This window comes from Bartonella sp. WD16.2 (assembly GCF_002022505.1).
GTDB lineage: Bacteria > Pseudomonadota > Alphaproteobacteria > Rhizobiales > Rhizobiaceae > Bartonella.
This window is the reverse complement of sequence record NZ_CP019781.1, coordinates 57,672-115,342: the sequence shown is the minus strand read 5'-3', so window position 1 is coordinate 115,342 and position 57,671 is coordinate 57,672. Positions and strand designations below refer to the sequence as shown.

Below are 57,671 nucleotides of genomic sequence, written 5' to 3'. Positions count from 1 at the left end.
TCCACCAGTCGCATTCACCCCCACTTGTACCTTTGAAATCTCCACCATATTCATCGTCACACTTCCCGTCCCCATCGCAGTTACCCCCGTACCACCCCCATTTCCCGTAATCACCGTCCCCATCAACTCAGCCGTCACATTATTTTGTATCTTCACCCCATACCCCCCCGTAAAATTAATTGTCGTCCCCCCCTTCACCACCAACTTCTCACCCCCCTCCATATTTATCCCCCACTTCACCCCTTTTATCGACCCCCCTGTGATCGTCAGATCCCCTGCCTTCACCTCTACCCCCCCCTGTACATTTGAAATATCCACACTGCTCATCGTCACCTTTCCCCCCTCCATCCACACCCCCTTACCCGTACCCTGACTACTTCCACTTCCTTTAATCGTCACCATTGTCAACTTAGCCGTCGCATTATTCCCCACCTTCACCCCATACCCATTCCCCGTAAACTCAACCGTCCCCATATTCATCACCAACTGCCCTGCCGCTGCATTCACCCCCATTTGTACCTGTGAAATATCTACCATATTCAATGTCACTGTCTTTGCAGTCCCCGCATATACCCCCGTACCACCCCCTCCTTTAATCTTCACCTTTGTCAACTCAGCACTTGTCGCCGTCCCCCTCACATGCACCCCATAACTCCCTCCCGTAATCTCTCCCATATTCATCACCAACTTTCCCCCCGACACATACACCCCCTGACTCCCTCCCGTAACCGTCACCCCTGTCAATTTAGCCGTCCCACTCCCCTCCATCCACACCCCCGTCCCACTTCTCCCTCCCGTAATCGTCCCCCCATTCATCTCCAACCTCCCACTCCCATCCACCTTCACCCCATAGGTCTTCCCCCCAATCGACCCTTCTGTCACCTTCAGCGTCCCCTTTATCGCCTCCACCCCTGTTTGCACCCCTGAAACATTCACCGTATTCAACGTGACTGTCCCCGAGCTATCCATCTTCACCCCCGTACCCGTACTCTCAGCTCCCCCAGTTCCCGTAATCTCTCCCCCCGTCATAGTAGCACTCCCTCCTGTTATATTAAGCCCCGTCCCATACATCCCCGTAACCGTAATCCCCACCCTTGTCAAATCAGCCGTCGCACTTCCCGACACCTTCACCCCATACGCATACATCCCCTCAACCGTAATCGTCGACGTACCATTTATCACTAACTGCCCATTTATCGCCTCCACCCCTGTTTGCACCCCTGAAACATTCACCGTATTCAACGTGACCGTCTCCGAAGTCCCCACCATTACCCCCGTACTCCTACTCCTAGCTCCCCCAGTTCTCGTAATCTCTCCCCCCATCATAGTAGCACTCCCTCCTGTTATATTAAGCCCCGTCCCATCATTTGTAACCGTAATAACCGTTGATTTCCCTTCTATCACCAACTGCCCATTCTTCGCCTCCACCCCTGTTTTGAAATTTGAAATCTTCACACTGGTCAACGTGACTGTCTCCGAAGTCTCCGCATATACCCCCGTATCTGCTCCATCCTTTCCCGTAATCGTCCCCTCAAGCACCTTCAGCGTCCCACTCCCTGTTACCTTTGCCCCTGTTGTGACCTGCATCAACTTCACCATATTCATCATCAACGTCCCATTACTGACCTCAGCCCCCGTTACTGTACCACTCCCATCAATAGTCAGATTCATCACATCAGCCTTCCCTAAGCCCTCCATCTTCACCACCGTACTCCCAGCACCCCCACTTCCCGTAACATTTATAGTACCCCCTCCACTTACAGTAGCTTCTACACTACTCTTAATCTTTATCGCTTCTGTCACCCCTGTAAAACTAACTGTCGTTCCCTTCCTCACCTCCACCTCTCCCCCTGTTCCACTCACCTCTATCCCCGTTACCGTAGTCATAGCTCCCATACCCCCGCTAATAGTCAGATCACCCCCATTACGCCCCACCGCCCTCTTATCAAAAACAATCCTCCCCTCATCCTTCACCTCAATCATAACCCTCCCCTCCCCATTCTTCCCTGCCCCAATCGCATTCTTCAACCTAAACGTCCCCCCATTTACCGTAATCACAGACCCTGAACCATCAACCTCCATCACCTTCTGCACATTTGTAATACTAACATCCTTCTCAAACGTCAGCCTCGCCCCCTCTTCCACCCTAATCGCCGATTTATCACTACTCTTACTCTTATCTGTAACCGTCAGCTTCTCTACTATCGTAATATTCGCCCCCGACCCCGTTATCTTCACAGCCTCCTCACCATCATCAGGATTACTCATATCTATTTCTCTCACACCCTGCAGCACCCTTGTCCCACTTTGACTGTTACACACAATCTTCCCCTCCCTCTTATCATGATGCATCGCTAACAACCCACCCATATCCTCAACCCAACCCATACAATTCTCCGTCTTTAGTTGAGCATATACTTTTTGAGATGTAATAAGAGCCAACCCAGCCACAATAGCCGTTGAGAGGACACATAAACAAACATGATGTTTTAAGACACGACGCATAACCATAACCCTACATCCTCTTTAAACCAATCCGATTAAAAGAGACAAACTGTTCATAAAAAAGATAAAAACAAAATCATTCCTGAACGGCTTACCACAAACCTAAACGCCCCCCCTTAAACCCCCTTACAAAAAAACATAAAACATTAACAAAAGGCTCTCTAAAAATGCCCTAAAATACAAAGCCTAAAACAAAAAGACTACACCATCAAACCATCCGCCTGTCCGTTATCATTACCAATGATCATCACCTTGACTGCGGTAAGATTTGCACCTTTTCCTTCGACTTTGATGAATTTTGTAGAGTTAGCACCCCTCTTTACCCTTCTATCACCCCCATAGTTCATAATAACGCCATTGAGCACGACCTTCCCCGTTGAAAGACTGACAGCATGCTCTCCTTTAAACTCAATTTCCCCCTTCTTCATCCAGAATTCACCATTCAACACAGTAACCCCATTTTTGATATTAGAAAAGACCGCACTTTCTAACATCACCCGCCCCCCATTTTCCACATGAACCCCTTGTACATGACCATTTCCCTCGATTTTAATGCCCGTCCCCCTAATATCTGCTGTATTTAGAGCATTTCCTTTTGCCTCGACCTTTAAGAAAGTACTCTTGTCATTATCTCCTGTATACTTCATAGCGACATTAGTTAACAAAGCATGGCCCCGATTAAGATAGACAGCATGCTCTCCTTTAAAAGTCATCTCCCCACCCAGTACCTGTACAGCACCCTCTTTAATGGTCATCCCATTGTAAACATCAGTATAAGTTGGCTTCATCAATACAACCCGTCCACCCCTTATTACATGCAAGCCCTGCCCATGACCATTTCCGTTGATTGTTAGATTTGCTGCAACGACTACAGCCCTCTTTTCAGGATAGATCCTCTTCACAGCATTTGTAGTATCCTCTCCGGTAATTTTGATGAAATCAGCCGTAGGATTGTTTCCTCGATAAGCCATTTTGACCACCATTAAAGCAACCTGACCCTGGATAAGATCGATGCCGTGCTCTCCTTCAAATTCTATCGATCCTCCCTCCATGCGTACAGATCCATCTGTAATAGTCATCCCTTTTGCGACATTCCTCAAGGTAGTACCAGTCATCCACAACTGCCCATAACTCATCTCTACCCCCGTACCCTTATTACCACCAGGTCCTATAATATTAACACCATTTAACATGGCTTGCCCTAGAATAAGATTGATACCGTGCTCTCCTTTAAAAGTAATGGATCCTTTGTCCATCATCAGCAACCCGCTTACTACTCGTACCCCCATTCCAACCTTTGAAATATCTACTCCCTTCATCATTACTTTTCCCAAGTTACTTATCCCAACCCCCGTGCTTGTGCCATTATCAGATCCCATAATGCTGAAACCATTTAACAAGGCCTGTCCCCCTGATACACTGATGCCGTGCCCTCCCTTAAAAGTAATACCCCCACCAAACATAAGCACAGATCCGTCTGTGATAGACATACCACTTCTCACATTAGCAAAGGTTGTATTTTTCAACCCCACTGTTCCCCTCTTTGTAACCTTTAAGCCCTGCCCCTTGTCATTTCCATTGATAGTCACACCCAATGCCAAAACTGTTCCCCCTTCAACATTGATGAAGTTAGCAGTCTTATCACTGCCCGTATAAGTCATGCTGACACCCCTTAAATCAACATTCCCCTGCTTGAGATGAATGCCGTGCTCTCCATCAAACTCTATTGATCCTTTTTCCATGTACACATCCCCGTTTTCGATATTCATCCCTTTTGCAACATTTCCCAAATGCGTCTCTTTCAACCACGCCTCTCCCCTCATCACCTCTACCCCCGTTCCAACCTCTGAAATATGTACATTCTCCAACCACACCTTCCCCCCCTCTGCATATACTCCCGTACCTTTCTTTTCTTCTCCCGTAATCGTTACATCCATCAAACTAGCATTCACCGATCCCTCCATATACACCCCATACCCATCTCCCTTTTCAAACTGAATCTCTGTCTTACCCTTCACCATCAACATCCCATCCCCTATCATAACGATCCCCTTCTCTACCTCTTTTATCGATCCCCCTGTGATCGTCACCGCTCCACCCATTGCAGTTACCCCCATTTGTACATTTGAAATATCCACATCGGTCATCGTCCCCGAGCTCTCCATTATTACCCCAGTACTCCCATCTCCCCCAGTTCCCCTAATCGTCACCTTTGTCAAAGTAGCACTCTTTACCTTCTCTTCCACATATACTCCAGCTCCATCCCCTATAAAATGAATTGTCGTCCCATCCCTCACCGTCAGATCTCCTGCCAACACCCTTATCCCCATTCCAACCTCTTTTATTGACCCCCCACTAACCATCACCCTTCCACCCTTCGCATATACCCCGTACCCTGCTTTCCCTCCCGTAATCACCGTCCCCATCAAAGTAGCACTCTGCACCTTCTCTCCCACATACACCCCATACCCATTCCTAAACTGAATCTCTGTTTTCTCCTCCACCTTGAGCATCCCATTCCCTAACATAGCTATCCCCGTTTGCACCTCTTTTATCGACCCTCCTGTGATTGTCAGATTCCCTGCCTTCACCTCCACCCCCATTTGTACATTTGAAATATTCACCTTATCCATCGTCATCATTTTCCCCATCGCCCACACCCCGTACCCACTTCCATCTCCCGTAATCTGCGTCCCCATCAAACGAGCACTCTTCACTTTATCTCCCACTCTCACCCCATACCCCGCCTTAAAACTAATTGTCGAGCTCCCCTTTATCTCTAACATCTCACCCTCTAACATATTCACCCCCATTACGACCCCTGAAATACCCACCTTATCCAACGTCATCGTCACCTTTTTCCCCTCCGCATATATCCCCGTACCCTTTCCCTGATCACCTCCCTTAATCGTCACCTTTGTCAACTCAGCACTTGTCACCGATGCTCCCACCTTCACCCCATAGTCCCCCGTAAAATTAATTGTCGAATTTCCACTCTCCCCAAGCACCTCTAACGTCCCACTTTCCACTTCTATCCCCGTTTGCACCCCTGAAATATCCACCTTATCCATCATCACCTCTCCCCTCATCACATATACCCCCATACCAACCCCTGAAATACGTACATCCTTCATTGTCCCCGAGCTCCCCGCCATTATCACCCCAATCCCCTTATCCTTTCCCTCTCCCTTAATCGTTACCTCTGTCAACTCAGCCGTCGCTGTTCCTCCCCACACACCCACCCCATACCCATTCTCCGTAACCGTAATCACCGTCCCATCCTTTATCTCCAACTCCCCTGCCATCACCCTTACCCCCATTTGTACATTTGTTATCGACCCCCCTGTGATCATCATCGTTTTGCCCCCCGCATACACCCCCGTACCCTTTCCTTCTCCCACAATCGTCACCCTTGTTAACTCAGTACTTGTCACCGATCCGCCCACCTTCACCCCATAAGTTTTCGCAAAACTAATCGTCCCCTCCTTTATCTCTAATGTCCCACTTCCCGCATATACCCCCATTGCTACCCCCGAAATATCCACCTTATCCATCGTCATCGTTTTCCCCGCCATTATCACCCCAATCCCCGTACTTGACCCATCACTTCCATTTCCCTCTCCCATAATCTTCGTCCCTGTCAAACTAACCGTCACATCCCCCCACACGCCTATCCCATGTGTCCCTTTAAAACTAATCCTCGTCCCATCCTCCACCTTTAACGTCCCACTTCCCGCCATATCTATCCCCGTTAGCACATTTGTTATCGACCCTCCCTTCACCGTCAGATTCCCTCCCTCTGCATGTACCCCCATACCCTTTCCATCAGTTCCCTTAATTTGTACATTTGTCAAAGTAGCACTCGTCACCTTCTCTCCCACTCTCACCCCGTGCCCATTCTTAAACTGAATCTCTGTCCCACTCACCGTCAACGTCCCCTTCCCCGCCATATCTATCCCCGTTTGCACCTCTCTTATCCACCCCCCTGTCACCGTCACCTTCCCTCCCTCTGCATGTACCCCCGTACCCGTGCCATCTCCCCCAGTTCCCCTAATCGTCACCCCTGTCAAAGTAGCACTCGTCACCGATCCTCCCACCTTCACCCCATGCGTCCCCTTAAACTCAATCCTCGTCCCATCCTCCACCGTCAACGTCCCACTTCCCGCCATATCTATCCCCATTTGCACATCTGTCATCGACCCTCCTGTGATCGTCATTGTTCCCGTCCCCTTCTTCACCTCTACCCCCAATTGTACCTTTGAAATATCCACACTGGTCAACGTCACATTTCCCGTCCCCTCCATCCACACCCCCATACCCTTTCCATCTCCCCTAATCATCACCCCTGTCAAAGTAGCACTTGTCACCGCTGTTCCCACCTTCACCCCATGTGTCCCCGTAAACTCAATCCTCGTCCCATCCTTCACCACCAACGTCCCCTTTTCCATATCTATCCCCGTTTGCACCTCTCTTATCCACCCTCCTATTATCGTCAACGCCCCATTCCCTGTCACCTTTACCCCCACTTGTACCTGTGAAATATTCACACTAGTCATCGTCACATTTCCCGTCCCCTCCGCAGTTACCCCCGTACCACCCCCATTTCCCGTAATCACCGTCCCCATCAACTCAGCCGTCACATTATTTTGTATCTTCACCCCATATCCATCCGTAAAACTAATTGTCGTCCCCTCCTTTATCACCAATTTCTTACCCCCCTCCATATTTATCCCCCACTTCACCCCTTTTATCGACCCCCCTGTGATCGTCAGATCCCCTGCCTTCACCTCTACCCCCAATTGTACCTTTGAAATATCCACATTGGTCATCGTCACCTTTTTCCCCGCCGCAGTTATCCCCGTACCACCCCCATTTCCCTTAATCTGCGTCCCCTTCAACTCAGCACTTGTCGCCGTCCCCGACACCTTCACCCCCGTCCCCCATTTGTAACCGTAATCGTCCCCATATTCATCACCAACTGCCCTGCCGCTGCATTCACCCCCATTTGTACCTGTGAAATATCTACCATATTCAATGTCACTGTCTTTGCAGTCCCCGCATATACCCCCGTTCCACTTCCCGTAATCTTCACCTCTGTCAATTTAGCCGTCGCATTATCCCTCACATACACCCCATGCGCCCCCGTAAACTCAATCGACCCTTCTGTCATCTCCAACCTCCCATTCCCCTGCACCCACACCCCCCGACTCCCTCCCGTAACCGTCACCCCTGTCAATTTAGCCGTCCCACCCCCCTCCATCCACACCCCCGTCCCATTCTCTCCCTCAATCGTCCCCCCATTCATCTCCAACCTCCCACTCCCATCCACCTTCACCCCCCACGTCTTCCCCCCAATCGACCCTTCTGTTACCTTCAGCGTCCCCTTTGTCACCTGCACCCCTGTTTTGAAATTTGAAACATTCACCGTATTCAACGTGACTGTCCCCGAGCTATCCATCTTCACCCCCGTACCCGTACTCACAGCTCCCCCACTTCCCGTAATTGATCCCCCCGTCATAGTAGCACTCCCTCCTGTTATATTAAGCCCCGTCCCATACATCCCCGTAACCGTAATCCCCACCCTTGTCAAATCAGCCGTCGCACTTTCCGACACCTTCACCCCCCACGTCTTCCCCCCAATCGACCCTTCTGTCACCTTCAGCGTCCCCTTTGTCACCTCCACCCCTGTTTTGAAATTTGAAATATTCACACTGGTCAACGTGACTGTCTCCGAGCTCTCCATCTTCACCCCCGTACCCGTACTCACAGCTCCCCCACTTCCCGTAATTGATCCCCCCGTCATAGTAGCACTCCCTCCTGTTATATTAAGCCCCGTCCCATACATCCCCGTAACCGTAATCCCCACCCTTGTCAAATCAGCTCGCACTTCCCGACACCTTCACCCCATACGCATACATCCCCTCAACCGTAATCGTCGACGTACCATTTATCACCAACTTTCCATTTGTCACCTCCACCCCTGTTTGCACCCCTGAAACATTCACCGTATTCAACGTCACCTTTTCCCCGCCCGCATATACCCCCGTACTCCTACTCCTAGCTCCCCCAGTTCCCGTAATCTCTCCCCCCATCATAGTAGCACTCCCTCCCGTTATATTAAGCCCCGTCCCACCATCTGTAACTGTAATCGTCGACGTACCATTTATCACCAACTGCCCCTTTGTCGCCTCCACCCCCGTCATGAACTGTGAAATCTCCACCGTATTCAACGTCACCTTTTCCCCGCCCGCAGATACCCCCGTATCTGCTCCATCCTTTCCCGTAATCGTCCCCTCAAGCACCTTCAGCGTCCCACTCCCTGTTACCTTTGCCCCTGTTGTGACCTGCATCAACTTCACCATATTCATCATCAACGTCCCACTTGATACCTCAGCCCCTGTTACTGTCGCTCCCCTACTCCCATTAATAGTCAGATTCATCACATCAGCCTTCCCCGAGCCCTCCATCTTCACCACCGTACTCCCACCCCCACTTCCCGTAACATTTATAGTACCCCCTCCACTTACAGTAGCTTCTGCACTACTCTTAATCTTTATCGCTTCTGTCACCCCTGTAAAATCAAGTGTCGTTCCCTTCCTCACCTCCACCTCTCCCCCTGTTTCACTCACCTCTATCCCCGTTACCGTAGTCATAGCTCCCTCCCCCCCGCTAATAGTCAGATCACCCCCATTACTCTGCCCTCTCTTATCAAAAACGACCTTTCCCCCCTTCTTCACCTCAATCATAACCCTCCCCCCATCCTTCCCTGCCTCAATCGCATTCTTCAACCCAAATGTCCCCCCATTTACCGTAATCACAGACCCTGAACCATCAACCTCCATCACCTTTTTCACATTTGTAATACTAACCTTCTCCTTCAACGTCAGCCTCGCCCCCTGTTCCACTCTAATCGCCGATTTATCACTACTCTTACTATCTGTAACCGTCAGCGGATCATCTCCTATCGTAATATCTGTATTCGGCCCTATTATCTTTATAGCCTCATCATCACCCTCATTAGGGTCACTCATATCTATTGTTCTCACACCAGTCAGCGTCCTTGTCTTAATCCCACTATCACACACAATCTTCCCCTCCCTCTTATCATGATGCCTCGCTAAAACCTGACTATCCTGAACCAAACCCATACAATTCTCCGTCTTTAGTTGAGCATATACTTTTTGAGATGTAATAAGAGCCAACCCAGCCACAATAGCCGTTGAGAGGACACATAAACAAACATGATGTTTTAAGACACGACGCATAACCATAACCCTACATCCTCTTTAAACCAATCCGATTAAAAGAGACAAACTGTTCATAAAAAAAGATAAAAACAAAATCATTCCTGAACGGCTTACCACAAACCTAAACGCCCCCCCTTAAACCCCCTTACAAAAAAACATAAAACATTAACAAAAGGCTCTCTAATAAATGCGCCAAAACACAAAGCCTAAAACAAAAAGACTACACCATCAAACCATCCGCCTGTCCGTTATCATTACCAATGATCATCACCTTGACTGCGGTAAGATTTGCACCTTTTCCTTCGACTTTGATGAATTTTGTAGAGTTAGCACCCCTCTTTACCCTTCTATCACCCCCATAGTTCATAATAACGCCATTGAGCACGACCTTCCCCGTTGAAAGACTGACAGCATGCTCTCCTTTAAACTCAATTTCCCCCTTCTTCATCCAGAATTCACCATTCAACACAGTAACCCCATTTTTGATATTAGAAAAGACCGCACTTTCTAACATCACCCGCCCCCCATTTTCCACATGAACCCCTTGTACATGACCATTTCCCTCGATTTTAATGCCCGTCCCCCTAATATCTGCTGTATTTAGAGCATTTCCTTTTGCCTCGACCTTTAAGAAAGTACTCTTGTCATTATCTCCTGTATACTTCATAGCGACATTAGTTAACAAAGCATGGCCCCGATTAAGATAGACAGCATGCTCTCCTTTAAAAGTCATCTCCCCACCCAGTACCTGTACAGCACCCTCTTTAATGGTCATCCCATTGTAAACATCAGTATAAGTTGGCTTCATCAATACAACCCGTCCACCCCTTATTACATGCAAGCCCTGCCCATGACCATTTCCGTTGATTGTTAGATTTGCTGCAACGACTGCGGCCTTCTTTTTAGAAAGGATCGTTTCCACAGCATTTGTAGTAGTATCCTCTCCGGTAATTTTGATGAAGTCAGCCGTAGGACTATTTCCTTGATAAGTCATTTTGACCACCATTAAAGCAACCTGACCCTGGATAAGATCGATGCCGTGCTTTCCATCAAAGCTTATCTCCCCACCTTCCATACGCACAACCCCCTCTGTAACAGTCATACCATTTTTGACATTGGTAAAGGTTGTATTTTTCAAGACAACCTTTCCGTCCTTTATGACCTTTAAGCCCAGCCCTTTACTTACATTTCCTGAAGTGGAAATTGTTACATTTTCTGCCAAAACTGTTCCCCCTTCGACCCTCATGAAGTTAGCAGTCTTATCACTGCCCGCATAAGTCATATTGACGCTCTTTAAAACAACATTACCCTTTGCAAGATTGATCCCGTAATCTCCTTTAAAAGCAATACCTCCTTTGTCCATAATCACATTCCCCTCTGTAACAATTATACCATTTTTGACATCGGTAAAGTATGTCTCTTTCAACCACGCCGCTCCACTACTTGTTGTCACTTGTACCCCCATTGCTACCCCTGAAACATTCACCCCCTTCATTATTACTTTTCCTCCATACCCCACTTCTACCCCCGTTCCAGTGTTACTAATACCAGATCCTGTAATGGTGAGCTCATTTAACAGGGCATGCCCTAGAACAAGATTGATACCGTAGTCTCCATTAAAAGCAATAGATCCCCGGTTCATCACCAGATTCCCACTTGTCATCCGTATTCCCATTCCAACCTTTGAAATCTCCACCCCCCTCATCATTACTTCTCCTGAGTTACTCACCCCCATCCCTATACTCTTACGACCTTGTCCTGTAATATTGAAACTACTTAACAAAGCCTGTCCCCCACTGAGATAAATGCCGTGCCCTTCTTTAAAAGTAATGCCTCCTTTTTCCATACGTATGGTACTCCTTCCCTCAACAGTCATACCATTTTTGACATTGGTAAAGGTTGTATTTTTCAACCACACTGCTCCCCCCTTTATGACCTTTAAGCCCTGCCCCTTGTCATTTCCATTGATAGTCACACCCAATGCCAAAACTGTTCCCCCTTCAACATTGATGAAGTTAGCAGTCTTATCACTGCCCGTATAAGTCATGCTGACACCCCTTAAATCAACATTCCCCTGCTTGAGATGAATGCCGTGCTCTCCATCAAACTCTATTGATCCTTTTTCCATGTACACATCCCCGTTTTCGATATTCATCCCTTTTGCAACATTTCCCAAATGCGTCTCTTTCAACCACGCCTCTCCCCTCATCACCTCTACCCCCGTTCCAACCTCTGAAATATGTACATTCTCCAACCACACCTTCCCCCCCTCTGCATATACTCCCGTACCTTTCTTTTCTTCTCCCGTAATCGTTACATCCATCAAACTAGCATTCACCGATCCCTCCATATACACCCCATACCCATCTCCCTTTTCAAACTGAATCTCTGTCTTACCCTTCACCATCAACATCCCATCCCCTATCATAACGATCCCCTTCTCTACCTCTTTTATCGATCCCCCTGTGATCGTCACCGCTCCACCCATTGCAGTTACCCCCATTTGTACATTTGAAATATCCACATCGGTCATCGTCCCCGAGCTCTCCATTATTACCCCAGTACTCCCATCTCCCCCAGTTCCCCTAATCGTCACCTTTGTCAAAGTAGCACTCTTTACCTTCTCTTCCACATATACTCCAGCTCCATCCCCTATAAAATGAATTGTCGTCCCATCCCTCACCGTCAGATCTCCTGCCAACACCCTTATCCCCATTCCAACCTCTTTTATTGACCCCCCACTAACCATCACCCTTCCACCCTTCGCATATACCCCGTACCCTGCTTTCCCTCCCGTAATCACCGTCCCCATCAAAGTAGCACTCTGCACCTTCTCTCCCACATACACCCCATACCCATTCCTAAACTGAATCTCTGTTTTCTCCTCCACCTTGAGCATCCCATTCCCTAACATAGCTATCCCCGTTTGCACCTCTTTTATCGACCCTCCTGTGATTGTCAGATTCCCTGCCTTCACCTCCACCCCCATTGCTACCCCCGAAATACGTACATCCTCCAACGTCATCATCATCTTTTCCGAACTACTTGCCCACACCCCGTACCCACTTCCATCTCCCGTAATCTGCGTCCCCATCAAACGAGCACTCTTCACTTTATCTCCCACTCTCACCCCATACCCTGCCTTAAAACTAATCGTCCCCTCCTTTATCTCTAACATCTCACCCTCTAACATATTCACCCCCATTACGACCCCTGAAATACCCACCTTATCCAACATCAATGTCATCTTTTCCGAACTATTTGCCCATACCCCTGTACCACTTCCCTGATCACCTCCCGTAATCCTCACATCCGTCAAACGAACACTCTTCACCGATGCTCCCACCTTCACCCCATACCCATCCCCCGTAAAATTAATCGTCGAATTTCCACTCACCCCAAGCACCTCTAACGTCCCACTTTCCACTTCTATCCCCGTTTGCACCCCTGAAATATCCACCTTATCCATCATCACCTCTCCCCTCATCACATATACCCCCTTTCCAACCCCTGAAATATCCACCTTCTCCATCGTCATCATTTTCCCCGCCATTATCACCCCAATCCCCTTATCCTTTCCCTCTCCCTTAATCGTTACCTCTGTCAACTCAGCCGTCGCTGTTCCTCCCCACACACCCACCCCGGTTCCATTCTCCGTAACCGTAATCACCGTCCCATCCTTTATCTCCAACTCCCCTGCCATCACCCTTACCCCCATTTGTACATTTGTTATCGACCCCCCTGTGATCATCATCGTTTTGCCCCCCGCATACACCCCCGTACCCTTTCCCTGATCACCTCCCTTAATCGTCACCTTTGTCAACTCAGCACTTGTCACCGTTGCTCCCACATATATCCCATGCTTCCCCGTAAAATTAATTGTCGTATTATCCTTCACCGTCAACTTTTCACCCCCCATCATAGCTATCCCCATTTGCACATTTGTCATCGATCCCTTACTAACCGTCAACGCCCCACTTCCTGACATAGTTACCCCTATTTTGACCCCTGAAATATCCACACTGGTCAACGTCACTGTCTTCGAAGTCCCCATTATTACCCCAATCCCCGTCGCCCCATTACTTCCCCCTCCCATAATCTTCGTCCCTGTCAAACTAACCGTCACATCCCCCCACACGCCTATCCCATGTGTCCCTTTAAAACTAATCCTCGTCCCATCCTCCACCTTTAACGTCCCACTTCCAGACATATCTATCCCCGTTAGCACATTTGTTATCGACCCTCCCTTCACTGTCAGATTCCCTCCCTCTGCATGTACCCCCGTACCCGTGCCATCTCCCCCAGTTCCCCTAATCGTCACCCCTGTCAAAGTAGCACTCTGCACCGTTGCTCCCACCTTCACCCCGGTTCCATCCCCCGTAAAACTAATTGTCGTATTATCCTCCACCGTCAACGTCCCACTTCCTGACATATCTATCCCCATTTGCACATTTGTTATCTCCCCTCCCTTCACTGTCAGATCCCCATTCCCTGTCACCTCTACCCCCACTTGTACCTTTGAAATACCCACACTGGTCAACGTCACATTTCCCGTCCCCTCCGCATACACCCCCATACCTTTTCCATTAGTTCCCTCAATCATCACATTTGTCAAAGTAGCACTTGTCACCGCTGTTCCCACCTTCACCCCATGTGTCCCCGTAAACTCAATCCTCGTCCCATCCTTCACCACCAACGTCCCCTTTTCCATATCTATCCCCGTTTGCACCTCTCTTATCCACCCTCCTGTGATTGTCACCGTTCCACCAGTCGCATTCACCCCCACTTGTACCTGTGAAATATTCACACTAGTCATCGTCACATTTCCCGTCCCCTCCGCAGTTACCCCCGTACCCTGACTACTTCCACTTCCCATAATCTTCACATTTGTCAACTCAGCCGTCACATTATTTTGTATCTTCACCCCATATCCATCCGTAAAACTAATTGTCGTCCCCCCATCCATCACCAATTTCTTACCCCCCTCCATATTTATCCCCCACTTCACCCCTTTTATCGACCCCCCTGTGATCGTCAGATCCCCTGCCTTCACCTCTACCCCCCCTGTACATTTGAAATATCCACACTGCTCATCGTCACCTTTCCCCCCTCCATCCACACCCCCTTACCCGTATCCTGACTCCCTCCCGTAATCGTCACCATTGTCAACTCAGCACTCTTCACAGATCCGCCCACCTTCACCCCCGTCCCATCATTTGTAACCGTAATCGACCCCATATTCATCACCAACTCCCCTGCCGCCGCATCCACCCCCATTTTAACCTTTGAAATCTCCACCATATTCAACGTGACTTTCCTCGCAGTCCCCGCATATACCCCCGTTCCACTTCCCGTAATCTTCACCTTTGTCAAATCAGCCGTCGCCGTCCCCCTCACATGCACCCCATAATCCCCCTTAAACTCAATCGACCCCTCTGTCATCTCCAACCTCCCATTCCCCTGCACCCACACCCCCCGACTCCCTCCCGTAACCGTCACCCCTGTCAATTTAGCCGTCCCACCCCCCTCCATCCACACCCCCGTCCCATTCTTTCCCTCAATCGACCCCCCATTCATCTCAAACTTTCCCCCCGTCGCATACACCCCATAGGTCTTCCCCCCAATCGACCCTTCTGTTACCTTCAGCGTCCCCTTTGTCACCTGCACCCCTGTTTTGAAATTTGAAATATTCACACTGGTCAACGTGACTGTTTGCGAAGTCCCCACCATTACCCCCGTACCCTGATTTCCATCCTTTCCCGTAATTGATCCCCCCGTCATAGTAGCACTCCCTCCTGTTATATTAAGCCCCGTCCCATTCTCTCCCGTAATCGTCGTCCCCGTCATAGTAGCATTCCCTCCTGTTACCTTCACCCCCCACGTCTTCCCCTCAATCGACCCTCCTGTTATCACCAACTTTCCATTTGTCGCCTCCACCCCTGTTTGCACCCCTGAAACATTCACCGTATTCAACGTGACTGTCCCCGAGCTATCCATCTTCACCCCCGTACCCGTACTCTCAGCTTCCCCACTTCCCGTAATTGATCCCCCCGTCATAGTAGCACTCCCTCCTGTTATATTAAGCCCCGTCCCATACATCCCCGTAACCGTAATCCCCACCCTTGTCAAATCAGCCGTCGCACTTCCCGACACCTTCACCCCATACGCATACATCCCCTCAACCGTAATCGTCGACGTACCATTTATCACCAACTGCCCCTTTGTCGCCTCCACCCCCGTCATGAACTGTGAAATCTCCACCGTATTCAACGTCACCTTTTCCCCGCCCGCAGATACCCCCGTACTCCTACTCCTAGCTCCCCCAGTTCCCTTAATCGTCACATCTGTCAACTTCGCACTCGTCACTTGATCCCCCACCTTCACCCCCGTCCCACCATCTGTAACCGTAATCGTCGACGTACCATTTATCACCAACTGCCCCTTTATCGCCTCCACCCCCGTCATGACCTGTGAAATCTCCACCGTATTCAACGTCACCTTTTCCCCGCCCGCATATACCCCCGTACCCGTACCCTTTCCCGTAATCGTCCCCTCAAGCACCTTCAGCGTCCCACTCCCTGTTACCTTTGCCCCTGTTGTGACATTCTTCAACGTCACTTTAGTCAATTCCAACGTCCCACTTGATACCTCAGCCCCTGTTACTGTACCACTCCCATTAATAGTCAGACTCATCACATCAGCCTTCCCCGAGCCCTCCATCTTCACCACCGTACTCCCACCCCCACTTCCCGTAACATTTATAGTACCCCCTCCACTTACAGTAGCTTCTGCACTACCCTTAATCTTTATCGCTTCTGTCACCCTCTCAAAATTAACTGTCGTTCCCTTCCTCATCTCCACCTCTCCCCCTGTTTCACTCACCTCTATCCCCGTTACCTTAGTCGTAGCTCCCACACCCCCACTAATAATCAGACTCCCCCCATTACTCCCCACCCTCTTATCAAAAACGACCTTTCCCCCCTTCTTCACCTCAATCATAACCCTCCCCCCATTCTCCTTTCTCTCAATCGCATCCTTCAACCTAAACGTCCCCCCATTTACCGTAATCACAGACCCTGAACCATCAACCTCCATCACCTTTTTCACATTTGTAATACTAACCTTCTCCTTCAACGTCAGCGTCCCCCCCTGTTCCACTCTAATCGCCGATTTATCACTATTATTACTCTTATCTGTAACCGTCAGCAGATTATCTCCTATCGTAATATCTGTATCCGGCCCTATTATCTTCACAGCCTCCTCACCAGGTTCGCTATTCATATCTATTGTTCTCACACCAGTCAGCATCCTTGTCTTAATCTCACTGCCACACTCGATCCTCCCACTAGGATTATCCCACCCCTGCAACATATCACCACTACCAGCCTTACCATTACAATTACCCATATCCGTCTTTAGTTGAGCATATACTTTTTGAGATGTAATAAGAGCCAACCCAGCCACAATAGCCGTTGAGAGGACACATAAACAAACATGATGTTTTAAGACACGACGCATAACCATAACCCTACATCCTCTTTAAACCAATCCGATTAAAAGAGACAAACTGTTCATAAAAAAAGATAAAAACAAAATCATTCCTGAACGGCTTACCACAAACCTAAACGCCCCCCCTTAAACCCCCTTACAAAAAAACATAAAACATTAACAAAAGGCTCTCTAATAAATGCGCCAAAACACAAAGCCTAAAACAAAAAGACTACACCATCAAACCATCCGCCTGTCCGTTATCATTACCAATGATCATCACCTTGACTGCGGTAAGATTTGCACCTTTTCCTTCGACTTTGATGAATTTTGTAGAGTTAGCACCCCTCTTTACCCTTCTATCACCCCCATAGTTCATAATAACGCCATTGAGCACGACCTTCCCCGTTGAAAGACTGACAGCATGCTCTCCTTTAAACTCAATTTCCCCCTTCTTCATCCAGAATTCACCATTCAACACAGTAACCCCATTTTTGATATTAGAAAAGACCGCACTTTCTAACATCACCCGCCCCCCATTTTCCACATGAACCCCTTGTACATGACCATTTCCCTCGATTTTAATGCCCGTCCCCCTAATATCTGCTGTATTTAGAGCATTTCCTTTTGCCTCGACCTTTAAGAAAGTACTCTTGTCATTATCTCCTGTATACTTCATAGCGACATTAGTTAACAAAGCATGGCCCCGATTAAGATAGACAGCATGCTCTCCTTTAAAAGTCATCTCCCCACCCAGTACCTGTACAGCACCCTCTTTAATGGTCATCCCATTGTAAACATCAGTATAAGTTGGCTTCATCAATACAACCCGTCCACCCCTTATTACATGCAAGCCCTGCCCATGACCATTTCCGTTGATTGTTAGATTTGCTGCAACGACTACAGCCCTCTTTTCAGGATAGATCCTCTTCACAGCATTTGTAGTATCCTCTCCGGTAATTTTGATGAAATCAGCCGTAGGATTGTTTCCTCGATAAGCCATTTTGACCACCATTAAAGCAACCTGACCCTGGATAAGATCGATGCCGTGCTCTCCTTCAAATTCTATCGATCCTCCCTCCATGCGTACAGATCCATCTGTAATAGTCATCCCTTTTGCGACATTCCTCAAGGTAGTACCAGTCATCCACAACTGCCCATAACTCATCTCTACCCCCGTACCCTTATTACCACCAGGTCCTATAATATTAACACCATTTAACATGGCTTGCCCTAGAATAAGATTGATACCGTGCTCTCCTTTAAAAGTAATGGATCCTTTGTCCATCATCAGCAACCCGCTTACTACTCGTACCCCCATTCCAACCTTTGAAATATCTACTCCCTTCATCATTACTTTTCCCAAGTTACTTATCCCAACCCCCGTGCTTGTGCCATTATCAGATCCCATAATGCTGAAACCATTTAACAAGGCCTGTCCCCCTGATACACTGATGCCGTGCCCTCCCTTAAAAGTAATACCCCCACCAAACATAAGCACAGATCCGTCTGTGATAGACATACCACTTCTCACATTAGCAAAGGTTGTATTTTTCAACCCCACTGTTCCCCTCTTTGTAACCTTTAAGCCCTGCCCCTTGTCATTTCCATTGATAGTCACACCCAATGCCAAAACTGTTCCCCCTTCAACATTGATGAAGTTAGCGTTACTCCCCCTTTTACCGACCCTCCTGTCAACGTCATCAGAACCCTCACCCGTATAAGTCATGCTGACACCCCTTAAATCAACATTCCCCTGCTTGAGATGAATGCCGTGCTCTCCATCAAACTCTATTGATCCTTTTTCCATGTACATATCCCCGTTTTCGATAGTTATCCCTTTATCGACATCTCTTACACCTATCTTATACAAATCGAGCATCCCCTTCGACATAACTATCCCCGTTTGCACATTTGTTATCGACCCCTCTGTCATCACCAACCTTCCATCACTCACCCTTATCCCCTTTTCAACCTCTGAAATCTTCACCTTATCCAACCACACCTTCCCCCCCTCTGCATATACTCCCGTACCTTTCTTTTCTTCTCCCGTAATCGTTACATCCATCAAACTAGCATTCACCGATCCCTCCATATACACCCCATACCCATCTCCCTTTTCAAACTGAATCTCTGTCTTACCCTTCACCATCAACATCCCATCCCCTATCATAACGATCCCCTTCTCTACCTCTTTTATCGATCCCCCTGTGATCGTCACCGCTCCACCCATTGCAGTTACCCCCAATTGTACATTTGAAATATCCACATCGGTCATCGTCCCCGAGCTCCCCATTATTACCCCAGTACTCCCATCTCCCCCAGTTCCCCTAATCGTCACCTTTGTCAAAGTAGCACTCTTTACCTTCTCTTCCACATATACTCCAGCTCCATCCCCTATAAAATGAATTGTCGTCCCACCCTTCACCGTCAGATCCCCTGCCAACACCTCCACCCCCTTCCAAACCCCTTTTATCGACCCCCCACTAACCATCACCGTTCCCCCACTCACATATACCCCGTAACCACTTCTCCCTCCCTTAATTTGTACATTTGTCAACTCAGTACTTGTCGCCCCTCCTCCCATATACACCCCATACCCCCGCGTAAAATGAATTGTCGTATTATCCTTCACTTCCAACGTCCCCTTTCCCATCATAACGATCCCCGTTTGCACCTCTTTTATCGACCCTCCCTTCACCGTCACCCTTCCTTCCCCCCCGCATATACCCCGTAACCACTTTTTTCTCCCTTAATTTGTACATCCTTCAACTCAGTACTTGTCGCCCCTCCTCCCACATACACCCCATACCCCCGCGTAAAATGAATTGTCGTATTATCCTTCACCATCAACATCCCATCCCCTATCATAACGATCCCCTTCTCCACCTCTCTTATCCACCCTCCCTTCACTGTCAGATTCCCTCCCTCCGCATATACCCCCGTACCCTTACCCTCTCCCTCTCCCTTAATCGTTACCTCTGTCAACTCAGCCGTCGCTGTTCCTCCCCACACACCCACCCCATACCCATTCTCCGTAACCGTAATCACCGTCCCATCCTTCACCGTCAACGTCCCACTTCCAGACATATCTATCCCCGTTTGCACATTTGTTATCGACCCTCCCTTCACTGTCAGATTCCCTCCCTCTGCATGTACCCCCGTACCCGTGCCATCTCCCCCAGTTCCCCTAATCGTCACCCCTGTCAAAGTAGCACTCTGCACCGTTGCTCCCACCTTCACCCCGGTTCCATCCCCCGTAAAACTAATTGTCGTATTATCCTCCACCGTCAACGTCCCACTTCCTGACATATCTATCCCCATTTGCACATTTGTTATCTCCCCTCCCTTCACTGTCAGATCCCCATTCCCTGTCACCTTTACCCCCACTTGTACCTTTGAAATACCCACACTGGTCAACGTCACATTTCCCGTCCCCTCCGCATACACCCCCATACCTTTTCCATTAGTTCCCTCAATCATCACATTTGTCAAAGTAGCACTTGTCACCGCTGTTCCCACCTTCACCCCATGTGTCCCCGTAAACTCAATCCTCGTCCCATCCTTCACCACCAACGTCCCCTTTTCCATATCTATCCCCGTTTGCACCTCTCTTATCCACCCTCCTGTGATTGTCACCGTTCCACCAGTCGCATTCACCCCCACTTGTACCTTTGAAATCTCCACCATATTCATCGTCACACTTCCCGTCCCCATCGCAGTTACCCCCGTACCACCCCCATTTCCCGTAATCACCGTCCCCATCAACTCAGCCGTCACATTATTTTGTATCTTCACCCCATATCCATCCGTAAAACTAATTGTCGTCCCCCCATCCATCACCAATTTCTTACCCCCCTCCATATTTATCCCCCACTTCACCCCTTTTATCGACCCCCCTGTGATCGTCAGATCCCCTGCCTTCACCTCTACCCCCCCCTGTACATTTGAAATATCCACACTGCTCATCGTCACCTTTCCCCCCTCCATCCACACCCCCTTACCCGTATCCTGACTCCCTCCCGTAATCTTCACCTTTGTCAACTCAGCACTTGTCGCCGTCCCCGACACCTTCACCCCATACCCATTCCCCGTAAACTCAACCGTCCCCATATTCATCACCAACTCCCCTGCCGCCGCATCCACCCCCATTTTAACCTTTGAAATCTCCACCATATTCAACGTGACTTTCCTCGCAGTCCCCGCATATACCCCCGTTCCACTTCCCGTAATCTTCACCTTTGTCAAATCAGCCGTCGCCGTCCCCCTCACATACACCCCCTGACTCCCTCCCGTAATCTCTCCCATATTCATCTCAAACTTTCCCCCCGTCGCATACACCCCATAGGTCTTCCCCGTAATCGTCACCCCTGTCAATTTAGCCGTCCCACTCTCCTGCACCCACACCCCCGTCCCATTCTTTCCCTCAATCGACCCCCCATTCATCTCAAACTTTCCCCCCGTCGCATACACCCCATAGGTCTTCCCCCCAATCGACCCTTCTGTTACCTTCAGCGTCCCCTTTGTCACCTGCACCCCTGTTTTGAAATTTGAAATATTCACACTGGTCAACGTGACTGTCTCCGAACTCTCCATCTTCACCCCCGTACCCGTACTCACAGCTCCCCCAGTTCCCTTAATCGTCACATCTGTCAACTTCGCACTCGTCACTTGATCCCCCACCTTCACCCCCGTCCCACCATCTGTAACCGTAATCGTCGACGTACCATTTATCACCAACTGCCCCTTTGTCGCCTCCACCCCTGTTTGCACCCCTGAAACATTCACCGTATTCAACGTCACCTTTTCCCCGCCCGCATATACCCCCGTACCCGTACCCTTTCCCGTAATCGTCCCCTCAAGCACCTTCAGCGTCCCACTCCCTGTTACCTTTGCCCCTGTTGTGACATTCTTCAACGTCACTTTAGTCAATTCCAACGTCCCACTTGATACCTCAGCCCCTGTTACTGTACCACTCCCATTAATAGTCAGACTCATCACATCAGCCTTCCCTGAGCCCTCCATCTTAATCCCCGTACTCTTTCCCGTAATATTTATAATTCCCTCTCCTCTTATATTAGCCGTCCCACTACCCTTAATCTTTATCGCTTCTGTCACCCTCTCAAAATTAACTGTCGTTCCCTTCCTCATCTCCACCTCTCCCCCTGTTTCACTCACCTCTATCCCCGTTACCGTAGTCATAGCTCCCTGCCCCCCGCTAATAGTCAGATCACCCCCATTACGCCCCACCGCCCTCTTATCAAAAACGACCTTTCCCCCCTTCTTCACCTCAATCATAACCCTCCCCCCATCCTTCCCTGCCTCAATCGCATTCTTCAACCCAAATGTCCCCCCATTTACCGTAATCACAGACCCTGAACCATCAACCTCCATCACCTTTTTCACATCTGTAATACTAACATTCTCCTTCAACGTCAGCCTCGCCCCCTGTTCCACCCTAATCGCCGATTTATCACTCCTATCACCATTTTTAACCGTCAGCAGATTATCTCCTATCGTAATATCTGTATCCGGCCCTATTATCTTCACAGCCTCCTCACCAGGTTCGCTATTCATATCTATTGTTCTCTCACCAGTCAGCGTCCTTGTCTTTGTCCTACTTTCACACTCGATCCTCCCATTAGGATCATCATCCCCCCACAACGCACCCCCCCCAACACTCTACTCCCACTACCAGCCATACCTTTACAATTACCCATATTCGTCTTTAAATATTGGGCATATACTTTTTGAGATGTAATAAGAGCCAGCCCAGCCACAATAGCCGTTGAGAGGACACATAAACAAACATGATGTTTTAAGACACGACGCATAACCATAACCCTACATCCTCTTTAAACCAATCCGATTAAAAGAGACAAACTGTTCATAAAAAAGATAAAAACAAAATCATTCCTGAACGGCTTACCACAAACCTAAACGCCCCCCCTTAAACCCCCTTACAAAAAAACATAAAACATTAACAAAAGGCTCTCTAAAAATGCCCTAAAATACAAAGCCTAAAACAAAAAGACTACACCTATAAAACACAAACCGTAAAACAAACTCGCCTAAAAATTACGCGATAAATCATACACAAAATCAGGTATTTTAAAGATAAACTCATTGTCTGACTCCCCCCCAATGTTCACCTACCGTCCTGAATAACCGAAGATATTTTTTTGCTCATAATTCACAGCATTACGCAAAACCAACCATTTGGCAGTTTTGCATAACAAATGTAGCAATAAATCTAGGTGAAAAATTTCTATCTTGGGAGATATCTTTAGAGTTGGGCTTTATAAATACCAACTATCAAGATTTCTTTTTAATTTGCTGTTATTATAGAACAGCTCATAAATACTACCCTTTTGCAGCTTACCGCTTTCTAAAGATTATAATAGCTGTATCGATCACTTTATAGACAAGCTTCTCACTCAAGTTAGCGATTAACTACTATGGTGCCAACGTTTACATACTCCCCCTAAAACATACAATAATATTACCATATATTGTTTTTTACTATTCACAATAACCCCGGATTAAATATGGCTGCTATTATAAACACAAAAACTTGTCAAAATTCAATTAAGAAAATAACTTAACCTCTTCTCCATCCCAAAAACAGTTCCTTATAATGCGAATTGATCAAAAAAGCTCTATTAATAGAGCTTTTTTCATAACTTAACTTTATAAACATTAGAATTTATAGGCCATACCTATACGGAAATCATTAGCTTTATAACTACGCTCAATTCCATTCTTTGTGAATTTCTGTTTACCAAAACCCGAATAACGATACTCTGTACGCAAAATAGTGTTACCTATCATCGCAAAATCAACACCAACACCAAAAATATAACCAATCATTGTCCTTTTTTCTCCTATTGTATTAATCATTATTTGACCTTGTTCTTCGTTCGATCTCAATAAGATATCTTGAAACTGCGTATAAGAAACACCACCAGCGATATAAGGCATAACACGATCAGCAACAAAACCGATACGTGCCCGCGTAGCACCAACCCATTTCTGTTTTAAAGTATGATTATAAGTTGCAAATTTAATTTTTGGAACAACGTCTTCATTATAAGTATCATAACCAGAAGCAGAAACTATTCCTTCAGAATCTCTCGTTACGTTTTTATTTTTTAACTCTTTATTTTCACCACCATCGTTTATATCAATAGTTTTTATGTCCTTTTTATTAAACAAAACTATATCCGTATCAACACCTAGAATAAAATTATTCCCGAAACTAACATTGGCACCTGCATAAAAACCTCCAACAAACCCTGAAAGTTTAGGCATAAAATCTTTCTTAATTAAAGCCCATTTTTCAACATCACCATTCTTTAAATAACTTGAACTTAGATCAGTTTTACTCGAAAAAACACCAATCTGACCTCCAAGATAAAAACCTGCCCAAGAAAAAACAGGAGTAACAATAACTGATGGCGCAACGGCCATCGATTCTCGAGGAATTATACCACTTTCTGCTCGTCCCGCAGAAAGTGCAAGAAAAACAAAAATAAATACTGTTATTAAATATTTCACATACATAAATTTCCTCCTTAGCTATGATAGCTCTAACGAATAATCTCACACTAATCTTCAAGAGAACTATGATAAAAATGATACAAGTACGGATAGAAATGAAATTTCATAGAAATTAAAAAATAAGTCTCTTTCACAAATCAAAGGTAAGAAGCACGGTGTACCTTAATATCTTTGTACTTGCCTAAAACTTGTCTGTGATATCAATTCAGTGTGATAAGTAGAATCTTTCACATTCAATTTATCTGTATGTGGAGTTACACTTTGCGTAAATTTTGCAATCTGTGTAGAGAGAACTTTGCATTGTTAAACGCTACCGCCCTACCTTATAGATTGTAATGCAAATTGTTGTAGCTTATGTACCTTGTCGAATATGCTTGCTAATTACTTTATTCAAAAAGAAAAAGTGATGAATCTACTTAGCACTCCCTCAGAACTATAGTGATACAAAAAAGTATTAGCACTTTTGCAGATACTAAAAAATATTAAATTATACTTTCTATATAAGTTTATATTTTACTTGTTTTTAATTACTTTTCTTTCCAGGAACATAACATTAGTGTGCTTTTGCATGATCAACTCTTATAGATATCCACATTAACTAAATTTTCACGTGTGATTTCTTTTATTGAACGGGCACCAATCAATGTCATAGCCACTCGCATTTCTTTAGCAAAAAGATCAAGGAGATGAGCAACACCTTTCTCACCTGTCGCAGCAAGCGCATAAGCAAAGGCACGGCCAATCATAACGGCATTCGCCCCTTGTGCCACCATACGTACAACATCAAGGCCAGACCGAACGCCAGAGTCAGCCAAAATAGTCAAATCACCTTTTACGGCCTCCGCAATTGTTGGCAATGCCCGCACAGTTGACAGCACTCCATCAAGTTGACGCCCACCATGATTAGAAACAACAATACCATCAGCACCAAATTGCACTGCTTCACGTGCATCTTGTGGATCAAGGATACCCTTCAGAATTATTTGTCCTTTCCAAAAATCCCGAATCCATTGTAAATCACGCCAAGCAATCGATGGATCAAAATTTGCATCGAGCCAACCAATATAATCTTCTAGTTTAATTTTCTTGTGAAGATAAGTGGAAACATTTCCAAGGTCATGTGGACGCCCCATAACACCAACATTCCAAGCCCAGTGAGGATGTACAACAGCTTGTAACATACGGCGTAACCTAGCATAAGGTCCAGACATCCCCGAATGAGCATCACGATAACGTGCACCAGGAACCGGCATATCAACTGTAAAAACCAATGTGCGTACACCAGCTGCCCAAGATCGCTCTAACACATCACGCATAAACCCACGATCTTTGAGAACATAAAGCTGAAACCAAAATGCATTTCCAACTGCTGCCTGTACTTCTGCAATAGAGCAAACTGAAACGGAAGATAAAGTAAAAGGAATACCTTTCGCAACAGCCGCACGTGCAGCTTTTACTTCACCACGACGCGCATACATACCAGTTAATCCAACAGGTGCGAGCACAACCGGCATACCTAATATTTGATCAAAAATCTGAATTGAAAGATCAACTTCTCCAACTTGCTTAAGAATCCGTTGACGTAATGTAAGTGCGTGAAGATCTCTATAATTACGCTGCATCGTTTCTTCAGCATAAGCACCACCATCAATATAGTGAAATAAAAAAGGAGGTAACCGACGTTTTGCTGCTTTGCGATAATCAAAAGTTGAAGAAATAATCACAGTGATACCCTTTTTCTATATATGAAATACCAAAGCTGTTTCCTCAAAAGATGAACTTACATATATTGGGTTAAAATCTATATTTTCAAACTCATTTAAAATGCTTAGATAGTTTTAATCCTTGTGCTTGATAATGCGAGCCAATATCATGCCCATAAAGAAGTGAGGGTCGATTTAGCATACGCTCATATACCAAATGACCGATCATTTGACCATGCTCCAAAATAAATGGAACCTCATGGCTACGTACTTCTAAAACCGCCCTGGCTCCCTTTCCACCTGCCTGTGTATGCCCGAATCCTGGATCAAAAAAACCTGCATAGTGTACTCTAAATTCACCAACTAAAGGATTAAATGGTGTCATTTCAGCAGCATAAAGCGGTGGAACATGGATAGCCTCTTGCGAAACTAAAATATAAAACTCATCAGGATCAAGAACCAATTCCATTTTACCACAATCATAAATAGGCTCCCAAAAATCTAAAACGTTAGCAACACAACATTGATCAATATCAATGACACTTGTATGATGTTTACCGCGATAACCCACAAGCCCCTCTTCGTTTCCTTTCAAATTAACAGAAAGCCCAATACCATCGTCACTAATATTGGGAAAATCATCTGATATAAGCATTTCGTTTCTATGCAAAGCATGTAACTCAATCCCATTCAAATAATTTTGCCCCTTACGAAATCGAAGTTGTGATAGACGCGAACCTGTACGCACTAAAATCGGAAATGTGCGTGGACTAATTTCAAGATAAAGCGGACCATGATAACCTGCACAAATTTTATCAAATTCTTGAGCATTATCTGTAATCACACGTGTAAAAACATCTAACCGTCCCGTAGAACTTTTAGGATTAGCGACCGCAGAAAAAACATTTGGCAAATCCAAACTTTCCAAAAGAGGAACAATATAAACACAACCTGTTTCTAAAACTGCCCCATCTTGCAAATCAAATTCATGTAATTTTAACCGTTCAAGCTTATCGAAAACTTTTGTATCCGGCCCTGGCATAAAGGAAGCACGTATACGATACGCTTTTTTTCCCAAACGTAAATCAATACTCGCAGGCTGTATTTGATCGGCATCAAATGAGCAAATAGCTTTAAGAATGCTATTATCAATTAAAACTTGTATATCACTATCTGCGAGAATACCGCTCGTGCATACCATATATCCTGCCTCTCATTTTTATTTGCCTCTTTTTGACCTAGATCATTAATTATCGTAAGTTTTGTTAAGAATATAAACTCATTCTTTACCGATGTATTCAACTGGTTTATAACCGCAATTAATGTAATTCAAAACTATAAAGATAGAACAGTCTTTGGTAAAGTGTGATCTAAGAGTAGAAACCTTGAACATTCCAATTATGTATTATTTCTTCCATTGAAAGTGAACAGAACCATTCTTAAAATATTATTTTCAACTTTCTCTCATTCTATACAGTCAAAACGAACCTTGTTAAATTAAACTATGATCATACGCCACCTCAGCGAAACCATTATTAACCAAATTGCCGCCGGTGAAGTTATTGAACGGCCAGCTAATGTTGTCAAAGAACTTGTTGAAAATGCTATTGATGCAGGAGCAACCCGTATCGAAATTGTTACAGCAAACGGTGGAAAAAATTTTATAAGAGTAAGTGATAATGGCTGTGGTATCTCAAAAGATCAATTAACTTTAGCGATTTCTCGTCATTGCACGTCTAAACTTGTCGATGATGTACATAATATTTGCTTCCTTGGTTTTCGAGGAGAAGCTTTACCTTCTATTGGTTCTGTTGCTAAACTTAAACTCATTTCACGAACACAAGACGCTGATAGCGCTGCTGAAATTATCGTTACTGCAGGAAAAATTGAAGGACCAAAACCTGCTGCTGCTAATTCTGGAACAACTGTTGAAGTTCGTGACCTTTTTTTTGTGACACCAGCACGACTAAAATTCATGAAAACTGATAGCGCTGAAATGAACGCTATCACAGATATGATTAAACGAATTGCCATCGCATTTCCACATATCCGCTTTTCTCTTTCTGGTAAAGATCGAACGCTCATGGAATTACCCGCAACTGAAAACAACACCCAAGGGCAATTAGAGCGTATTACACAGATTATGGGAAAAGAGTTTGGTTCCAACAGTATTACACTAAATGCTGAGCGTGAAACAGCTCGTTTAACTGGTTTTGCGTGTTTGCCATCTTTCAATCGTGGTAATAGCCTTCATCAATTTGTCTATGTTAATGGGCGCCCAGTGCGTGATAAGTTTTTATCGGGAGCAATCCGGGGGGCTTACACCGATGTTATGGCTCCAAATCGCCATGCTGTATCTATTCTTTTTATTGATTTGCCACCTGCCGATGTAGATGTCAATGTGCATCCAGCAAAAGCTGATGTAAGATTCCGTGATCCCGGTTTAATTCGCGGATTAATTATTGGAGCCATTCATGAATCATTACGTCAGACTGGCATTCGCCCCACCTCAACGGGCTCTAAAGCAATGTTAGCTGCATTTCAAAGACAATCATTCAAAACTTTTAGAAGCCCTCATCAGCCTTTTTCTTATAGTCCGCAGCCACAGTATGTTACACCAGGAACTACACCAACAGATCATAAACCAGTAGATATTCCCGACTCTGCTGATTTACGAGAAAATATCACCCCTATGATAGAGTATATAAACACACCTAGTAGTGACGTAAGTACTGTGACTCACCCCCCTACATCAGAAGAGTTACACTATCCATTAGGGGCTGCAAAAGCACAAATTCATAAAAACTATATTGTCGCTCAAACCAAAAATAGTTTGATTATTGTAGATCAGCATGCTGCCCATGAAAGATTGGTTTATGAAGCTCTTAAAAATGCACTTTACTCTAAACCATTGCCTTCACAACTACTGCTTATTCCTGAAATTGTAGAACTCTCTGAAGAAGATGCAGCGTGTCTTTTAGTGCATAAAGATGTTTTGCAGAAATTTGGTTTAGGAATTGAAGCATTTGGATCAGGGGCAATCGTAGTGCGTGAAACACCTACCATGTTAGGGGAAATCAATGCACAAGCTCTTATCAAAGACCTTGTCGATGAAGCGTCTGAATATGATACCACAGATAATTTAAAAGCAATGCTCAATCATGTTGCAGCGACAATGGCTTGTCATAGTTCAATACGTTCAGGACGCCTTTTGCATCCTAAAGAGATGAATGCTCTTTTACGACAAATGGAAGCAACACCTAATTCAAGCACATGTAATCATGGCCGCCCTACTTATATTGAACTCAAACTAGCCGATATAGAACGTCTTTTTGGAAGAAAATAAAATTTCACTCACTATTCTAATCTGAAAAAATATTTTTAATTCACTCTCGACTTTATAAAGCATCTTATGGCACTTTAATATGTCTTATAAGAATAGAAAGGACCCATAGAGAATGTTTTCTAATAATGAACGTAAAGCAACTATTCAGTATTCTAGTAATGGATACAAAATTGTGAAATACGGAACTTATACTCTTTGTGCTGTTAGCGGACAAAAAATCCCTATAGATGACTTAAAATACTGGAATCATCATCGTCAAGAGGCATATGCTAGTTGTGAATTATCCTATCGTCGTGAACTTGAATGCAATCCACATCTTCGCCAATTATTAAAAATAGCCAATGAAAACCCATAAAGCAGAAACTGGCACCTCCACATACAGATTAAAAAGAATGCTTGCGCTTCCTAAAACGGCTCATAACCTCTTCAAGCAACATACGACAAAAATTTGCTTGAACAAAATCGACTTCAACATCAAATACGGTAAGATTTTTTAACTCCTTTTGTAAGCCATTCGCTTGTATGCGAGTATAATCTTTAGCAGTTGTAGCCAGCCACAAATTTTGGATTTTAGCCTTCTGTGCAAGATTCTTTAGATCCGTACTAGTAAAAAAATAATGATCTGGATAAGAACACGTTTGCATAACATGACCAGACATTTCTTTAATGGATTCAAAAAACTTATCTGGATTGCCAATACCCGCAAACGCCAAAAAGGATTTTCCAGCAACCTCATCAGCAACCAAAGGTTTAAGACGAGCATAATGCAATGGTTTTCCAGAGCCCTCTACCACAAAAGCCACATCATTATGAGCAGCCGCATGACCAATGATTAAAACACTATCCATCAAAGAAAACTGAATTTCTAATGGTGCACGCAAAGGCCCTGCTGGAAAAACAGCTCCGTTTCCAAAACCACGCATTGCATCCACCACAAGTAATGCATAATCCACATAAAGGCGACGACTTTGAAACCCATCATCCATCAAAATAAGATCACAGCCCTCTTCTTTAAGACGTTGTGCCGCTGCATAACGATCAGGCGATACTGCAACCAAAGTATAACGTGCAAGTAAAAGCGGTTCATCTCCAACATCACGTGCATTGTCATATTTCTCATTAACAAGACGTACACCTTTAACCGTCCCTCCATAACCACGCGACACAATGCCAGGAACAAAACCAAGCTCTTTGGCTACTTTGGCAAAAGCAATCACAACAGGTGTTTTGCCCGCTCCACCTAGTGTAAAATTGCCAATACACAAAACTGGCAAATCAATAACAGGAGGCTGTCTTTTCATACGACAATGTGAAAAATAGTCATAAACTTTAGCAATTGGTGTAAATAAAAAATGTAAAATGTTTTTATTTTTCCACCAAAAATGGGGAGCTCTAATAAGCATACCCACCCCGACATTGACTTAAACTTGTCTGCATTATAAGTGGCTGCAAAAATGGATCAAGAATCTTTAATGTGCGCTCAAGTGCACCTGCCATATCTGTCGCTATTTCATAAGCTTTATTAACCATTTCTTGCCGACATGTTTCATCTGTTAAAAGCTTCTGTACTTGAAGTGCAAGCTGTGCGGTATCTTCAACTATACAAGCTGCATTATGAGATAAAAATTGTTCAAATATGTTTTGGAAATTTGCAACACGAGGCCCCGTTAAAATAGCTACACCAAGCAAAGCCAGTTCCAATGGATTATGACCACCATAACCACATAATGATTTACCAATGAAAGCAACTTTCGATAAGCGAAGAAAAAGCCCTACTTCCCCAATTGTATCTCCCAGTAAAATATCTGTATTTGCATCTGGGACAGCATGCCTGCTTCTACGAATAAAACGCAAGCTTTTATCACTACATGCCTTGATAATATCTTCTGAACGCTCAGGATGACGCGGAACAACGATTGTTAATAAATCTGGCCAATAATTTTTAAGAATTTTATGAACCTCAAAAACTATCTTCTCTTCCCCTTCATGGGTTGAAATAGCAGCCCAAACAGGACGATTTCCAATAGCATTACAGTAACGTGTAAGCAACGATTGGTTTACAATCGGAACAACATCAGTTTTAAGATTACCAGAAAGTGCAACAGACTTTACCCCAAGCGTGCGGTAACAAGCTACATCCTTTTGACTTTGACAAATAACCATATCAATATGTTTTAAAATGTGCTTAGCAAGGGGTAACCGTTTTTGCCACGCCTTAAAAGAATTTTCAGACATACGTGCGTTAATCAGAATTTGTGGAATGCGCATTTTAGCAAGCGTTTTTATACGTAAAGGCCAAATTTCTGATTCACAAATCAATACTAAATCAGGCTTCCAATTGCTGATAAAACGACATATAGCCGATTCTAAATCCAATGGAGCATATTGATGAATTAACCGATTGCCAAAATGCTTTTTCACAAGAGTGGAAGATGTCACAGTAGTTGTTGTCAACAATACATTAATTTTTAAAGATAAAATGTAGTTAATAAGCGGGAAAAGAGAAAGTGTTTCTCCAACACTAGCCGCATGAAACCAAATCAATGGACTTTGAGGACGTGCTTTATGACTTTTGCCCAAACGTTCTTTCTGACGGCCCCGTTCTTCCTTTCCACACATAGTACGATAAAATAAATAAAAAGGCACTATAGGGCGCGAGCAAAAGCCAACTATCCGATAAATTGAAAGAGCTATTCGTGCTTTTAATTCTATCATCTTCAATAAACTTTATTCACCTATTGCAAGACGGTTATAAGCTTCATCTGTTAAGCGATTCATCATATCTGTTAATTGCACGCGCCTTTCTTCTAACACAGCATTACTTGCATCTTTGGAAACGAAAAATGCCTCCCCAATGAGAACAATTGAACGCCCAAAAGGTAATGGAATTGCAGTTTTATCCCATGTTTTTTCAAGAATTTTCTCTCTTGAAAAAGCGTATACACAAGGAATAATAGGACGACCAGATAATTTGGCTAATAAAATAATTCCTCTCCCAACTTCACGTGCTTTTTCATGCGAGATATCCGCAATCATAGCTGCCGTTTTCCCAAATTTAAGAGCGTTTTTTAGCGTTAATAACGCCTGCACCCCCCCTTTATTTACGTGATGCGTTTGGCCTCGCCCCCCTGAACCACGTACAATTTCAAGTCCCAATTTTTTTGCCAATTGTGCATTTATTTCTGCATCTGCAGAACGAGAAAACATAGCCATAACCACTTCATCTTGAGAACGCAGAAAAGGCGCCATAATATGGCGCCCATGCCAAAATGTGATAATAAATGGATTATAAGCATTATAAGTCTTCCTAAGATCATCTGAACTTTTTAATCGCGGATTTGTCCAATAAACAAAACGTAGATAGTTCACCAATAACCACACGATAAAAACTTGTACAAACCACGTTTTCATCAATGAACCACGATTTTTTCGCCAAAATCGCTTTAAAACACTATCCTCTTTCTTTTGAAGAATTTCACTCATCTTAATGTCAAATCCGTCAATTTAATCTGACTGCTTTATTGTAGCCGAAAAATAATGTTTGAGTACTTAAATTTATTATGCATCACTTATTTCTGGATCAAGAAGTCGGTGTAAATGCACAATATAATAACGTTGTAACGCATTATCTACGCTACTTTGCGCCTTTGCCCGCCACGCGGTGTGAGCTGATTGGTAATCTGGGAAAATACCCACTATATCCAAATCACTAATATTTTTAAATTGATTATCATCAAGATTTTTTAATTCCCCACCAAATACAAGGTGCAATAACTGCTTTTTCTTGTTGGTTTCATTCATTACTGCCTCCACATCATTAAATTTTTAGTTTTATGTTCATTTGATTAAACTAACTTTGCTTGACGAACAACATCTATCATATTTTGACAGCAATTATTTTCACCGGCAATTAAAAAGCCATATTGATAAGGCTCAATTCTATAAGAAATAAATGATGCATCAAGTGATATAAAACATCCACCACACTCTTGCAAAATAAGATCAGCAGCAGCAATATCCCAACCATGACAATTTGGTCGAACCAACACAAGATCGATCTCACCTTGAGCAACAAGAGCTATACGATAGGCAAGAGAAGGAATATAACGAAAAAAATTAACCTGATTTAAAAAATCGCACGGTAACTTTTGAGCAACTGATTGATCAACAGAAATTCTATATTTCCGATTAACATAAGATGATATTAAGTGAGGCAATTTTATACCATTTAATGTCGCCCCTTGACCACTGGCAGCAGCATAAACATCACCTTTAGCCGGACACTGTAAAACACCCACAATAGGACGTCCATTTTCAATAATAGCAACTGAAATACACCAATAAACACTTCCAGAAAGAAAACCACGCGTTCCATCAATGGGATCAACCATAAAATAGCGTTCATAAACCTGTTGTTTTTGATTATCCTCCATTTCTTCTGAAATCCAACCATAAGTCGGTCGTGCTTTTAAAAGTTGTTCCCTCAAAAAGTGATCAACTGTGAAATCCGCCTCACTAACCGGTGAATTGCCATCTTTGATCCAAATTTCTTGCTCATATCCAAAATATTTCATCGCTAAATCCCCCGCTTCCCGACAAACATCAAGCAAAAGATTAAGGTCAGAATGATAATGCGTGTTATTTTCCTGCAAGTGTCATTCCTTCAATTAATAATGTTGGAGAAGCTGTTGCATAACGTCGATCAATATCAGTGGCCGGTGTTAAATGCGCTAACATATGAAGCAAATCAGAGCCCAGAGTTACTTCGCTCACTGGATAAGCGATTTCACCATTTTCAACCCAAAAACCGGAAGCACCACGACTATATTGACCGGTAACAAAATCAACCCCATGCCCAAACAATTCTGTAACATAAAAACCATTTCGTAAAGCTTTTATCATATCATGAGGTGATGCTAAACCCGGTTCAATAGCAAAATTAGTACTCGCTGGTTGAATAAATGATCCACAACGTACACCGTGCCCATTGGTTTCAAGCCTCAATTCACGAGCTGTTGATGATGAAAGAAGCCAAGTTTTTAAAACACCATTTTCAATAATATTCAATGTTTGCCCTTCTACCCCTTCACCATCAAAAGGACGAGAAGCATTTCCACGCAATCTCAAAGGTTGATCTGTTACATTGACATTAGGTTTCATTACCCTTGTCCCTTGTAAATTTTGTAAAAGGCTCGTTTTACGAGCAACCGATGCTCCATTAACCATACATGCAATATGCGCAGCAATTTCGCGAGCTACACGCGGATCAAAAATAACATCAACTACCCCAGTAGCTGCACGAACTGCTCCTAAACGCCGAACTGCTCTTGATCCTGCATTTTTGCCAATAACTTCTGCGTCTTCTAAATCAGAAAAATGTAAAGAAGTTGTATAATCATAATCTCGTTCCATTTCTGTACCCTCACCAGCAAGTGCGCTACAAGAACGTGAAAAACAACTAGAACGATACGCCTCACAAAAGCCATTACTGGTTATAAGAACAAGCCCACTATTGCCGTAAGCCGTTGTAGCACCACCAGAATTGTTGACCCCCTTAACATCAAGAGCTGCAGCTTCAATTTTCAAAGCATCTTCCGTTAAGAAATGACTTTGCGGAATAAAATCATCAAAAAGATCAAGATCTTTAGGATGAGTGACTAAATATCTTTTATCTACTAAACCTTCAAACAAATTGTCAGGTGAAGCCTTAGCCATCGCAACAGCACGTTCTGCTAATTCTTCCGGATATGATGCTAAATTAGCAGAAACACTTGCTAGTTTTTTCCCAACAAAAACTCTTAATGTAAAATCATCACTTTCTGAAGCTTCTGTTGACTCAATTTTGCCCAGATGAACCGATACACGAACAGAATGCGAACGAACAATAACAGCATCAGCAGCATCTGCCCCAGAACGCCTTGCCGCTTCAATCAATGAAACAGCTTTATCAATTTGTTCTTCGACAGTCATTATGAGCTCCTTCAAATATTTACCATTTACAATGATAAATCACTAACAAAATCATACAAAATATCATATTTATAGCCAAAATACGCACTATTAATGCACCATTGAGCTTTCAATTAATTGCGAAATTTCCCTCTTAGCTTCTTCACGAAAAGGCGCTAAACGTTGTAAAATTTCTTTGGCTTCAAGAAAGTCTAAAATATGAATCCCGTCAATAGGAGGCCGCAATAAAAGATCCAAGTTTGAAAACCGCAAACGTGCTGTAACAAGCGCCTGTTGTCCTATAACACTTGCAGCAATAAGGCTTTCTGCAACCGAGACATGTCCATTTTTACAATCAACTATTGGTGGCCCGATAACATCGACACCAATTGAAAGATCAACTGGTTCAATAAAACAATCAAAAGGTACCGGATTACAAACCGCCCCATCAACTAACAAAATATGATTGCGCAAAACTGGTTTAAATAAGCCAGGAATAGCAGAGGATGCAGCTAAAGCTGAACGCAAATCTCCTTCTTGAATAATAACCATTTCTGCTGTTTTTAAATTTGTAGCCACAGCACAAAAAGGAATTTTTAAAGCACAAAAATCTCGAGGAAAATCGTGAGGTAAAAAACTCTCTAAAATAGACTCCAAATTAAATTGCAAAAAACGTAAACCGCATTCCCATAACTCTTTCCATGAAATCGGCATCAAAGACCATAAACGACGCAGAGCGTTATCCGAATGAGAAAAAGTTGAAAGACAATAATCTTCCCAATCAGCTTGTGTCATTCCAGCAGCTAAACCCGCACCCACAATCGAACCAATAGAAGACCCAACAATAACACTTGGTTTTAAACCCAAATCTTCAAACGCTCCAATAACCGGAAGATGACCAAAACCACGCGCTCCCCCACTACCAAACGCTAAACCAATTTTCATTTTATCTTGCCTCTTTCACTCTTCAATTTCTAAGCAAATATAAAGCAACACCCCCTATGATTTGTACCATCCATACTGATCAATTCTTTAATATACTAACACGACTAACGTCAGTTTTTTATTTTAAAATTCTTAGCAATTAATCTGACTTAATCAAATATAATAATACTGATTACATTTTAGCGCGTCTATATATAACTAATTAGCACTCCTCAATTTTATTATTCATAAACTTTGCCACAATGTGTCAGAAAATACCCTTATATTTTTGTATCACATAAAAACAAATTGCATTTCTATTGCCTATTTTACTTGCTCTAACTTATATTTATCAACCTTTTTTACTTTAATAGGGTTCATAGAAAATACCCTACGCACTTATGTAAAATTGTTACTATGATATATCACTGAAAATAGTATACCTTTTTTAGAGATCGAAAGCACATTTGTTTTATTTTAGTAGTAATCATTCACCATATCTACGTTTTTTAAACTATTAAAAAAATGCACTCTATAAAGTAAGACAAAATTTCATACACTTACTAAAAATCACCATCACACTAGGTTTAATCCATTAAAAATATTATTTAAAAGTAAACTCATGAAAATTATGATTATCTTTAAAATACTCAGATAAATAAGTTTAAAGGCGAATATAACTAATCATTATGAATGAATGACTTTTCTCAAAGTTAAAGATTATGATTGAAGCTTATAAATACGTATAGCTGTTTCACTATAAAAGCGTTCATCATCTAAACACAATATATCGGGTAAATTAATAACCGCCTCTTTCATTTCTTCAAGCACAAAAAGTGCTCCAGCTTTTGCCCACCCACCTTTAAGAACCTCTACAAAAGCTTTTTCACCCAGACAATAACCATAAGGAGGATCTGCAAAGATAACATCAAATGGAAGTATTGTTCCAATATTACCAAGTTTAGTAGCATCACGACGCAAAATTCGCCCAATTGCTTGTAATCCAAAAGATTCAATATTTTTCTGAATTAAACCGCGCCCTTCAACTGAATTTTCAACAAAAACAGCAGCTTTTGCACCACGTGAAAGTGCCTCAATGCCCAAAGCACCAGTGCCAGCAAAAAGGTCAAGAACACGCTTATTTTCCCAAAACTGTTCTTCTCGACTCATAAGAATATTAAAAAGACTTTCGCGCGTACGATCACTCGTTGGGCGAATGGATTGACCAAGAGGAGATGATAAAATACGCCCAGCAAATTTACCGCCAATAATCCGCACATCAGTCTCCAGAAAACTTAGATGTTTTTATTCCATTTCTTACAGGTTTAAATTTGTTTACACTAACACTATAAAACTTACGCTTTTGCCTACTATCTGGAAAACGCTTATCATAATCACCCTTGATAACTTTCCCCTTCTTTTTAAAAAGCTGATCTTCCTTGCCAGAAGCGCGTGTTGCATCATAAGGTATTTTGCCACGTTTTTTATTGAAATTAAAAGATTTCTCTTTTTGCAATTGGCCTTCTAGTAATTTTTCTTTTTCTCTACCTGAAAACCTTTTACCAACATAATCACTTGCACGATTATGATAACTATCTTCATTATAGCAAAATTTCTTATGCTCAACCTGTGGACGTACACCAGGAGCCATCCAAACATTAGAATGGCGTGAACGCAGTGGCAAATTCTTTGTTTTACCCATAGATTGTTCATCAGATTTCGTATTCAATCGTACCCGACGACCTTCACAAAAGCCACCTTGCTTTTCATGCCGTGTATCATTTATACGCGAAACAATCTCATTATCACCTGCTAAAACAAGCTTTTTACTGTTTTGTTTTTTTATAGAAACCACAGAATTTGAAAATGGTTTAAGAATAGGAGAATCAAAATCTGCATCGGCTTGTGCAATCAAACGTTCACCTAATTGATCACGCAATACCCTGCCTTTTAACTCACGAACCTCCCCTTTTTCTAAATCAGAGAGTTGAAATGGACCATAAGATATACGAATTAAACGATTAACCGATAACCCTAAAGCTCCTAAAACATTCTTAATTTCACGATTTTTTCCTTCATGCAAAGCTACAGAAAGCCATATATTCGACCCCTGCTCACGTTCAATTAATGCTTCAATCGAACCATAAAAAATACCCTTAATCGCAATACCATTTTTAAGGCTATCAAGCTTACTCTGTTTAATTTTTCCGTGGGCACGTACACGATATTTTCGCACCCACCCCGTTATAGGGAGCTCTAATATACGCGCTAAACCACCATCATTAGTCAACAACAAAAGCCCTTCTGTATTAATATCAAGCCGACCCACAGACAAAACACGGGGCATTTCTTTCGGCAAATTATCAAACACTGTTGGTCTTCCCTCAGGATCACGGTTGGTTGTAACAAATCCTGCCGGTTTGTGATAAAGCCATAACCGTGTTCGTTCCGCAGGAGGCAAAGATTTGCCATCAACTGTAATAACATCAGAACGCGTAACATTAAAAACAGGCGTAGTTACAACTGCCCCATTAACGACAACACGCCCTGCGATAATCATCATTTCTGCATCACGACGCGATGCTATACCAGCACGTGCTAATCTTTTAGCAATCCGCTCACTTTCATTATTTTCATCCATTTTCTTTCTACTCTGCTCCCCCTCAGATTGTTTAGAAAATTTATCACATGCACCATACCGTTTATTCTGAAAAAAGAGAGTAGTACTATCGTTTGTCATTTTCTATCCTCTAACAGCAACAATATGCACTGTTTACTTTCAACTTAACTGTAGACACTTTTAAAGAAATGATAAAATTTCTTTTATCAATAAATTAAGTATAAGACGTTCAATTACTTCACAGCAAATTTCTATAACCATTTGATCACCTATTCTCCTACATAGAAAGAAAAATATGACTCTTACTCCTATGGAAATAGCCCTTTTAGAAGCACAATTGGCAGCAAAGCAAAACGAAATCCCCGTAGGTGCTGTCATTATGCGTGGTAAAATAATCATTGCACGCATCGGAAACTGCATAAAAACTGCATGCGACCCTACAGGACATGCAGAAATACGCGCCATTCGTATAGCTTGTGAAATGCTACAAAGTGAAAGAATTCCTGACTGTGACCTCTATGTAACACTCGAACCTTGTGCTATGTGCGCTGCGGCCATTTCATTTGCACGCATACGACGCCTCTATTACGCAACAAGCGACCCAAAAGGCGGTGCTATTGAACACGGTCCACGCCTTTATCAACAACCAACTTGTCATCACATACCTGAGGTCTATTCTGGTTTCAAAGAAAAAGAAGCAAGTCAATTGCTTAAAGAATTCTTTGCTCAAAAGCGAAATTAAAAACACATTTCATCTTCGCCTCAAACACCTACTCTTTAAACAATAACCCCCTCTTAAAAAGGCCACAAGCTCTTCTTGTCACCAGATTTTGCTTTTCTTGCAGCACGTTTCCTTTTACGCTCTTTTACTGATTCATCGAATCCTTTTTGACCAACGGGTGCAGTTTCTGCTGGTTGACGATAAATTAAAGGCGGCTCACTAAGATCTCTTTGGTAATTTATATATCCCTCACTTGCTGCTTGTCGACGGAACAAATACTTCTTACGTCGTTGTTTCACATTTACTTGTGGGGAGTTTCCTACACTATCCTCTTGAGGCGGAGGTAAAACTGCATGTGAATTTGGCTCTGGATATATAAGCTGCGGACGCGGTTTCATAATAGGCTGATTATTATCCGTTGAATTGGATGGAACAAGGTTCACAATATCATCAACAAATTGCAATGAAACCGCCTTATCTGTCCCATAAGTGGGGGCAGACAAATGACACCCTGCCAAAATAAAGCATACACTGAGGATGCTTATTAATACTATTTTGACTTCACGCTTTTTCACTGCTTATCCATTTTTCAAACGTATGATTCACATTATATCCACTTTAATTGCTGGGGATTAGCTATCTACGTACAAATTTGCTCACCTGTAGACATAATAATGTGTTTTGCACTTAACATAAAAGGCTCCCTTCAGCAATTACAGAATTCACATGATAAAAAACTATTGAATACCGCTTACTTCAATTATTCTAATTTAGAATCTTTTCAATTTTCGTCAAGTTCCTGTAATTCTCGCAAAGCAGCCGCATCACGAGCAGAGACATCAGGATAAGCTGGATCACTCCCAACATCTTGTGTATAACGCCATGATCTGGCACATTTTGCACCTAAAGCCTTACTTGAACATACACCAACACCTTCAACATCATTTAAAATAAAAGCATTTGAAGGTGGTACATCCTCAATAATCGTTAGAGCACTGGTAATACAAATTTCCGCCATATCCAAATTGTCTAACGCTTTCAATAAAACTGGATTAGAAATAAAGACAACAGGTGCTGCTTCTAAAGATGATCCAATACGTTTTTCTGCCCGTTCAAGCTCTAAAGCGCCCGTAACAACTTTCCGAACTTGCCGAACTTTTTTCCAACGCTCAGCTAATACCTCATTTTTCCATTCTTCTGGAGCAGAACGAAATTGCTCTAAATGCACTGAACAACTTTCTGGATAACGCTCCAACCATGCCTCTTCCATTGTAAAAGGTAACATAGGAGCAAGCCACGTTACCATCCGTTCAAAAATCTCACGAACAACCTGTAAAGAAGCTTTACGCTTTTTTGATGAAGGTGCATCACAGTAAAGAGAATCTTTGCGGATATCAAAATAAAATGCAGATAACTCAATGATCGAAAAATCTAATAATGCACGCATAATTTTTTTAAAATCAAATGCATCGTAGGACTGATTAATCAATTGATCGAGCTCATAAAGCCGATGCAGTATAAACTTTTCAAGATCCGGCATAGCACAATAAGGTATTTCTTCCCCTGCATCATGCGTTAAAGTTCCGAGCATCCAACGAATTGCATTACGCAATTTACGATACAAATCCACATTTGTCTGAAGGATCTTTTTGCCTAAACGCTGATCTTCCCAATAATCAGTCGTCATCACCCAAAGACGAAAAATATCAGCGCCAGAGGTTTTAATGACATCTTGTGGAACAACTGTATTCCCCAAAGATTTAGACATTTTTTTGCCATTCTCATCCAGAGTAAAACCATGTGTAATCACTGTTTTATAAGGTGAGCAAGCACGCGTCCCACAACTTTCCAAAAGAGAAGACTGAAACCAACCACGATGCTGATCCGACCCTTCAAAATAAACATCAGCAGGCCATTTCAAATCAGCACGACCTTCTAAAACAAAACTATGAGTCGACCCAGAATCAAACCAAACATCTAAAATATCACGTACCTGGTGCCAAGACTCATGCACACGTGCACCCAAAAAACGTTCACGCGCCCCTTGTGCAAACCACGCATCTGCACCTTCCGCTTCAAAAGCCTGCAAAATACGCTCATTGACTTGTTCATCTTTAAGAACAACACCATCTTCATTAGCAAAAATACAAATCGGGACACCCCAAGCTCGTTGACGAGAAAGTACCCAATCAGGGCGATCTGCTATCATAGAAGCTAAACGATTTTGACCAGAAGACGGAACAAAACGCGTTATCGAAACAGCCTCTAAAGCTCGACTGCGTAAAGTTGAACCATCACCCAAATCTTTATCCATTGAAATAAACCACTGCGGCGTATTACGAAAAATTACTGGTTTTTTGGAACGCCAACTATGAGGATATGAATGCTTTAAACGACCACGTGCAAATAATCGATCCGCTTGAATTAAAGCATCAATAACCTCTTTATTTGCATTACCCATTTTACCATTATCATCAATAATACGGGCAGCCCCTTCTTTACGTTCTGGCCCAAAACCAGGGGCATCTTTTGTATAAAAACCAGCATCATCAACGGGAAAAGGAATAGCTGTATCGATACCAGTCTGCTCCAATGCAGATTTATAACTATTCCAAATTTCAAAATCCTCACGCCCATGGCTAGGCGCTGTATGGACAAAACCTGTACCAGAACTATCCGTTACATGGGGGCCATCAAGCATCGCAATCTTATAGAGATATCCCCCAGCTAAACCTTTTAATGGGTGGGACAGAACAAGAGATTTAAGTTCATCATCTAAAACAGAGCGCAAACGCTTAAGAACAAGTTTCGCTTTTTCTGCACAACTATCAGCCAAAGCATCAGCAAAAAGAAGTTTTTCACCAGCTTGGGGGCCAAAAGTATTTTCCGCACTCTCAACCTCATAAACACCATAAGAAATCTTAGAAGCATAACTAACTGCACGGCTTCCAGGAATTGTCCATGGTGTTGTTGTCCAAATTACCACAAAGGCATCACATAAATCATGAGTACAAGAGTGTAAAATAGGATATTTAACCCAGATAACCTCAGACTCATGATCGTGATATTCAATCTCTGCCTCAGCCAAAGCCGTGCGCTCCACCACAGACCACATCACAGGCTTTGAGCCACAATAAAGTTGATCTGACATAGCAAATTTTATCAATTCACTAGCAATGCATGCTTCTGCATGAAAAGCCATCGTCGTGTAAGGATTTTTAAAATCTCCAACAATGCCAAGACGTTTAAATTCTTCACTTTGAACGGTGACCCAATATTGTGCAAACTCACGACACTCTTGACGAAATTCGTTAAGGGGTACATCATCTTTATTTCTCCCCTGTGCACGGTATTTTTCTTCAACTTTCCATTCAATCGGAAGCCCATGACAGTCCCACCCAGGAACATAATTTGCATTAAAACCACGCATTTGAAATGAACGCACAACAACATCCTTTAAAACTTTGTTTAAAGCATGCCCAATATGAATATTGCCATTTGCATAAGGCGGACCATCATGGATAACATAAAGTGGACGATCTTTTGCTTGTTGACGCAAGCGAGTATAAAGATCCATCTTTTCCCACCGAGCCATTAATTCTTGCTCTTTTTGCGGCAATCCTGCACGCATAGGAAAATTTGTTTTTGGCAAATAAAGAGTTTTTGAGTAATCTATTGTTTCATTTTTCACAGTCATTGTGAAACGTTCCTGTCCACTTTTATGATTTTATTTCTGCATAATTCCCCTAACCCCTGCAACGATGGTTGTTTAATTTATGCGGAAGGTCGAAATAATAATTCGTATGAAGCAACGATTAAGAAGAAAATATCATCACGCATCAGGGCTTTATCACAAAAACAGCAAAAAAAGAAACCCCAAAATAAATTTATCAAAAAAATAAAGGCCCTACCAAAGACAGAGCCTTTAAAAACTTAAATCTTTTCCAACAAATTAAAATTTGTATGCTACACCAACACGGAAATCATTGGTCTTAAAATCAACTTTAGCGTTGTCATTGATAAATGATTTTTTACAAAAGTCTGAGTAACGGTACTCTGCACGTAACATAACACTATCAGTCATTGCAAAATCAACACCGGCACCAAGAGTGTAGCCAACCATCGTTTTTGAATCTGATAATTCTTCATCAGGTGTTTCAGTGGTTGCGCCTTGAGCTTTTGTTGTAACTGAAGCTTTAATCTGCGAATAAGCAACACCACCAGCAACATAAGGCATAATACGATCAAAAGCAAAACCAAGACGAACGCGTGTAGCACCAGACCATTTATCGCTAAAAGTCACTTCTCTCTTAACTGGTTGACTAACTTTATCCCCAACTTTAATCATTGGATACATGCCTGAAAGTAGAAGGTCGTTTTTCTCTTCATTTTTATCTTGTCCTTCAGTACCTGGTTTTTGTGAGGTTCCCTCTCCATTACCTGGATTTGCAGACACTTCATATGACTTTGACATACTAGCTTTTTTTCCAGACCAAACGATATCTGTGTCAACACCTAAAACAAAGCCATTGCCGAAATCAACGTTAGAACCTGCGTAAAAACCCCCTACAAAACCTGAAAATTTAGGAAATGTCTTATTGTTTCCAAGAATCCCTTGTATGTCACCAGAAGTCTGCACCCAATTACTGTTACTTGAAAAACCACCGATCTGGCCACCAAGGTAAAAACCTGTCCAAGAAAAAGCAGGAGCAACAACAACTTGTGGCAACACTGTGGTTGGTCTTTCCTGAACTGGCATATCTGCTGCTTGAGCTGCAGAAGCTGAAACTAAAGCGAAAATAGACGCTGTTATTACACATTTTATATTCATAACTTACTCCATAGCTAATGTGTGAATACGGAGTTTATATAAATCACATTCGCTAAATATCTGTAGCAAAAAAGACACACTTTTCAATTAAACGCTGAGAGTTCCATTAAAAAATAAATTTATCAAAAAGATAAAGGCCCTGCCAAAGACAGAGCCTTTAAAAATTTAAATTTTTCAACAAATTAGAATTTGTATGCTACACCAACGCGGAAATCATTGGTTTTAAAATCAACCTCAATACTGTCATTGACAAATGTCTTTTTACCAAAGTCTGAGTAACGGTACTCTGCACGTAACATAACACTGTCAGTCATTGCAAAGTCAACACCGGCACCAAGAGTGTAGCCAACCATCGTTTTTGAATCTGACAAGTTTTCAAGAGGTTTCTCTACACTTGTGCTAGGTTTCTCTACACTTGTGCTTTCAACTTTTTGTGCACCTGAAGCTTTAGCGTTTTCTACTGAAGCTTTAAGTTGCGAATAAGCAACACCACCAGCAACATAAGGCATAATACGATCAAAGGCAAAACCAAGACGAACCCGTGTGGCACCAGACCATTTATCGCTAAAAGTCACATTAGAATCAGGTCTTACGCTCTCTGCCGGAACTAGTGGGACTAGTGGGATTGTTTCCTCTCCACGCGCTGCGAATCTTGTCTTATCATTAACCTGAGGTAAACCATCAGTCTGAGGCACAGCATAGCTTATTGATGCTTTGGCTTTTTCTCCAGACCAAACGATATCTGTGTCAACACCTAAAACAAAGCCATTACCGAAATCAACGTTAGAACCTGCGTAAAGCCCCCCTATAAAACCCGAAAACTTAGGAAATGCTTTATCATTTTCAAGAATCTCTTTCTTTGCACCATCAGTTTGTGTTGAGCTGCTCTTACTTGAAAAGCCACCGATTTGACCACCAAGATAAAAACCTGTCCAAGAAAAAGCGGGAGCAACAACAACTTGTGGTAACACTGTTGTTGGTCTTTCCTGAATTGGTATATCCGCTGCTTGAGCTGCAGAAGCTGAAACCAAAGCGAAAATAGACGCTGTTATTACACATTTCATATTCATATAATTTACTCCATAGCTAATGTGTGAATATGGAGCTTATATAAACTACTTTCGCCAAATATCTGTAGTAAAAAAGACACACCCCTCAATTAAACGTTGAGAGTTCCATTAAAAATAGAATTCTTTATCACTTAACCTTAACAAAAGATTACAATTTATATGCCACACCCACACGCAAGTCATGGGTGCTATAACTAACGTTTACCGGATTCTCCATAAATTTCTTTTTACCAAAATCTGAATAACGATATTCTCCACGAAGAATAACATTATCACTTATTGCAAAATTAACCCCCGCACCAAGAGTATAACCAATCATTGCTTTTTTTTCTGCCATTAAATTCAAAGAATTAGCTGAATTAACTAAAAACCAAGGGATGATTTGAAGCTTCGTATAAGCAATGCCACCAGCAATATAAGGCATAATACGACCAGCAGCAAAACCAATACGAATCCGTGTGGCGCCAGCCCATTTTTCCTTACGAGTGGTATTATAAGTTACCTCATTACCTACTTTAACTGAACCAGATTTTTTGTGCCCAAAACGATTAACGAGCGCATTGTGTACAAGAGCTGATTGATCACCAACAATCATCCTCTTTCCAAATTGCACATTCTTTTGGTTAGACAAAACGATGTCCGTATCAACGCTTAAGATAAGGCCATTATCGAGCCTAAGATTAGAACCTACGTAAAAACCACCTATAAAACCTGCAAGATTATGCTTATCGCTCGAAGCCATTTGAGATTTTTTACGAACAGTATTTTTACCAGAAATAACACGAGGACTTATAGAAAGTTTGCCCAATGCCCCACCAATTTGTCCACCAAAATATAAACCTTCCCAAGAAAAAATAGAAGGAATAAAAACTGGCATTGGCTCTTGAATAACCATATAACTCGATGCCCGCACGACAGAAATTAAAGCCAAAGTAAGAGCGCATATAATAATAAGGCATCTTATCATAGATTGATCTCCATAATATGATTCAAAATGTATTTTATAATATTTTATTTCAATTATCTATAGAAAAATAATTTTCAGCTCTTATTAACAATGAAAATACATATTATAGAAATGAATATGATAAGTCATTTATTTGTTTATTATTGATAAAATCAATTCACAGATTTACCAATAGCAGTTTAATCTAAAAAAAATAGTAATAAATAATAGAAAGATATCTGACTATTTGACAGAATAAAAACGTAGCAAACCACCCAACTAATAAAACTATAAATAACAAACTCAGAATCTTTTTAATACATAACAAACTTTATATGTTTAAATACTATACGGCATTGTACCGTTATGTATATCCTTATATTGCTTAATAAATCCCTTTTCCCCTACACTCCATTAACCTGTTCACTATAATACTGAACTCCTCCATTAAATAATTAGGTAGGATAATAAACAGATATTGGCTCTTAAAATAAGCACACCATCAAAATAGAGGCAAAACCTTTTCAACGTCTCAACAAATGAGATTTTACAAGTCACAAAAGCCCAATAATCGTGTAGCAAACCGTAAATTTAAAGCTCTCGTTTAAGCGCTTACCGAAATTTAAAACTCATATTTCGCACAAATAACAATTGTTAAGAATCACCCTCCTATCAACCACAGCAGAAACGTAAATAAATAGCGCTTTTAGTGTTATTGGTTAAATAACTAGAAATGCCGATCATTCATTTCTACTGATTGATTAAACTTAAAATAATACTCTAAAATCCGAGATAGCTAATAACGCAAACAACATCAAATAAGACACAGGAAAATGCAAATACACTTACCTCACTTTCATTATTTTTGTTTACAATATCAATGAAACCGCTTCACTATTGACTAAAAATTCAATGACTGTATTTTCGACCACACTGTTGAATGTTGTGATCTTCTACTTAATGATATCAGATTTTGTCTGATTCTATTACTTCCAATTAAAGAAACTACATAGCCCTGCCCATAATCTGTTATTCATTTATTTTGACTAAACAAGAAATATTTAGAAAAGCATCATCCATAAAATTACTGTCCTGCTTACCAAAATGCAAAGCTGTAGAAGCAAAAGTGTTAGCACTAGATATTGCTAACACTCTCACACTCATAAGATTAGCTCCCTGAACGAAAAGGATTGAACCAAAAGTGAAAAAATACGAACCCAAGACGTTTTATATTCAATAGATTAATCTCCAATATAAAATATCCAAAACGGATTTTATATATAATCACTTCATTTCAAATATCCATAGAAAAATTAAGAAAAAAGTGAAAGATTCACTAAAATAGGGCATTTAAAACAATGTAATCCTATATAATGAGAGTTATGTACAGTGATACCAACATAAAAAGCATTGATTTGATAACCAATATGGAACTCCATTTTTGCAAATTTTTTTCCTAAAATTCAAATATTAATCTTTTTGTACAACGATAATTTTATCGATTACTGAATATTCAATACCGGTCCAAATCTATAATTAAGTAATATCCTTATATTTCACCCATTGCCCACAATGAACTTATAATGCCTTTGTGTATTTCAAATTTTAAAAACACCTTGAAACTGCGCATAACTACGCTTCCGCGAGAATAAGCATTAATGCGTGATTAGGAGCAAACAAAACTACCCACAAGTTATTCTCGTCCACTTCTTTAGAAAAATTACCACTATAGCTATAGCACCAACAATAACTCTTGGAAATATTTATATATCTGACCTTCAACATACATTAATAGCCCCTATTTCTATTTACTGCTATAGGCCTATAAACTTGTTTTGTATCTTTGCAACCTCACATAAGAGCAGGTCTTATAACAAAAGAGTACATATTCATGATATAATTTTCAAATCAAATAGATTGATTATAAAAATTGTTCTATAAAATTCTTAAGCAGCGACACATTGAAAAATAGGCAAATAAAAAAATGCCCGCAAAAACAGGCATTTTATTCTATTACACTAACAAAACTTCTTCTGCTTAGATTAAAAACAATTTTAAAACTTAGCTATGTGCAAAAATATCAGTTTCTGGCCATCCCAAAAGATCGAGTTTCGCTCTTGTCGGTAAAAATTGAAAACACGCCTTTGCAACATTCTCTCGTTCTTCTCGCTTTAAACGTGTTTCAAACACACTTTTCAAACGATGTAGATATAAAACATCAGATGCCGCATATTCAATTTGTGCACGTGATAAAGTTTCTGTCGCCCAATCTGAGGATTGTTGCTGTTTAGAAATATTAATATTCAGCAATTCGCTACAAATCTCCTTCAAACCATGCCGATCAGTATAAGTACGCGTAAGTTTTGAGGCAATCTTTGTACAAAAGACAACATCTGGCATAATTCCAAAAGTATGCGCTAAAATGGCAAGATCAAAACGCCCAAAATGGAATATTTTAGTAATTGTATTATCTTCAAGCAATTTGACCAAATTAGGAGCATCATTTTGCCCTTTAGCAATTTGTATAATATCAGCAGTGCCATCCCCAGAAGAAAGCTGAACAACACACAAGCGATCACGATACGGTTGCAACCCTAAAGTTTCAGTATCAACCGCAATAGCATCAACGTGATAATTGTCCAAATTTGGCAAATCACCTTGATGAACACGAATTTCTGTCATTTATTCTCCTATTCGCGAAAGTCTCAAGAATACGCGCCCAAGACCGTTGCCCTTTATGAAACGACTTTAAATTATATTTTTCATTAGGTGAATGAATACGATCATCAGCCAATGCAAATCCAACCAACACGCTTTCCATACCAAGAATTGATTGAAAGCTTCCAACAATTGAAATTGAACCACCCATAGCAATTAATAAAGCAGGATTATTCCATTCTTGTGATAAAGCATCTTTTGCTGCTTCAACAAAAGGTGAATCATGAGATAACTGAACAGCTGGATAAGCACCATGGTCTTTAAATGTAACTGTACAATCTGCCGGAATAAGGCTACGCACATAATTACGAAAAGCCTGACGTATTTTTTCAGGATCTTGTTTATGAACCAAGCGAAAGGAAACTTTTGCACTGGCTTGAGAAGGAATAACCGTTTTAAACCCTTCACCTGCATACCCCCCACTAATACCATTGATTTCCGCTGTAGGACGAGCCCATATTTGTTCTAAAATACTACGCCCCTTTTCGCCAGCAGCAACAGAAAGACCAAAGGGACGAAGCTGCGCTTCTGCACTACTATTAAGCTCATTCCATGATTGCAAAACTTGTGGAGGTGTTTCTTCTACACCATCATAAAACCCAGGAAGCGTCACTCTACTATTTTCATCATGAAGCCCACCTAAAATTTTAGTTAAAATACGAAGAGGATTGGCTACTGCCCCTCCAAAAGCGCCAGAATGTAAATCACAATTAGCTCCCGTGATAATAACTTCTTCTGTCAACAACCCCCGAAGACCGATACAAACTGAAGGTGTATTTGCATCCCACATTGGTGTATCACAAACAAATGCACAATCAGCCTTAAGTTCATCAGCATTTGCCTTTAAAAAAGGAATAAGTGAAGGAGAGCTACTTTCTTCTTCACCTTCCAATAAAACTGTGACCTTAACAGGAAGCTGGCCTGTTTCCTTCTTAAACGCACGACAAGCTTCAATAAAAGTCATAAGCTGACCTTTATCATCTGAAGCACCACGGGCACAAATAATCTTTTCTCCATTCCGTTCTTTTAAAGAAGGGTCAAATGGATCATCATTCCATAAATTTAAGGGGTCAACTGGTTGAACATCATAATGCCCATAAAACAGAACATGCAAACAGTCATCTGAAGGTCCTGGATGATGCCCAATAACCATTGGGTGGCCAGGTGTATCACGGCGTGAAGCATCAAAGCCTATAGTTTTTAAATCTTCCACCAGCCAATCAGCTGCTTGACGGCATGCATCCTTATACGCTGGATCTGTAGAAATTGAATGAAAACGTAAAAGAGAAAAAAGGCGTTCAAGACTCTTATCTATATTTTCATCAAGATGTATAAGCACTTTATCAAGCATAAAAATCTCTCCATTCTAACGAAAGTTATTTACGACTTTAAGCTTGTTGTAAGATTTTGCAAGATGTTTATTCATTTTTGACACTTTGGGCAGTAAAAGCTTGAGCGCCCAGCCTGCAAAATACGTACAATAGGTACCCCACATTGCAAACATTCCTTTCCTTCTCGTCCATAAACCGAAAAATTGTGCTGGAAATAACCAAGTGAACCATCTGTATGTACATAATCACGTAAAGAAGATCCACCAGCAATTATCGCTTCAGAAATCACAGCACATATATTTTGTGCCAAACGATTTGCAAATTCGTATGCACGCGCGCTCTTTAATGCCAATGTAAACGCACTACGCTGTGGAGATAAACGGCTACGCCAAAGCGCTTCGCAAACATAAATATTCCCAAGTCCTGCAATAATAGACTGATCAAGCAAAGCAGTTTTAAGAGATGTTTTCTTATTGATAAAAGCCTTTTGCAAATAAGAACTAGAAAGCGCATCTTCCACAGGTTCAACCCCTAATTTCTTTAAAAGCGGGTGTTCATCAAGCTTTATTGTGTTTATTAAAAGCATAAAACCAAAACGACGAGCATCATTATAAATGATACGGTAAACGTTACTATCTTTTGCTCTAACGTCCATTATAAAATGATCATGTGCAACTAATTTACCCATAGAAGCGTACTCTTTTTTTAAAAGCCTACCTTCTATGCGCCACGTTCCTGACATTCCCATATGACCTAAAATTGTTTCATTCTGTGAGAGGTGAAACAATAAATATTTTGCACGTCGATCAAGTTTTACAATCTTTCTACCTACAAGCTTCTTAGAAAACTCTTCTGGAAAAGGAAATCGCAAATTTTTACGATTAAGTGTTACAGATATAATCTGTGCACCAATCAAAACTGGTTCAAGCCCACGACGAACTGTTTCTACTTCAGGAAGTTCCGGCATTTATCTTCCTAAGATATAATGCATCTTCAAATAAAACACTCCTGAAATCTATCATATTAACTCAATTTCTCCTAACAAAACACTAGGAACTATCATACCAATTTGAGTAAGACTATCTATGTTGATTACCCCTTCCCGATTATCCAAATCAACTAAAGCACATGCTTATAGTTACAATGCATTGCAATCTCTTTCACTATAAACAATACTCTACTAAAAGGCATTTGAAAGAACATTTTCTAAAGAAACGTAACATGTAGTATTTTCATCAACAAGCTATTATGAATAATAATAAATTTCTTTTAAAATAAGCAAAAAATTTGTAACAAGAGCGATATCATCTCATCTAATTAATTAAATTTCTTATTATTTTGATCATTTTTTGATTTATTGAAGCACATGCATCAACAACACACCTCACTTTAAAACGTACTCAACATTACTAATCAATACTCTTCTGATAGGAAAGTAGCTTCATAGAATAGATAAAACCTCTAACCTTATAAATACGAGGAGAGCTTTAATACTTCTTCAGAAGAAATATGAAGATTATAGATAACGCTATTTTACGTGATAGAAGTCTCTCCTCTCTTTTTAACCCATCTGTTAAACGAGCAGCTAAATTAGTATCTGACTCTGTAAAACATAAAGCAGCAAAACGCTATTTATTAATAGATAAAACGGGGTCTTCCCTTTCTCGTAGCTTAAGCCATACTCTCTACCGTAACTTCTAAAATAATAAAGCATTTTACGCGAAATTATCGTATAAATGCCACAACACATTACTTATTAACCCTTCTAAATTATGAAAAAACTACCGGGATCTGTATTGTTTTTCCAACATTGCAACAACTGTATTTAACTTATCCAATGATGGCACAGTATATGCTATAATCGGTGTAGTTTCCTGTATCTTAGCAATACAATTAGGTGCAGGCGTAGGAATAGGGATCATGTCAGATTGCGTAACAACAAAAGGTGTAGGATTGGCTTGCGCAACTTCTATTGAAGTAGATGCTATTTGCACCTCTTCTACTCTTGTTCCCCTGTTTTTTAAACCCATATCTATAAAATTTGGTACATCGCCCTGATCTTGAGCAAAAGCAAAAGCAACATTATAAGGACGATCATTAACGGGAACCTGAAGTGATCCATCACGCGCCCGCTTCTCATAAAAAGCGTTGCCTCCGGCGACACGAACATAATGCATATTCTTATAGGGAAAAGACAACCCAGCGGTATGAAAAAACATAGCGTTTTTACTCTTCTTATCTCGTTCACCACGTAAAACAGCATCTGCAGCCTCTTTAACACGAGCAACAGATGCTCGCTCAGTCATAGGACGCGTTAAAACACCAGGAGCAAATTGTTTGGGCTGACCAACGACCTCACAAATCGTTTTCGGATAAGCACTTGAATTAACACGGTTCATAACAACCGTTCCGACTGCAATCATTCCCTCACGGCTTGAACGATTTGATTCAAAATACATTGCACGCATAAGACATTGACGCTCCGTCAATGAAGGTGCTGCCACTTTAGTTACTTGATTATTGGGCACCTTTTTAACGTTTAAATGCTTTGATGCGCAACTCACAGTAACTAGCGGTATTATAGAAACGGCAATACATACAACCCATCGATTCTTTTTCATTTTGTACAGTAAATTCATATATTTTCAAAACATTCAAAATTTAAATAAGTTTTTATGCAATTAAATGGCATTACACTGTTAATTATTTACTTATCAAATAAATAATTAACAGTGTAATAAGGACTAAAAGAAATTTACACGAAAAAACAATAAGAAAAGCTTAATTTAAAGTACATCTTCTTCTTTTAATTATCATTCAATGTACCTGCTCGATTTACATATCTAAGGTTAGATCATCCATTAAATATCACACTTTGCAAATATGATTCAAAACTTCAATCTGCTTTCTTATCACCTACTCTAACTGTATACGTAAGATCATCACGAGGACGATCAAAAGACATATGCTGGCCCGTTATAATATAATGCAGCGTTTCAGCAATATTGGTGACATGATCACCAATCCGTTCAATACTCTTTACACAAAAAAGCAAATGCGTACAAACTGCAACATTCTGTATATCTTCTGTCATATAATTCAAAAGCTCACGAAAAAGAGAAGTATACAAAGCATCAATTTCATTATCACGCTCGCGTACCACATCAATACGATCTAACAAGCGTTTGGTATAAGCGTCCAGCACTTCCTTTAACTGATTGAGTGCCAAAATTGTAATCGTTTCAAGTTTACAGTAAAAAGCTTCAGGTTGGCGTATTTCTGAAATAGCAGCTGCCCGTTTAGCAATGTTTTTTGCCATATCCCCAATTCGCTCAAGATCAGAAGAAATGCGAATAGCACCAACAATTTCACGCAAATCAACAGCCATCGGTTGGCGTTTACAAATAATAGTAATCGCTTTTTCATCAATGTCGCGTTCTGCTTCATCCAAAAATAAATCATCAGCAATAACCGTAGTAGCAAGCTGAAAATCATTACGAACAATTGATGCTATAGAACGCTCAATCATTCTTTCTGCGTAACCACCCATTTCCACAATCTTTTCCGCCAAATATTTTAACTCTGCATCATAAGAACGGACAGTATGGTTTATAGGCATCTTTATACTCCTAAATTAACTTACCCAAAACGCCCTGTAATATAGTCTTGCGTACGTTGTTCCTTTGGCGAAGTAAATATCACTTCAGTTTCATCAACTTCCACTAAATGCCCCAAATGAAACATGGCCGTGTATTGAGAAACACGTGCAGCTTGTTGCATTGAATGTGTTACAATGACGATTGTGTAATTTTGTCGTAACGAATCGATAAGTTCTTCAATACGTGCCGTCGCAATCGGATCAAGAGCTGAACATGGTTCATCCATTAAGATAACTTCAGGATTCACAGCAATAGCACGCGCAATACACAAACGTTGTTGCTGTCCTCCTGATAAACTTGTTCCTGGCCCATGGAGACGATCTTTAACTTCGTCGAATAATCCTGCTTGCATCAAACTTTTTTCAACCACATCATGCAATTCAGTACGTGATTTTACTAAACCATGAATACGTGGCCCATAAGCAATATTGTCAAAAATAGATTTCGGAAAAGGATTAGGCTTTTGAAAAACCATCCCCACACGTGCTCGTAATTCGACAACATCAATCCGCGAATCATAAATATCTTCTTCATCTAAGGTAATCAAACCTGTTACTCTAGCACCTTCAATCGTATCATTCATACGATTAAAACAACGTAAAAAAGTTGACTTTCCACAGCCTGAAGGGCCGATTAACGCAGTAACTTGATGCTTAGGGATATCAAGAGTAATACCATGGAGTGCTTCTTTATCTCCATAAAAAACCTTAACATTTTGACCCCGCATTTTGACCTTCATTGTAGACCTAACCTTATCTTAACGTACATATTTTACTGAAGTTACAAACGTCGTTCAAATCGTCGACGCAAAAGAACAGCTGAAATATTCATGACAGCAAGAAAAACCATCAATACAATAATGGCACCTGACGTTTTTTCAACAAAAGCACGTTCTGCTTCACCCGCCCACATAAAAATTTGCACAGGCAAAGCAGTTGCTGGATCCATTGGTGTAGTAGGAATATTCGCAACAAAAGCAACCATTCCAATCAAAAGTAAAGGAGCAGTTTCACCCAATGCTTGCGCCAAACCAATAATCGTGCCAGTCAGAATACCGGGAACTGCTAAAGGAACAACATGATGAAAAACCATTTGCGTCTTTGATGCACCTAATCCTAAAGCTGCTGTACGAATAGACAGTGGAACAGCTCGCAAAGCAGAGCGTGTAGCGATAATAATCGTTGGTAATGTCATAAGAGTTAAAACAAGCCCACCAACAAAAGACGCAGAACGTGGCATTCCTAAAAAATTAATAAAAACAGAAAGCCCTAAAAGACCAAAAATAATCGAAGGAATAGCAGCAAGGTTATTGATATTAATCTCTATAAAATCTGTAAACGTATTTTTGCATGCATATTCTTCAAGATAAAGAGCCGTTGCTACCCCTATAGGCAACGCAACTGCTAAAACAATAAACATCATATAAAAAGAGCCAACTATTGCAACACCTAATCCTGAAGTTTCAGGACGGCTTGAAGCACCAAATGTAAAAAAACCGCGATTAAATGTTTTATAAAGTACATTGTCATCAATTAAACGTCTAATCCATTCTACCTGTCGATTAGAAACTTTGCGCTTTTCTTCTACTACTTGCAAATTAATCTGTCCTTTACAAACTAAATCAACATCTGCTGCCGCTAAAATTTTAATTTTCTGCGTTGTACCAATCAAGTTTGGATTTTTTACTACCATATCACGTAACTGCACACGAACATTACCCGAAAACATACGGTTAATATCGCGCATAGCTGCCCGATCATTGTAATCCACTCCAAGCTTTGTAGCCAAAGCATTACGTACAAGAAGTGGATAATTTGCAGTTATTAATACCTTTGGATTAGTTTCACGCTTACCATTCGGATCAATCACCTTTTCATCCAAATAAATTGATAATATCATTTCACTATGAAAAAAGGCTGTATAGCCTTGACTGAGAATAGACCATAAAAGAATAACTAAAAAAAATAAACTAATAAAAATAGCAACAAGGCCATAAGCACGAAAACGACGTTCAGCCCAATAACGACGCCTCAAACCAATATTACGACGATATGAGACAAAATCTCCATTCATTCATATCGCTCCCGATATTTACGCACTATATAAAGAGCAAAAATATTCATCAAAAGAGTCAAAATAAAAAGAGTCATTCCCAAAGCAAAAGCTACAAGAGTTTGCGGTGAGTTAAACTCAAAATCACCCGTTAATTGATTAACAATTTTAACCGTTATCGTAGTCATTGCCTCAAATGGACTAAAAGTCAAATTAGCTGCAACGCCTGCTGCTAACACAACAATCATTGTCTCCCCAATTGCCCTGGACGCTGTTAATACAAGTGCCCCCACAATCCCAGGAAGTGCCGCTGGTATGATGACTTTTTTAATGGTCTCAGATTGCGTTGCTCCCAAACCATAAGAACCTTCGCGCAAAGAACGAGGAACAGCAGTAATAATATCATCTGACAAAGATGAAACAAAAGGAATCAACATAATTCCCATAACCAAACCAGCAGTCAAAACGCTATGAGCCATAATAAAACCAGCCCCACCAGAAAGAGAAATAGAAAGATCGCGCAAAAAAGGTCCAACAACCATTAAAGCAAAAAAACCATAAACAATAGTGGGTATACCAGCAAGAACCTCCAATAATGGCTTTACAATTGACCGCAATCGACTTGAAGCGTATTCGGACATATAAAGAGCAGAAAACAACCCAATAGGAACAGCAAAAAGCATTGCTACAAACCCAATATAAAGCGTTCCAGCCAACAGCGGTATGAAACCAAATTGCCCTATCTCACCCCCTAAACCATTGGCTGAAAAACGAGGATCCCAAATTGTTCCCCAAAAAAAGCTTAGAAATGGTACGGATTGAAAAAAACTTACCGTTTGGAATAATATGGAAATTACAATGCCAATCGTTGTTACAACTGTAATCGCAGATGCACAAACTAACCCAATAATAATAAAACGCTCAACCTTATTGCGTGCACGCTGTTGTGGAGAAACATGTATAATCCCAAAAATAAAACCACAAAGTGCGATTATAAAACA

The 57,671-nt window shown here is 41.8% G+C and carries 38 protein-coding genes (2 of these 38 cut by a window edge); 3 read left to right on the top strand and 35 right to left on the bottom strand.

Going from position 1 to position 57,671, the window contains the following annotated elements; translation table 11 throughout:
- The 12 genes from BWD162_RS00445 to BWD162_RS00390 all read right to left on the bottom strand — a co-directional run.
- Positions 1-2,511, bottom strand: partial view of a beta strand repeat-containing protein gene (locus tag BWD162_RS00445; protein WP_078704971.1) — the 5' portion only. The gene continues 4,695 nt to the left of window position 1, outside the view; only the first 2,511 of its 7,206 coding nucleotides appear in the window; it begins with the start codon at positions 2,509-2,511; the stop codon falls past the left edge of the window.
- A gap of 194 nt (positions 2,512-2,705) precedes the next feature.
- Entirely contained in the window at positions 2,706-7,436 is a 4,731-nt protein-coding gene (locus BWD162_RS00440) for a right-handed parallel beta-helix repeat-containing protein (RefSeq protein WP_078704970.1), read from the bottom strand.
- On the bottom strand, positions 7,433-8,392 hold the full coding sequence (locus BWD162_RS00435; RefSeq protein WP_078704969.1) for a right-handed parallel beta-helix repeat-containing protein: 960 nt from the start codon (positions 8,390-8,392) through the stop codon (positions 7,433-7,435). The genes BWD162_RS00440 and BWD162_RS00435 overlap by 4 nt, the downstream gene beginning before the upstream one ends.
- Positions 8,382-9,776: a hypothetical protein gene (locus BWD162_RS00430; protein ID WP_078704968.1), complete on the bottom strand. Its 1,395-nt coding sequence runs from the start codon at positions 9,774-9,776 to the stop codon at positions 8,382-8,384. Before BWD162_RS00430 ends, BWD162_RS00435 begins: the two co-directional genes overlap by 11 nt.
- A 196-nt stretch (positions 9,777-9,972) precedes the next feature.
- Complete coding sequence (locus BWD162_RS00425) at positions 9,973-14,871, bottom strand: right-handed parallel beta-helix repeat-containing protein (protein WP_153300972.1); 4,899 nt, start codon at positions 14,869-14,871, stop codon at positions 9,973-9,975.
- Positions 14,808-17,276: a hypothetical protein gene (locus BWD162_RS00420; RefSeq protein WP_078704966.1), complete on the bottom strand. Its 2,469-nt coding sequence runs from the start codon at positions 17,274-17,276 to the stop codon at positions 14,808-14,810. Before BWD162_RS00420 ends, BWD162_RS00425 begins: the two co-directional genes overlap by 64 nt.
- Positions 17,277-17,472: 196 nt before the next feature.
- Positions 17,473-19,947, bottom strand: a complete 2,475-nt coding sequence (locus BWD162_RS00415) for a hypothetical protein (RefSeq protein ID WP_153300971.1) — start codon at positions 19,945-19,947, stop codon at positions 17,473-17,475.
- Positions 19,944-22,817: a beta strand repeat-containing protein gene (locus tag BWD162_RS00410; RefSeq protein WP_078704964.1), complete on the bottom strand. Its 2,874-nt coding sequence runs from the start codon at positions 22,815-22,817 to the stop codon at positions 19,944-19,946. The genes BWD162_RS00415 and BWD162_RS00410 overlap by 4 nt, the downstream gene beginning before the upstream one ends.
- A 20-nt stretch (positions 22,818-22,837) precedes the next feature.
- The gene (locus BWD162_RS00405; protein ID WP_078704963.1) at positions 22,838-23,080 is read right to left on the bottom strand and encodes a hypothetical protein; all 243 of its coding nucleotides are present in this window, start codon (positions 23,078-23,080) and stop codon (positions 22,838-22,840) included.
- A gap of 859 nt (positions 23,081-23,939) precedes the next feature.
- Entirely contained in the window at positions 23,940-24,803 is an 864-nt protein-coding gene (locus BWD162_RS00400) for an outer membrane protein (protein WP_078704962.1), read from the bottom strand.
- A 569-nt stretch (positions 24,804-25,372) separates the two neighbouring features.
- The gene (gene lldD, locus BWD162_RS00395) at positions 25,373-26,524 is read right to left on the bottom strand and encodes an FMN-dependent L-lactate dehydrogenase LldD (protein ID WP_078704961.1); all 1,152 of its coding nucleotides are present in this window, start codon (positions 26,522-26,524) and stop codon (positions 25,373-25,375) included.
- Between the two features lie 91 nt (positions 26,525-26,615).
- Positions 26,616-27,704: a 2'-deoxycytidine 5'-triphosphate deaminase gene (locus BWD162_RS00390; protein ID WP_078704960.1), complete on the bottom strand. Its 1,089-nt coding sequence runs from the start codon at positions 27,702-27,704 to the stop codon at positions 26,616-26,618.
- 303 nt (positions 27,705-28,007) lie between these two features.
- Between BWD162_RS00390 and mutL the strand changes: the two genes are divergently transcribed.
- Together mutL and BWD162_RS00380 are read left to right on the top strand one after the other, a co-directional pair.
- Positions 28,008-29,849, top strand: coding sequence for a DNA mismatch repair endonuclease MutL (mutL, locus tag BWD162_RS00385; protein WP_078704959.1), 1,842 nt, complete (start codon positions 28,008-28,010; stop codon positions 29,847-29,849).
- 112 nt (positions 29,850-29,961) lie between these two features.
- Positions 29,962-30,204, top strand: coding sequence for a DUF2093 domain-containing protein (locus BWD162_RS00380; protein ID WP_078704958.1), 243 nt, complete (start codon positions 29,962-29,964; stop codon positions 30,202-30,204).
- Positions 30,205-30,232: 28 nt separating this feature from the next.
- On the opposite strand, the gene lpxK is transcribed toward BWD162_RS00380, so the two are convergent.
- The 9 genes from lpxK to BWD162_RS00335 form a co-directional block, all read right to left on the bottom strand.
- Positions 30,233-31,252, bottom strand: coding sequence for a tetraacyldisaccharide 4'-kinase (gene lpxK, locus BWD162_RS00375; protein ID WP_078704957.1), 1,020 nt, complete (start codon positions 31,250-31,252; stop codon positions 30,233-30,235).
- Positions 31,242-32,564, bottom strand: coding sequence for a lipid IV(A) 3-deoxy-D-manno-octulosonic acid transferase (gene waaA / locus BWD162_RS00370; protein ID WP_078704956.1), 1,323 nt, complete (start codon positions 32,562-32,564; stop codon positions 31,242-31,244). The genes lpxK and waaA overlap by 11 nt, the downstream gene beginning before the upstream one ends.
- 12 nt (positions 32,565-32,576) lie before the next feature.
- Positions 32,577-33,332: a lysophospholipid acyltransferase family protein gene (locus BWD162_RS00365; protein ID WP_078704955.1), complete on the bottom strand. Its 756-nt coding sequence runs from the start codon at positions 33,330-33,332 to the stop codon at positions 32,577-32,579.
- A 75-nt stretch (positions 33,333-33,407) separates the two neighbouring features.
- Complete coding sequence (locus tag BWD162_RS00360; RefSeq protein ID WP_078704954.1) at positions 33,408-33,650, bottom strand: DUF4170 domain-containing protein; 243 nt, start codon at positions 33,648-33,650, stop codon at positions 33,408-33,410.
- A 44-nt stretch (positions 33,651-33,694) separates the two neighbouring features.
- Positions 33,695-34,501 (bottom strand): 3'(2'),5'-bisphosphate nucleotidase CysQ, encoded by an 807-nt coding sequence (locus BWD162_RS00355; RefSeq protein ID WP_078704953.1) that lies wholly within the window; start codon positions 34,499-34,501, stop codon positions 33,695-33,697.
- Positions 34,488-35,819, bottom strand: a complete 1,332-nt coding sequence (locus BWD162_RS00350) for a TldD/PmbA family protein (protein WP_078704952.1) — start codon at positions 35,817-35,819, stop codon at positions 34,488-34,490. Before BWD162_RS00350 ends, BWD162_RS00355 begins: the two co-directional genes overlap by 14 nt.
- Positions 35,820-35,909: 90 nt before the next feature.
- On the bottom strand, positions 35,910-36,743 hold the full coding sequence (locus tag BWD162_RS00345; RefSeq protein WP_078704951.1) for a patatin-like phospholipase family protein: 834 nt from the start codon (positions 36,741-36,743) through the stop codon (positions 35,910-35,912).
- A gap of 699 nt (positions 36,744-37,442) precedes the next feature.
- Positions 37,443-38,000 (bottom strand): 16S rRNA (guanine(966)-N(2))-methyltransferase RsmD, encoded by a 558-nt coding sequence (rsmD, locus tag BWD162_RS00340; RefSeq protein ID WP_078704950.1) that lies wholly within the window; start codon positions 37,998-38,000, stop codon positions 37,443-37,445.
- A gap of 1 nt (position 38,001) precedes the next feature.
- Complete coding sequence (locus BWD162_RS00335; protein ID WP_078706097.1) at positions 38,002-39,363, bottom strand: pseudouridine synthase; 1,362 nt, start codon at positions 39,361-39,363, stop codon at positions 38,002-38,004.
- A gap of 274 nt (positions 39,364-39,637) precedes the next feature.
- On the opposite strand from BWD162_RS00335, the gene BWD162_RS00330 reads away from it, so the two are divergent.
- Complete coding sequence (locus tag BWD162_RS00330; protein ID WP_078704949.1) at positions 39,638-40,084, top strand: nucleoside deaminase; 447 nt, start codon at positions 39,638-39,640, stop codon at positions 40,082-40,084.
- Positions 40,085-40,137: 53 nt separating this feature from the next.
- Here BWD162_RS00330 and BWD162_RS00325 read toward each other — a convergent pair whose 3' ends face one another.
- From BWD162_RS00325 to pstC, 14 genes are all read right to left on the bottom strand, one after another.
- Positions 40,138-40,581, bottom strand: coding sequence for a hypothetical protein (locus tag BWD162_RS00325; RefSeq protein WP_236824118.1), 444 nt, complete (start codon positions 40,579-40,581; stop codon positions 40,138-40,140).
- A 263-nt stretch (positions 40,582-40,844) separates the two neighbouring features.
- Positions 40,845-43,760: an isoleucine--tRNA ligase gene (gene ileS / locus BWD162_RS00320; protein WP_078704947.1), complete on the bottom strand. Its 2,916-nt coding sequence runs from the start codon at positions 43,758-43,760 to the stop codon at positions 40,845-40,847.
- Positions 43,761-44,015: 255 nt separating this feature from the next.
- On the bottom strand, positions 44,016-44,894 hold the full coding sequence (locus BWD162_RS00315; RefSeq protein ID WP_078704946.1) for an outer membrane protein: 879 nt from the start codon (positions 44,892-44,894) through the stop codon (positions 44,016-44,018).
- Between the two features lie 182 nt (positions 44,895-45,076).
- Positions 45,077-45,964, bottom strand: coding sequence for an outer membrane protein (locus BWD162_RS00310; RefSeq protein WP_078704945.1), 888 nt, complete (start codon positions 45,962-45,964; stop codon positions 45,077-45,079).
- A gap of 148 nt (positions 45,965-46,112) precedes the next feature.
- Positions 46,113-46,931: an outer membrane protein gene (locus tag BWD162_RS00305; protein ID WP_078704944.1), complete on the bottom strand. Its 819-nt coding sequence runs from the start codon at positions 46,929-46,931 to the stop codon at positions 46,113-46,115.
- Between the two features lie 1,008 nt (positions 46,932-47,939).
- Positions 47,940-48,074 (bottom strand): hypothetical protein, encoded by a 135-nt coding sequence (locus tag BWD162_RS08045; protein ID WP_257787963.1) that lies wholly within the window; start codon positions 48,072-48,074, stop codon positions 47,940-47,942.
- Positions 48,075-48,971: 897 nt separating this feature from the next.
- Positions 48,972-49,592, bottom strand: a complete 621-nt coding sequence (locus BWD162_RS00300; RefSeq protein WP_078704943.1) for a ribonuclease D — start codon at positions 49,590-49,592, stop codon at positions 48,972-48,974.
- Entirely contained in the window at positions 49,564-50,979 is a 1,416-nt protein-coding gene (locus BWD162_RS00295) for a M20/M25/M40 family metallo-hydrolase (protein ID WP_078704942.1), read from the bottom strand. Before BWD162_RS00295 ends, BWD162_RS00300 begins: the two co-directional genes overlap by 29 nt.
- Positions 50,980-51,050: 71 nt before the next feature.
- Positions 51,051-51,926: a bifunctional DNA-formamidopyrimidine glycosylase/DNA-(apurinic or apyrimidinic site) lyase gene (mutM, locus tag BWD162_RS00290; RefSeq protein ID WP_078704941.1), complete on the bottom strand. Its 876-nt coding sequence runs from the start codon at positions 51,924-51,926 to the stop codon at positions 51,051-51,053.
- Positions 51,927-52,740: 814 nt separating this feature from the next.
- The gene (locus BWD162_RS00285) at positions 52,741-53,580 is read right to left on the bottom strand and encodes a cell wall hydrolase (RefSeq protein WP_078704940.1); all 840 of its coding nucleotides are present in this window, start codon (positions 53,578-53,580) and stop codon (positions 52,741-52,743) included.
- A gap of 275 nt (positions 53,581-53,855) precedes the next feature.
- Positions 53,856-54,578, bottom strand: coding sequence for a phosphate signaling complex protein PhoU (gene phoU, locus BWD162_RS00280; RefSeq protein WP_078704939.1), 723 nt, complete (start codon positions 54,576-54,578; stop codon positions 53,856-53,858).
- Between the two features lie 20 nt (positions 54,579-54,598).
- The gene (gene pstB, locus BWD162_RS00275) at positions 54,599-55,357 is read right to left on the bottom strand and encodes a phosphate ABC transporter ATP-binding protein PstB (RefSeq protein ID WP_078704938.1); all 759 of its coding nucleotides are present in this window, start codon (positions 55,355-55,357) and stop codon (positions 54,599-54,601) included.
- Positions 55,358-55,398: 41 nt separating this feature from the next.
- Positions 55,399-56,691 carry a phosphate ABC transporter permease PstA gene (gene pstA, locus BWD162_RS00270; protein ID WP_078704937.1) on the bottom strand — a complete coding sequence of 431 codons (1,293 nt, stop codon included), beginning with the start codon at positions 56,689-56,691 and terminating at the stop codon, positions 55,399-55,401.
- A protein-coding gene (gene pstC / locus BWD162_RS00265; RefSeq protein WP_078704936.1) for a phosphate ABC transporter permease subunit PstC crosses the window boundary here: on the bottom strand, positions 56,688-57,671 show its 3' portion. It continues 474 nt past the right edge of the window; the window shows 984 of its 1,458 coding nt (coding positions 475-1,458); the start codon falls outside the window, past its right edge; its stop codon occupies positions 56,688-56,690. Before pstC ends, pstA begins: the two co-directional genes overlap by 4 nt.

Bases quoted from the DNA above. Each gene is read 5' to 3' on its own strand.
- BWD162_RS00430 (WP_078704968.1), bottom strand. From the start codon at position 9,776: ATGGTTATGCGTCGTGTCTTAAAACATCATGTTTGTTTATGTGTCCTC.
- waaA (WP_078704956.1), bottom strand. From the start codon at position 32,564: ATGATAGAATTAAAAGCACGAATAGCTCTTTCAATTTATCGGATAGTT.
- BWD162_RS00295 (WP_078704942.1), bottom strand. From the start codon at position 50,979: ATGCTTGATAAAGTGCTTATACATCTTGATGAAAATATAGATAAGAGT.
- BWD162_RS00400 (WP_078704962.1), bottom strand. From the start codon at position 24,803: ATGTATGTGAAATATTTAATAACAGTATTTATTTTTGTTTTTCTTGCA.
- phoU (WP_078704939.1), bottom strand. From the start codon at position 54,578: ATGCCTATAAACCATACTGTCCGTTCTTATGATGCAGAGTTAAAATAT.
- BWD162_RS00365 (WP_078704955.1), bottom strand. From the start codon at position 33,332: ATGAGTGAAATTCTTCAAAAGAAAGAGGATAGTGTTTTAAAGCGATTT.
- BWD162_RS00330 (WP_078704949.1), top strand. From the start codon at position 39,638: ATGACTCTTACTCCTATGGAAATAGCCCTTTTAGAAGCACAATTGGCA.
- pstB (WP_078704938.1), bottom strand. From the start codon at position 55,357: ATGAAGGTCAAAATGCGGGGTCAAAATGTTAAGGTTTTTTATGGAGAT.
- BWD162_RS00300 (WP_078704943.1), bottom strand. From the start codon at position 49,592: ATGACAGAAATTCGTGTTCATCAAGGTGATTTGCCAAATTTGGACAAT.
- BWD162_RS08045 (WP_257787963.1), bottom strand. From the start codon at position 48,074: ATGAGTGTGAGAGTGTTAGCAATATCTAGTGCTAACACTTTTGCTTCT.
- pstA (WP_078704937.1), bottom strand. From the start codon at position 56,691: ATGAATGGAGATTTTGTCTCATATCGTCGTAATATTGGTTTGAGGCGT.
- BWD162_RS00335 (WP_078706097.1), bottom strand. From the start codon at position 39,363: ATGGATGAAAATAATGAAAGTGAGCGGATTGCTAAAAGATTAGCACGT.
- lpxK (WP_078704957.1), bottom strand. From the start codon at position 31,252: ATGCTTATTAGAGCTCCCCATTTTTGGTGGAAAAATAAAAACATTTTA.
- BWD162_RS00420 (WP_078704966.1), bottom strand. From the start codon at position 17,276: ATGGTTATGCGTCGTGTCTTAAAACATCATGTTTGTTTATGTGTCCTC.
- BWD162_RS00350 (WP_078704952.1), bottom strand. From the start codon at position 35,819: ATGACTGTCGAAGAACAAATTGATAAAGCTGTTTCATTGATTGAAGCG.
- BWD162_RS00315 (WP_078704946.1), bottom strand. From the start codon at position 44,894: ATGAATATAAAATGTGTAATAACAGCGTCTATTTTCGCTTTAGTTTCA.
- BWD162_RS00305 (WP_078704944.1), bottom strand. From the start codon at position 46,931: ATGATAAGATGCCTTATTATTATATGCGCTCTTACTTTGGCTTTAATT.
- BWD162_RS00410 (WP_078704964.1), bottom strand. From the start codon at position 22,817: ATGAATAGCGAACCTGGTGAGGAGGCTGTGAAGATAATAGGGCCGGAT.
- BWD162_RS00285 (WP_078704940.1), bottom strand. From the start codon at position 53,580: ATGAAAAAGAATCGATGGGTTGTATGTATTGCCGTTTCTATAATACCG.
- ileS (WP_078704947.1), bottom strand. From the start codon at position 43,760: ATGACTGTGAAAAATGAAACAATAGATTACTCAAAAACTCTTTATTTG.
- BWD162_RS00310 (WP_078704945.1), bottom strand. From the start codon at position 45,964: ATGAATATGAAATGTGTAATAACAGCGTCTATTTTCGCTTTGGTTTCA.
- BWD162_RS00360 (WP_078704954.1), bottom strand. From the start codon at position 33,650: ATGAATGAAACCAACAAGAAAAAGCAGTTATTGCACCTTGTATTTGGT.
- BWD162_RS00380 (WP_078704958.1), top strand. From the start codon at position 29,962: ATGTTTTCTAATAATGAACGTAAAGCAACTATTCAGTATTCTAGTAAT.
- mutL (WP_078704959.1), top strand. From the start codon at position 28,008: ATGATCATACGCCACCTCAGCGAAACCATTATTAACCAAATTGCCGCC.
- BWD162_RS00390 (WP_078704960.1), bottom strand. From the start codon at position 27,704: ATGGTATGCACGAGCGGTATTCTCGCAGATAGTGATATACAAGTTTTA.
- BWD162_RS00405 (WP_078704963.1), bottom strand. From the start codon at position 23,080: ATGGTTATGCGTCGTGTCTTAAAACATCATGTTTGTTTATGTGTCCTC.
- BWD162_RS00345 (WP_078704951.1), bottom strand. From the start codon at position 36,743: ATGAAAATTGGTTTAGCGTTTGGTAGTGGGGGAGCGCGTGGTTTTGGT.
- mutM (WP_078704941.1), bottom strand. From the start codon at position 51,926: ATGCCGGAACTTCCTGAAGTAGAAACAGTTCGTCGTGGGCTTGAACCA.